This is a genomic window from Salmonella sp. SAL00672 (assembly GCF_046552175.1).
Taxonomy (GTDB): Bacteria; Pseudomonadota; Gammaproteobacteria; order Enterobacterales; family Enterobacteriaceae; genus Salmonella; species Salmonella enterica.
The window spans coordinates 517,501-574,368 of sequence record NZ_JBGDUQ010000002.1 but is presented as its reverse complement, the minus strand read 5'-3'; the positions used below and the strand labels follow the sequence as shown (position 1 = coordinate 574,368).

Here is a 56,868-nt window from a genome sequence, read left to right as displayed (position 1 = left end):
GCGTGATGCAGGCGCGCTTTCGAGAGGGTGATCCCCTGAACCAGCGAGTTGCAGTAAATATGCCACTGGTCCTGTAGGCGACGATGCCGTTGCGCGATGTAATCGGCCTTTTCGCTTATTTCCCAAATAGTCATGTCAGGTTACCCGTTTAACAGAGATGCCTGCGTTAAGCATTTTCCATGCCAATTTTTAACTTATTGTTTTTAATGGCAGACGAGCACAGTCACTGCCGTTTCGACGCGGTGACGACATGTCATTTCGTCATCGTCGACATTAACCTGCCAGGGGATAAAAATATTGGCATAAATATTGCTTTGCAGGGGCAACCACTACGGGAGGCGATATGCACGAAATCACCCTCTGCCAACGGGCACTGGAATTGATTGAACAACAGGCTTCAGCATACGGTGCAAAACGTGTGACAGCCGTCTGGATCAAAATTGGCGCATTTTCTTGCGTGGAAACCAGCGCTCTTTCCTTTTGTTTTGATCTGGTATGCCGCGGCACGATAGCAGAAGGTTGTAAACTGCACCTCGAAGAACAGGAAGCCGAATGCTGGTGTGAGCATTGTCAACAATATGTCACGTTGTTAACCCACCGTGTACGTCGTTGTCCGCAATGTCATAGCGATACACTGCGAATTGTGGCCGATGACGGCTTACAAATTCGGCGCATAGAGATTGATGAAACTGAAGATTAATGCCGGATAGACGCTCGCGTCGCCATCCGGCAGAAAGCCTGTAACAAGAAAAAGATCAGGAGTAAGCGATGTGTACGACTTGCGGTTGCGCTGAAGGCAACCTTTATATAGAAGGCGATGAACATAATCCGCACTCAGCGTTTCGTAGCGCGCCCTTTGCCCCAGCGGCTCGCCCGGCGCTGAATATTACCGGCATTAAAACGCCTGACTTTGCCCCAAGTCAGACCGCAGAAGGCGATCTGCATTACGGCCACGGCGAAGCCGGAACCCACGCGCCTGGTATGAGTCAGCGGCGGATGCTGGAGGTTGAAATCGACGTGCTGGACAAAAATAATCGTCTGGCTGAGCGCAACCGCGCCCGTTTCGCCGCCCGCCAGCAACTGGTGCTCAACCTGGTGTCCAGCCCCGGGTCCGGTAAAACCACCTTGCTGACCGAAACGCTAATGAAATTGAAAGACCGTGTACCGTGCGCGGTAATTGAAGGCGACCAGCAGACAGTGAACGACGCCGCCCGCATCCGCGCTACCGGCACGCCCGCCATTCAGGTCAACACCGGTAAAGGCTGTCATCTTGACGCGCAAATGATCGCCGACGCCGCGCCGCGCCTGCCGCTGGATGACCACGGTATTCTGTTTATCGAAAACGTCGGTAATCTCGTCTGCCCGGCCAGCTTCGATCTGGGCGAAAAGCATAAAGTCGCAGTGCTTTCTGTGACCGAAGGTGAAGATAAGCCGCTGAAGTATCCCCATATGTTTGCCGCTGCGTCGCTCATGCTGCTCAATAAAGTCGATCTGCTGCCCTACCTCAATTTTGACGTTGAGAAGTGCATCGCCAGCGCGCGTGAAGTGAACCCGGAGATTGAAATTATCCTGATTTCCGCCACCAGCGGCGAAGGCATGGATCAGTGGCTGGCCTGGCTGGAGGCGCAGCGATGTGCATAGGCGTGCCGGGTCAAATCCGCGCCATTGACGGCAATCAGGCAAAAGTTGACGTCTGCGGCATTCAGCGCGACGTCGATCTCACATTAGTCGGCAGTTGTGATGAAAACGGTCAGCCGCGTCTGGGTCAGTGGGTGCTGGTTCATGTCGGATTCGCCATGAGCGTCATTAACGAAGCGGAAGCGCGCGACACGCTCGACGCGCTACAAAATATGTTTGATGTTGAGCCGGACGTCGGCGCACTGCTGTATGGTGAGGAGAGATAATGCGTTTTGTTGACGAGTACCGTGCGCCGGAACAGGTAATGCAGCTCATTGAACACCTGCGTGAACGCGCCGCCCTTCTTCCTTACACTGCCGAACGTCCGTTGCGCATTATGGAAGTCTGCGGGGGTCATACCCACGCGATTTTTAAATTTGGTCTCGATCAGTTACTGCCCGAAAACGTGGAGTTTATTCACGGCCCCGGTTGTCCGGTCTGCGTGCTGCCAATGGGACGCATCGACAGTTGCGTGGAAATCGCCAGCCATCCGGAGGTGATTTTCTGCACCTTTGGCGATGCCATGCGCGTGCCGGGGAAACAGGGTTCTCTGTTGCAGGCTAAAGCGCGCGGCGCGGATGTGCGTATTGTTTATTCTCCGATGGACGCGCTGAAGCTGGCGCAGGATAACCCGACCCGCAAAGTGGTATTTTTCGGGCTGGGCTTTGAAACCACCATGCCGACCACCGCCATCACGCTGCAGCAGGCAAAACAGCGTGACGTGCGAAACTTCTACTTTTTCTGCCAGCACATTACGCTGATCCCGACGCTGCGTAGCCTACTGGAGCAGCCGGACAACGGCATTGACGCCTTTCTTGCGCCAGGCCACGTCAGCATGGTCATCGGCACCGAGGCGTACCAGTTTATCGCCGCCGATTTTAATCGCCCGTTGGTGGTGGCTGGATTCGAACCGCTTGATCTACTGCAAGGCGTGGTCATGCTGGTTGAGCAGAAAATAGCGGCCCTAAGCCAGGTTGAAAACCAATACCGTCGCGTGGTGCCGGATGCCGGAAACATGCTGGCGCAGCAGGCCATCGCCGATGTGTTCTGCGTTAATGGCGACAGCGAGTGGCGCGGCCTGGGCGTGATTGAATCCTCCGGCGTCCACCTGACGCCGGAGTATCAGCGCTTTGACGCCGAAGCGCATTTCCGCCCAGCGCCGCAACAGGTCTATGACGATCCGCGCGCCCGCTGCGGCGAAGTGCTGACCGGCAGATGCAAGCCGCATCAGTGCCCGCTATTTGGTAAAACATGTAATCCAGAGACCGCGTTCGGCGCGCTGATGGTCTCTTCCGAAGGCGCATGCGCCGCCTGGTATCAGTATCGTCAGCAGGAGTGTGAAGTTTGAACAATATACAACTCGCCCACGGCAGCGGCGGCCAGGCTATGCAACAGTTGATTAATAGCCTGTTTATGGAGGCCTTTGCCAACCCGTGGCTGGCGGAACAAGAAGATCAGGCGCGTCTGGAGCTGGCGCAGCTGACGGCGGAGGGCGACCGTCTGGCGTTTTCTACCGATAGCTATGTGATCGATCCGCTCTTTTTCCCCGGCGGCAATATCGGCAAACTGGCGATTTGCGGTACGGCGAACGACGTAGCGGTGAGCGGCGCGATCCCCCGCTATCTCTCCTGCGGCTTTATCCTTGAAGAAGGGCTGCCGATGGAGACGTTAAAAAGCGTGGTCAATAGCATGGCGGCGACCGCGCGGGAAGCGGGTATCGCCATTGTAACCGGCGACACCAAAGTTGTGCAGCGCGGCGCGGCGGATAAATTGTTTATCAACACTGCCGGCATGGGGGCGATTCCCGCCGATATTCGCTGGGGCGCGCAAACGCTGAGCGTTGGCGATGTGCTGTTAGTCAGCGGTACGCTTGGCGATCACGGCGCCACTATCCTCAACCTGCGTGAGCAACTGGGACTGGATGGCGAGCTGGCGAGCGACTGCGCAGTATTAACGCCGCTAATTCAGACGCTGCGTCATATTGACGGAGTGAAGGCATTGCGTGACGCCACGCGCGGCGGCGTGAATGCGGTCGCCCATGAGTTTGCGGCGTCCTGCGGTTACGGTATTGAATTGTCCGAATCCGCACTGCCGCTCAAACCTGCCGTGCGCGGCGTCTGCGAGCTGTTGGGGCTGGATGCCCTGAACTTTGCCAACGAAGGAAAACTGGTGATTGCCGTTGAACGGCAGGCCGCAGATCGGGCGTTGGCGGCATTACGCGCGCATCCGCTGGGACGTGATGCAGCGCTGATTGGCGAAGTCGTGGAACGCAAAGGCGTTCGCTTAGCCGGACTCTATGGCGTGAAGCGAACCCTTGATTTGCCACACGCCGAACCATTACCTCGTATATGCTAGCAGCCTGTTGGCAGCATACTGTAGGCCGGATAAGACGCATTTGCGTCGACATCCGGCATTAACGCTGCATGAACGCCTGATGGCGCTTTGCTTATCAGGCCTACGGAGTGTGTGACCAGCGAGTTTGCGGTCAGCCATCCGGCAATAACTTACGACTTATACCTATAATTCATTTACCGTTTTCGCACCGTTTTGCGGTATTTTCCTGGAAAAGCAACATGTCGTATACACCCATGAGCGATCTTGGACAGCAAGGCCTGTTCGATATCACTCGTACCTTATTGCAGCAGCCCGATTTGGCGTCGCTCAGTGAAGCGCTTTCGCAACTGGTAAAGCGTTCAGCGCTCGCCGACAGCGCCGGCATTGTGCTATGGCAGGCGCAGTCGCAACGCGCACAATATTATGCGACGCGAGAAAATGGCCGTCCTGTTGAATATGAAGATGAAACCGTACTGGCGCACGGCCCGGTACGTCGCATCCTTTCTCGCCCCGATGCATTGCACTGTAATTTCCATGAGTTTACCGAAACCTGGCCGCAGCTTGCCGCGAGCGGCCTCTACCCTGAATTTGGTCATTACTGTCTGCTTCCTTTAGCCGCGGAGGGCCGTATTTTCGGCGGCTGCGAATTCATCCGTCAGGAAGATCGCCCCTGGAGTGAAAAGGAATATGACCGTCTGCATACGTTTACCCAAATTGTCGGCGTGGTCGCCGAGCAAATTCAAAACCGGGTAAACAATAATGTCGATTATGATCTATTGTGCCGCGAACGCGATAACTTCCGTATTCTGGTTGCGATTACCAACGCCGTCCTGTCGCGTCTGGATATTGATGAGCTGGTAAGCGAAGTCGCAAAAGAGATTCACCACTATTTCAATATCGACGCGATCAGCATCGTGTTGCGCAGCCATCGCAAAAATAAGCTGAATATCTACTCCACCCACTACCTTGATGAGCATCATCCGGCGCACGAACAGAGCGAAGTCGACGAAGCCGGCACGCTCACGGAGCGCGTCTTTAAAAGTAAAGAGATGCTGCTTATCAACCTCAACGAACGCGATCCGCTTGCCCCCTACGAACGCATGCTGTTCGATACCTGGGGCAATCAGATCCAGACGCTTTGCCTGCTGCCGTTGATGTCCGGCAAGACGATGCTTGGCGTGCTCAAACTGGCGCAGTGCGAAGAAAAAGTGTTTACCACCGCCAACCTCAAGCTGCTGCGTCAGATTGCCGAACGGGTAGCCATTGCCGTGGATAATGCGCTGGCCTATCAGGAAATCCACCGTCTGAAGGAACGCCTGGTCGACGAAAACCTGGCGCTCACGGAGCAGCTTAATAACGTCGACAGCGAGTTTGGCGAGATCATCGGACGCAGCGAAGCGATGTACAACGTGCTCAAGCAGGTTGAGATGGTGGCGCAGAGCGACAGTACCGTGCTGATTCTGGGCGAAACGGGAACCGGTAAAGAGTTGATTGCCCGCGCCATTCACAACCTGAGCGGACGTAGCGGGCGCAGGATGGTAAAGATGAACTGCGCCGCGATGCCGGCGGGGCTGCTGGAAAGCGATTTGTTTGGTCATGAGCGCGGCGCGTTTACCGGCGCCAGCGCGCAGCGGATTGGCCGTTTCGAGCTGGCGGATAAAAGCTCGCTGTTTCTGGATGAAGTGGGCGACATGCCGCTGGAGCTACAGCCTAAGCTGCTGCGCGTCCTTCAGGAGCAAGAGTTTGAACGTCTCGGCAGCAATAAACTGATCCAGACCGACGTGCGGCTGATCGCCGCGACTAACCGCGATCTGAAAAAAATGGTCGCCGATCGCGAATTCCGTAACGATCTCTACTATCGGCTGAATGTTTTTCCGATCCAACTTCCTCCGTTACGCGAACGTCCGGAAGATATTCCACTACTGGTCAAAGCGTTCACTTTCAAAATCGCCCGCCGAATGGGGCGTAATATCGACAGCATTCCCGCCGAAACGCTGCGCACGCTTAGCAGCATGGAATGGCCGGGGAACGTTCGCGAGCTGGAGAATGTCGTCGAGCGCGCCGTGCTGCTGACGCGCGGCAATGTGCTACAACTGTCGCTGCCGGATATTACCGCCGTAACGCCCGATACCTCGCCTGTTGCGACTGAAAGCGCCAAAGAAGGCGAAGATGAATATCAGCTTATTATACGCGTGCTGAAAGAGACCAATGGCGTAGTGGCTGGACCAAAAGGCGCGGCGCAGCGTCTGGGGCTTAAACGAACCACCCTGCTGTCGCGTATGAAGCGATTGGGTATTGATAAAGACGCGTTAGCGTAACGGGTTGCCGGATCTGATCCGGCCTGGAGATGATGCGCGCCGTAGGCCTGGCGCTTCCCCTTCACTTCTTGCGCTGATATTTTTCCGGCAATTCCGGAACGGGGCGCTTATCGTCGATAAGGTGCCGCACGGTCAGGACAGGATGCCGCCAAAGCATTCGCGGACCTGCCCAACGCATAATCTGCTTCATCTCCTCGCGTTTAGCCGGCTGATAGCAGTGCACCGGGCACTGCTTACAGGCGGGTTTTTCCTCGCCAAATACGCATTTATCAAGACGTTTTTGCGCGTAGGCGAACAGCGCCTCGTAATGCCCCTGCACCGCTGACGCCTGTGGGCACTGGCTTTCATACAGCGCGATCATTTTTTTGATCGTCAGTTTTTCACGAGCGATACGTTTACCAGGCATCGTGCTCTCTCCGAACATTAAGGTGTATTTATTTTACACCTTATCCCTCTTTAGCACTATCACTGCATATCGTCGCCATTTCGCAAATAAGAATTATTTTCATTTATTCATGCCTTGTGCTATATAACATAGCAAAGGCTATATTCGATGATTAATTAACCACATTGTTGCGAGGGATACTATGACGAATCTACATCGTCTGAAAACACTCCTGATTGCCGGTATTGTCGCGATACTCGCGCTATCGCCAGCCTATGCAAAAGAAAAATTTAAAGTCATCACCACGTTTACCGTTATTGCCGACATGGCGAAAAACGTGGCGGGCGACGCAGCGGAAGTCAGCTCAATTACCAAGCCCGGCGCTGAAATCCATGAGTATCAGCCAACGCCCGGCGATATTAAACGAGCGCAGGGGGCACAGCTTATCCTCGCGAATGGTCTGAACCTGGAGCGATGGTTCGCCCGATTTTATCAGCACCTTTCCGGCGTACCGGAAGTCGTCGTCTCTACCGGCGTCAAACCGATGGGCATTACCGAAGGCCCGTATAACGGTAAACCGAACCCGCACGCCTGGATGTCGGCAGAAAACGCGCTGATTTATGTCGATAACATTCGCGACGCCCTGGTGAAGTACGATCCGGATAATGCGCAGATCTATAAGCAAAATGCCGAACGCTATAAAGCGAAAATTCGCCAGATGGCCGATCCGTTGCGTGCCGAACTGGAAAAAATTCCCGCCGATCAGCGCTGGCTGGTCACCAGTGAAGGCGCGTTCTCTTACCTGGCGCGCGATAACGACATGAAAGAGCTTTATCTCTGGCCAATTAACGCCGATCAACAGGGAACGCCAAAACAGGTGCGTAAAGTGATTGATACTATTAAAAAGCACCATATTCCCGCCATCTTTAGCGAGAGTACGGTTTCCGATAAACCGGCCCGTCAGGTCGCGCGTGAATCCGGCGCGCATTATGGCGGCGTGCTGTATGTCGATTCTCTGAGCGCCGCTGACGGCCCTGTGCCAACCTATCTGGATCTGCTGCGCGTCACGACCGAAACCATCGTCAACGGCATTAACGACGGACTGAGGAGTCAACAATGAGTCAATCTGCGATTACCGTTGATCAAGTCACGGTGACGTATCGCAACGGTCATACCGCCCTACGGGACGCCACTTTTCAGGTGCCTGGCGGTTCAATCGCCGCGCTGGTAGGCGTAAATGGTTCCGGTAAGTCTACGTTATTTAAAGCGTTAATGGGCTTTGTGCATCTTGCGCAGGGCGATATCACTATCCTGCAACAGTCAGTCAACAAGGCGCTGAAAAAAAACCTCATTGCTTATGTTCCGCAATCGGAAGAAGTGGACTGGTCATTTCCGGTGCTGGTAGAAGATGTGGTGATGATGGGACGCTACGGCCATATGGGCTGGCTACGCCGTCCCACTGCGCATGATCACGCCTGTGTTGACGCCGCGCTGGCGCGGGTGGATATGCAGGAATATCGTCACAGGCAGATTGGCGAGCTGTCCGGCGGGCAGAAAAAACGTGTGTTTCTTGCCAGGGCCATTGCTCAGGATGGACAGGTGATCCTGCTGGATGAACCTTTTACCGGCGTGGATGTAAAAACCGAAGCGCGAATCATCGATCTACTGCGAGAACTGCGCGATGAAGGCCGCACGATGCTGGTCTCAACGCATAATCTCGGCTCCGTCACCGAGTTTTGCGACTATACGGTAATGATTAAAGGAACCGTACTGGCCAGCGGCCCTACCGAAACCACGTTTACCGCCGCGAATCTGGAACAGGCGTTTAGCGGCGTTCTACGTCATATCGCGTTAAGCGGAGGTGAAGAGCACATCATCACCGATGACGAGCGCCCCTTTATTTCCCGGCGCGTGGCCAGCGGAGGAAAATCGTCATGAACTGGCTTGTTGAGCCGTTTGGCTACCAGTATATGCTCAACGCGATGTGGGTCTCCGCGATGGTGGGCGGTCTGTGCGCGTTTCTCTCCTGCTATTTGATGCTCAAAGGCTGGTCGCTCATTGGCGATGCGCTATCTCACTCTATTGTGCCTGGCGTCGCTGGCGCCTGGATGTTAGGGCTGCCCTTCTCGCTCGGCGCGTTTCTTTCCGGCGGACTGGCGGCAGGCAGTATGCTCTTTCTTAACCAACGCTCACGCCTGAAAGAAGACGCGATTATCGGGCTTATCTTCTCCTCTTTTTTTGGCGTCGGCCTTTTTATGGTGTCGCTCAATCCGATGTCGGTGAATATCCAGACGATTATTCTCGGCAACGTGCTGGCGATCGCGCCAGCGGATATTGCGCAACTGGCGATTATCGGCGCAGTCTCGCTGACGATTCTGCTGTTAAAATGGAAAGATTTGATGGTCGTCTTTTTCGATGAAACTCATGCGCGTTCTATCGGGCTTAATCCGGGTCGACTAAAGCTGTTGTTTTTCACTCTATTGTCCGTCTCCACCGTGGCGGCCCTGCAAACCGTTGGGGCGTTCCTGGTGATCTGTCTCGTCGTCACGCCGGGCGCGACAGCCTGGTTACTCACCGACCGTTTTCCACGTCTGCTCATGATTGCCGTCGTGATTGGCAGCCTGACCAGTTTTCTGGGCGCATGGCTTAGCTACTGGCTGGATGGCGCCACTGGCGGAATTATTGTCGTCATGCAAACCTTACTGTTCATCACGGCCTTTATTTTCGCCCCGAAACACGGTCTGTTAGCCAACCGTCGACGCGCCCGCCTGCAGAAGGAGCCGACATGTTCTTAACAACGTTACTGGAACCCTTTCAGTTTGATTTTATGGTGAACGCCCTTATGGTTTCGGTCATTGTAGCGATTCCCTGCGCCTTACTGTCCGTGTTTTTAGTGTTAAAAGGCTGGGCGTTAATGGGCGACGCAATGAGTCATGCGGTATTCCCCGGGGTCGTGCTGGCATATATTGTGGGGATCCCCCTGGCGATTGGCGCTTTCATTGCCGGATTATTTTGCGCTATCGCCACCGGCTATCTGGACGATAACAGCCGCATCAAACGTGATACGGTGATGGGCATCGTCTTTTCCGGGATGTTTGGCGCAGGTCTGGTGCTCTATGTTTCTATTCAATCGGAAGTGCATCTGGATCACATCCTGTTTGGGGATATGCTGGGCGTATCGCTGGGGGATATCGTACAAACGTCGGTTATTGCACTGGGTATTGCGTTAATCATAGGGCTGAAATGGAAAGATCTCCTGCTACACGCTTTTGACCCGCACCAGGCGAAAGCCAGCGGGCTGAATACCACGCTACTGCATTATGGCCTGCTATGTATGATTGCGCTGACTATCGTCGCCACGCTGAAATCGGTGGGCATTATTCTGTCGATTTCATTGCTTATCGCCCCCGGCGCAATTGCCATTTTGCTGACGCGACGCTTTGCGCGCGCACTGGGATTAGCGGTGAGTCTGTCAGTTATTACCGCTTTTACGGGCGTCTATCTGTCTTTTTATCTTGATAGTGCGCCAGCGCCGACCATCGTGGTATTATTTGCCATCGTGTTTATTGCGGTATTTATTTACGCAACATGGCGCGACAGGCGTAATGAAATCGTACCAGAGGCGCAAGGTTAACACTTTTTGCCTGCTATTCAGGAAACATACGGTCATAATATAGAGTAGTCTTATGGCGCTGGAAGGATTTCCTCTGGCAGGCAACCTCATAATTTCATTACGGTTTAAGTAAAGACTTATATTCAGCTATCCTTTTTTTATGAGCGGATATAGAGAGTTTTTTATCGTTTAGCATAACGGCATTGTTATCGAATCGCTCATAAAGCGTTTCATTCTTTTTGTTTACTATACTGCTTCCCGCCGCCGGATTGGCCTGCACATATTCATTTAATCGTTGTACGCCTTGAGTATGTTTGTAAAAACTCACCGGCAGATAACGGTCTGCTTTATCGGACGGGAGAAAAGGTTCTTCACCACACAGACGTTCACAAATATTATCTTCATGAATTTTTACTAAGTTCATAAATTCAAGCTGAAGTTTTTTGGCGAGCGCCAGGCTAAAAATACCGCATTCAGAAGAGCTTCGTTGAATGTCCAGCTCGACCATAGCAAAATAACAATCAGGCAGTTGTTCACGTTCAAGAGCTGCTTTGGTCCTCAACGCCAGTAAAGCAGGTCCAAAAGCGCTACACGCTGCTGGCTCGAACAAAATCACCGATGTCTTTCCGTCCATAACTCTAAAATCGACGACTGAAATATGGATACCTGAACTTCCCATATTTACGAGAAATCGGGCAGATTCAACGCCTTCCATTCTGGTCTCCTTTATAGAGGAAACAAGCTCATGGACTGACATAACAAATTTAAGATTTAACTCTGGATACTTCTTATTGGCCTGTGCAACAAGAAAAGGCATCATTTCGATATCGGTTTCCTCGTAACTGATATGAATCCAGCTGCCATCTATAATTTCACTTTCCAGACGCTCAACAATACAGGTCAATGCTTCGGTGTTTAGCTCCCCGCTGACGTCAGGCTGAGGCGATAAACTCGCCCCCATATTACGAGTCGTAGGACTTAGCATACTTTTCCCTCCACATGATAGCTCCTGCACCGAAAATATCATCTTTAACTTTTCAGATTCAATATATTGCCTGCAAAAATATGCCTCAATGATTGAGCCAGGCTACCAACCACCTCCGGATGATTATATATAAGAATTACTACTCAAAAAATCTTTTTTATAATAAAAGCTCAACACATGGTCATAAATGATAAAAAATATTTTAATTCATTCCTACCGCAATCGGTAACGCGCAATTATCGTCAGGTACACCAAGGTTATGTGCAAAAGCAGTGCGCTGTAAATGCGCGTCTAGTTTCAGTCCCCGGAACAGCGATAGCGGTGAAGAGTCCATCCCCAAACGATACATAACCTTCTTACGATAAATACTGACGGTTTTTGTTCCCAGCCCAAATTTTTTCGCCAGTTCAATTGCCGGATGTCCGGAGGATAATAATATCAGCAGCGCATATTTCGCCTGCGTGACACCGGGAGGTAGATTCCACCAGGCGTATTGATTGATATTAAACAATACCTCTTCCGGCGTCTCGCCGGCATTAAAAGCATACGTAGCAGCCACGGTTTTCTTTTGTGGCCTGTGGCAGAAACGCAGCCAGGCTTCCGGAAGACGAAGCTTCTCTCGATCCGAGCGGATAGCGCAGGATAGTTCGTCTTTTAAAACATAATCCATAACGCCAAAATATTGCAGCACACAGCGATCGATATAATACAAGCGATCTGCCACTACCAAAACTTTACGGTTCTGCAACCGCGTCAGCAACGCATGAAAAAGATAAACATGCTCATGCGGGTTCAAAGCTAAAATCAGCCCGGCGTCCGGCATATCGGATAGAGAATGCAAAAGTGCAGTTAATGAGTTACACGTTTTAACGCACTTTTCCGGATATTTTTGCTTAAAAATAGACTGTAGGGCATAACAATTAGTCCAGTTAATACCGTATATAATTACATTTCTCATTTATTTATCCTTTTTTGAAAACTGACCACAGCTTCGGTAATGATTTTTCTTCCTGGGCGACTACTGCGCAAGTAGATAACGCCTTCTTACTACAAAGGTAATAAGACCAGATACGTTATTACATGCGCAATGTCGTTACCGAAATGAATTCCTTTTACAAATCTGATAATGATTAAATTTGCTGTTTTACTTTACTGTAATCTCTTAGAGTACAACGATTGCCCGGCGCCTGGTGGCCATGTATGTCTGACAATGAACGCTTTCGATTCCCTTTCATTAACTACATATCACTGGTGTAGCGATACTGAAATATACACTACGATTAAAAAAATATTTGGTATCTGTAACGCAAACAGATAGTAACGTTTAAAATAATTTCACAAATCAATGGTTCATTGTACGCATAAAGCTAAGCGGTGTAATCTTAAAATGCCGTTTAAAAATAGCGATAAAATAAGAAGGCGTATCATAGCCACACATCGTCGCGACTTGTGAAATATTTCCAGCCCCCATACGTAATAATTTTATAGCCTGATTCATACGAGCATCCAGGTATATTTTGCTAAAACTCACCTCTTCAGCGGCCAGTTTTCGCTTCAGACTTGATACGCTCATAAACAGCTTTCCTGCCACCTCAGCCTGTGACCATTTGCGGGTGAGATCGCTGATAATAATGTTATAAACTTTCTCTTTTGTCGTAATTTTTATTGCTCGCTCAAGGAAATCAAACCCACCGGGCTTACGTACAAATGCCGATATAAGATACATCAATGAGAAATATGAATAATCATGATCATCAATACTCACATTACTACAAACCCGTGGACATGCCACACCATGCAAAATAGAGTCAAAAGTATCACTCATCCCTGGCAACAAGTCCGCATGAAAAAAATACTTTGGTTTCGTTTTTAATGATAGCTCTCGATCATTATAGTTTCTTGTACTGTAAAAAACTTTGTAGAATTTTTGCATTAAGTCATAGGAAACTTCCAGTGAAGAAAAATCAATATGCCCTTCTATTTCGCTCATACTAAGCGTGATTGTTTGATCTTTTTCCAATAAAAATAAACACGGCGCAGATCGTTCGATGAACTCCCCAAATTCGTTTTCAATTCGCAAACTGCCTTTATTAAGTTTAAACAATAAGCAGTTTGCGACATAATAGTCTCTTACGTCAGCTAATCCATTTATTAATGGAAATTTGTTCGGCTGTTGAAGGTGATTATTGCTAATGGCCTCAACTGATTTATTCATTGAAGGCAATACCATATTTTATCCTGTGTGCTATAAGGAACTCAAAATCGTTATATTCTTATAAACAAATAATTAAAACTCACAGAGATGATTTAAATCCGATTTTTTTATTATTATAGCCAATAATTACATTCCAACGCGCGTTCATTTCGTCACAAAAAGATACCCTTACAAACTTTATGCACAATTTTGTAATGAAAGCTTACAATATTAATATAATCATTTCAGAATAAAACGGCTGGCAAACATCTTAATAATCCATATACATCAATAAGATAGACACACTGGCATGGTGCATTTTCTGCATTATTTGCTGATATATACACCATACCTTATCACAAATCGCCAGCAATGGGGGTTCACCAGTCAATTGCCTCTTTGTTTTCCCCGCCCGATAAAATAATCTCCTGCATCCAGGAGGTCATTTGTGACTGTGCATTCATTGTACCAACTAATACCCCGTTTAAAGCCTCATATAAATGGGTGCCCGGTTCAACTTTTGCTAACATGTTTTGTAGCATAGCCGTTTGCTGCTCAAAAGAAACAAAAGCCGAATCACCACTGTTAGGATCTTTGAAGGCATTCATCTCTTGATAAATGCTATCTTTAAGCGTTTCAGAAGAGGCTGACTCAGGAAGCGCCAAAAGTCGTTGGTAGAATGCATCATAAAGATCAACGTCGCCGCCATTGCTTAAAGGCGCGCTATCCACATTATTCAGCATAGCGGCCCTGGCACTCAACGAAACCACACCCGTCGCTTCAGTATCTGCTGTCGGGACCAAATAAGAAGTCGGAATCGTACCCGGTATCACCTTATAACCTCCGCTTGCGTTTTTGTCTTCCATTCATCAATAAGTGCGTTAATGGCGTTATCAGAAATTGTCCGGCAGTCTTGTGGAAGTTCATCAAGATGATGCTTAATGACGCCTACTGCCGTTTCAACAAATTGTTCAGGTGAAAATTCTGCGATCTGATCGCCGCAACTCATGATAAAGCGCTGTTCCTGATGATATTTAAGATTAAAAGTGCCTGGCCAGTTCTCCATAAGCAACACCATCAGTTTTTGGTGATCTTTTTTCGCATTAACTGGCAGTGTTAAAAAAAGTTGCCCCTCAGGCTTATCGAAATCCCTTAGCCACTCATCCAGGACGGTTAAAAGCGTTTCGGGATGGTCGACCGCAGCTGAAAATAACTCGCGGGCATAAATCTGTATTTTTTCCATCCACTTCCAGGCCATTGTCTGATTATCAGTAAGATAAGCGGCGACCTGCTGTAACGCGTCTATCATTCCCTGCTCGTAACCTTCCTGATAGGCGTACATCCGCAAGGTCTTTGCCTCTTCTTCCGCCTCTCGCAAAATACGCTTAGCCCGTTGATGCGCCTGCTGTTCTAATCTTTCAATAGAGAAATAACGTTCCAGCGTTTTACGCTTTATCAGTATCCCCTCAACAGGCGAAAGCGGGGACGGTATTGGGATATTTTTGAGCATATTGTAAGGCCAGTAGCAAAATTGACATTTCTACAGCATCCTGCTTCAATGCCTCCTCAATAAATGGAGGAAAAAGCAAAGGAAAACGCTGTGCTAAAGATTCAGGTAAAAATTCATTTAGGGCATTTAACTGTGCATACCCGACGCTAAGTAAAAACCGGTGATTCGGCGCCTTATTGCAGACAGATAAACTTGTTCCCTGATGCATTGCCAAAAATGCTTGCGCCCAATCCGGCAGGCCAAGCAAGGCTCCCTGCCTTGCCAGATCGGCTCTCAGTTTATGGCAACCGAGTAAATACGCTACTTGCGGCAGTCGGCGCCACTGACGCAGCCACAGCTGCGTCAGTGAGTTTTGAATACACTCCTTTTCTCCGTTCTTAAGCCGCCATGCCGCCAGTATTAACTCATTTGCCGCCGCCCTGGCGGCGGGTCTGACAATCATTTCCGGCGCTATCTGCAACCGCTGAGGATGGATATACGATAACGGATCAAAAATGATTCTTTGCCAGATAATGGGTAATGGCTGCCTATTCATTTGACGATTTCGCCTTATCATCAGCCGTTATGCCTTTCTTATTGCGGGCATAATGGTTTTTGTAATACCAGACGCCAAAGCCTGCTGACATCACGGATAACAAAATAATCAACACAATCCAACTGGTTGCAAAAGAATTACGTTTTACTGGTGTGCCGGGAGCCTGTAATTGGGCATCAGAACGTTCTGACAACACAACAGAAATGTTGTCATAATCCACATCGGCAAAACTATTCTTTAAGAAACGCTTGATATCGCTGATCTGATGCGCAAGCGGCGAACCTCGTTCATATACGGCTAATGCCGACAGATGAACAGGTTTTGGCGGGCGGCCATTTTCACCAGCATCAATATCATAACTAATATGGACCCTGGCGGAGAGCACGCCCTCCATCGTCTGTAATGACTGTTCCAGTCGCTGTTCAATAGCCGAATATAACCTGGCCTTTTCAGCTCGCGGAGACGATACCAGCGAATCCGCCGGGAACATCTGCGCTATTTCCACCCGTGGCCGGGGAGGAAGCTGATAAGTTTTAACCCAGTACACCGCAGCGGTAAAATCAGGCTCAGCAACGGTAATGCTATAGCCCAATTTTCCGCTATCAATTTTATTCGCCTCTATATTGTGCATTTGCAGAACGGCAATGACCTCATTAGCCTGTTCCTGGTCCAGTCCTTTTAAAAGATCCTTATCCTTACAGCCGGCAAGGGTCATTACCAGCAGAAAAGTATATAGATATCGACGAATCATGAGCGTAATAGCGTTTCAACAGCCCCGACTCCTTTACGAGTAAGGGTACTGACCATAGAAACATACAGGTTATAATCTGAAATCATCTCTTGCGAAATAGCCAGCTCTTTAGGATCCGTCACCAAATTAGGGTCCTCAATCCTGTTGGTAATCGTCTGTTTATCCACAGCCGTGGCAATCGCCGAACCAGAAAAAGCCTGGAGTAGCCGGTCATCCAGCGAGACAATGTCCGTTTCCATAGACCTGATATTGACCGCCTGCCCTATAACGGCATTCTCAGGGACAATAGTTGCAATCGACATAATCCACCTTATAACTGATTAACGGAAGTTCTGAATAATGGCAGCATCAATATCCTTAAAGACTTTTACCGTGTTCGATTGCGCGTTACGGTACAAGTTATATTCCGAGAGCTTACTCTGATACGCCGCCAGTAGCGCCGGATCGGAGGGTTTTGCTGCTAATTTATCCAGCGCCTCTGTTACCTGCGTTTGTAGATTATCAACGCCCGTATCAAATTTTGCTGAGACGTCATCCAGATAGCCTGACCAAGGTGTTGCCATAATGACTTCCTTATTTGCGTTAAATTAAAGTGGGCTTGGGAAATACCAATGGCCTGGGCTCATTTTGATATAACCTTCCGCCCCGTACTGAAATGAGCGCCCCTTGAGCCAGTCATCTTTTAATTCGATCGCAAACTGCACATAGCGTCCTCCCCATGTGCGGTAATAGCTATCGACAAATTGACGGGCTCTGAGTATTTCTACATCATCGAGCGCCCCCTGAATAACAAACGTTACGCCCCCCTTATGATTCCTGCGGGAATAAGGTAACGCCTGCTGTTTTAGCCCCGCTTCCGCCTGGCCTGCTGCGGTAACATCGTCCATCAACGTGATGTTAACCGAATCCGCGTAAGGCATTAGCGCTCTCAGCTTTTGACTTAACACCTCGAGCTCTTTCTTGCTCATCGTGTTTCGCTGGCGGCTTAGCCAGAAAACGGGTTTACGCGGCTCATCGAAATGAATCCGATAATAAGCCAGCTGCGGATAATAGGTATCCAGCCAGATAGAGATACGCTTATTTTCTTCGTTTTCGTTAATCACTCGCGCATTTTTATCATAATCGCCCCTCGCTAAAACCTGACGAGCCCACAACGTATCTCTTTCATTTTGCGCAGCGACATAGAGCATTTTGTCCCGGCCTGGCAACACCTGAAAACGCTCCTTCTCCTGCCCCAATAACGAATCGAGCTCTGCGGCCTGCCGCTGCGGCGAGTTAAGTATCCATAACGTCCCCACAGTCCCAATTCCCAATATAAAAAACCCGGCCAGTGCTGCTACAATTCCGTTTTTAAAACGCGGCTCGTTCTTTTTTGCAGACGTTTCTAACTTCTCAGGCTGCTCGGGCACCCACGGCTCGCTTTCCGGGCGAATCAGGATAAGCAATTCACCGACCTGTATTGGCGTATTTAATTGCACCGAACGAGATTCAGAATTTCCTTCTTTCAGCTCATGGAGTATAATTTCGGTCGTATCCGTATCCACCTGGATTTCAAAATTTACTCCGCCATGGTCCAGCGGGATAAAAAAGCTATCGGCAGGTATATCAGGGAGTTGGCCTGAAGCAGTGAGCGCATCACTCTGACCTACCACAAAGAGTGTTCGGCCTGTCAGCAATGGAAACTCACAGCCGTTCAGTGAGCTGTTAAGTAATCGAACTATGTATGGCCCAGGGCTTGTTATCGTCTTCTCTTTTGATGTTTCCATATATACTGTTAGCGATGTCTGTCGTTCTCGATAGCAGCAGATTACCGCACAGGACACAGGGATTCCTGATGAAAATAGAATGAAAAGTGAGAAATAAAATCAATTTATTCTGTATAATGCGTCTCAACACATATTAAAAGAACCATCATCCCCATTGGGGCTTAAACTACTGTAGATAAATTACCCAAATTTGGGTTCTTTTGGTGTAACAATCAGACCATTGCCAACACACGCTAATAAAGAGCATTTACAACTCAGATTTTTTCAGTAGGATACCAGTAAGGAACATTAAAATAACATCAACAAAGGGATAATATGGAAAATGTAACCTTTGTAAGTAATAGTCATCAGCGTCCTGCCGCAGATAACTTACAGAAATTAAAATCACTTTTGACAAATACCCGGCAGCAAATTAAAAGTCAGACTCAGCAGGTTACCATCAAAAATCTTTATGTAAGCAGTTTCACTTTAGTTTGCTTTCGGAGCGGTAAACTGACGATTAGCAATAATCACGATACGATTTACTGTGACGAACCTGGGATGTTGGTGCTCAAAAAAGAGCAGGTAGTTAACGTGACGCTTGAAGAGGTCAATGGCCACATGGATTTCGATATACTCGAGATACCGACGCAACGACTTGGCGCTCTCTATGCACTTATCCCAAACGAGCAGCAAACCAAAATGGCGGTACCCACAGAGAAAGCGCAGAAAATCTTCTATACGCCTGACTTTCCTGCCAGAAGAGAGGTATTTGAACATCTGAAAACGGCGTTCTCCTGTACGAAGGATACAAGCAAAGGTTGCAGTAACTGTAACAACAAAAGTTGTATTGAAAATGAAGAGTTAATTCCTTATTTTCTGCTGTTCCTGCTTACTGCTTTTCTCCGACTCCCGGAGAGTTATGAGATCATCCTTAGCTCGGCTCAGATAACGTTAAAGGAGCGCGTTTACAACATTATATCTTCGTCACCCAGTAGACAGTGGAAGCTTACGGATGTTGCCGATCATATATTTATGAGTACGTCAACGCTCAAACGGAAACTTGCAGAAGAAGGTACCAGCTTTAGCGACATCTACTTATCGGCAAGAATGAATCAGGCAGCAAAACTTTTACGCATAGGCAACCATAATGTTAATGCTGTAGCATTAAAATGTGGTTATGATAGCACGTCCTACTTCATTCAATGTTTCAAAAAATATTTTAAAACTACGCCATCGACATTCATAAAAATGGCGAACCATTAACATTTTTTGTATCTGTCACTTAAGTAAAGATTTTTATTAAAATTGTAATAATTTAAAATTCAGACTGCGCATTAACACGCTCTATCAGGATGGGAGGCTATTCAATATCATTGTTCTGTCCGGAAGACAGCTTATACTGATATCTCTGGTAATTTAAAGTAAGGCTGATTATATAACACGATTTTTGTGAACCTGTCATCGCTATGATGACTGGTAAAACGATATTGCCTTATTCACAGCGTAAGAATTCGTCCAGATGACACTATCTCCTTCCGGCTTTAACCCTGTGGATTAAGGCCGGCATTTTATTCATATTTATACATCATCCGTTCCCTCTGAGAACTATTTGCCTGAACGGTTTATACCGAAACAGTCACGCTTGTTAGCTTTCTGCCAGGCATACCTCCTCTCTTCCTCCTGATATCGATATAATGCCTGGGGCCAGCCTGAGGATGATACTGCTCATAAACCCCCTGCCTTTTTGACGCTATAGCTGAAGGGAGTAAAGAAAAGACGATATCATTATTTTGCAAAAAAATATAAAAATAAGCGCACCATTATAAACAGTCTTTCATTTATATTTTGGAACCTAAGACAAATTACACTCTTAAACTTTCAACGAATGGTCATTTAGTGGAAATCTTCGAGAAAAATGGTTCTGATGGTGTAATTATCAGACCATTAACCATGAAGATATAATAAGCAGCATTTACACCCAAAAAAAATGCAGTAAGATAGCTACAAAACTAATCTCTATTGCAATGAGGCCAAGTTAAATATGTAAATATTTAGATGCCCGGCGCTGACTCTCTCTGCACCAGGATATACGGCAGCGTCCATTCGATAATCACAGTTAGTTATAACAATATTATTACCAACATGTCAGTTATTTAAAGCACAGGCATAAGCTAAATAATCAAATGTTAAAAACATATAAACCCGAGCCCGTAGAATATGACATTAAGCTCATAATAAAAGCTCAACCTGACCGTTAGTACTAACAGCAGAATTACTGAAACAGTAGATTCTATCCTAACGACTTGTATTAGTTATTATAACTTTTCACCCTGTAAGAGAATACACTATTATCATGCCACATTTTAATCCTGTTCCTGTATCGAATAAAAAATTCGTCTTTGATGATTTCATACTCAACATGGACGGCTCCCTGCTACGCTCAGAAAAGAAAGTCAATATTCCGCCAAAAGAATATGCCGTTCTGGTCATCCTGCTCGAAGCCGCCGGCGAGATTGTGAGTAAAAACACCTTACTGGACCAGGTATGGGGCGACGCGGAAGTTAACGAAGAATCTCTTACCCGCTGTATTTATGCCTTACGACGTATTCTGTCGGAAGATAAAGAGCATCGTTACATTGAAACACTGTACGGACAGGGCTATCGGTTTAATCGTCCGGTCGTAGTGGTGTCTCCGCCAGCGCCGCAACCTACGACTCATACATTGGCGATACTTCCTTTTCAGATGCAGGATCAGGTTCAATCCGAGAGTCTGCATTACTCTATCGTGAAGGGATTATCGCAGTATGCGCCCTTTGGCCTGAGCGTGCTGCCGGTGACCATTACGAAGAACTGCCGCAGTGTTAAGGATATTCTTGAGCTCATGGATCAATTACGCCCCGATTATTATATCTCCGGGCAGATGATACCCGATGGTAATGATAATATTGTACAGATTGAGATAGTTCGGGTTAAAGGTTATCACCTGCTGCACCAGGAAAGCATTAAGTTGATAGAACACCAACCCGCTTCTCTCTTGCAAAACAAAATTGCGAATCTTTTGCTCAGATGTATTCCCGGACTTCGCTGGGACACAAAGCAGATTAGCGAGCTAAATTCGATTGACAGTACTATGGTTTACTTACGCGGTAAGCATGAGTTAAATCAATACACCCCCTATAGCTTACAGCAAGCGCTTAAATTGCTGACTCAATGCGTTAACATGTCGCCAAACAGCATTGCGCCTTACTGTGCGCTGGCAGAATGCTACCTCAGCATGGCGCAAATGGGGATTTTTGATAAACAAAACGCTATGATCAAAGCTAAAGAACATGCGATTAAGGCGACAGAGCTGGACCACAATAATCCACAAGCTTTAGGATTACTGGGGCTAATTAATACGATTCACTCAGAATACATCGTCGGGAGTTTGCTATTCAAACAAGCTAACTTACTTTCGCCCATTTCTGCAGATATTAAATATTATTATGGCTGGAATCTTTTCATGGCTGGTCAGTTGGAGGAGGCCTTACAAACGATTAACGAGTGTTTAAAATTGGACCCAACGCGCGCAGCCGCAGGGATCACTAAGCTGTGGATTACCTATTATCATACCGGTATTGATGATGCTATACGTTTAGGCGATGAATTACGCTCACAACACCTGCAGGATAATCCAATATTATTAAGTATGCAGGTTATGTTTCTTTCGCTTAAAGGTAAACATGAACTGGCACGAAAATTAACTAAAGAAATATCCACGCAGGAAATAACAGGACTTATTGCTGTTAATCTTCTTTACGCTGAATATTGTCAGAATAGTGAGCGTGCCTTACCGACGATAAGAGAATTTCTGGAAAGTGAACAGCGTATAGATAATAATCCGGGATTATTACCGTTAGTGCTGGTTGCCCACGGCGAAGCTATTGCCGAGAAAATGTGGAATAAATTTAAAAACGAAGACAATATTTGGTTCAAAAGATGGAAACAGGATCCCCGCTTGATTAAATTACGGTAAAATCTGAGAGAGGAGATATGCATTATTTTTTTATCATCGTAATCTGGTTGCTTAGCATAAATACGGCATGGGCTGATTGCTGGCTTCAGGCTGAAAAAATGTTCAATATTGAATCCGAACTACTTTACGCTATCGCCCAGCAGGAATCGGCGATGAAACCTGGCGCCATTGGCCATAACCGAGATGGTTCAACCGATCTTGGCCTGATGCAAATTAACAGCTTCCATATGAAAAGGCTGAAAAAAATGGGGATTAGTGAAAAACAGTTGTTACAGGATCCCTGCATTTCTGTCATTGTGGGCGCATCCATTTTATCAGATATGATGAAAATCTACGGTTATAGCTGGGAGGCCGTTGGCGCTTATAATGCCGGGACGTCTCCGAAACGATCGGATATAAGGAAGCGTTATGCTAAAAAAATTTGGGAGAATTATAGAAAATTAAAAGAGATGTCAGCAGAAGAGAAAAACAAAAGACTTTCTATCGCGGTAAACAAATAATTATACAGAAATAGCTTACTTTCAGATAGTTCTAAAAGTAAGCTATGTTTTTATCAGCTTGCCGTCGTCATAAGCAACTGGGCTTGCATTGCTTTTAGTTGTACAAACTGTGAGGCGTCTTCCAGCATTCTATTGTTCCGTGAATTCCGGAAATCTGCACGTACCTGCTCCAGATTACTATGAGGATTATCCTTAAGTACAAGGGCCGCCGCCATCGTTCCGGTTCTCCCCACTCCGCCCAGACAATGAATCATCGGTAAATGCTTATCTGATGAACTACGCCCCGGCGCGCCATTTTGGTTACTATTTTTCACCCTATCCGCCAGGTATTCTAACTGCTCCGTAGACGGTAACGGCTGGTGATCTGGCCAATTTTTCACATGCAATACCGGGATTGTATACCGCTTTTCCCCGCAGGACAGTTGCATATTGTATTGGTCTATCGCTTCTCCCTGACTGGCTGAGCTCACTTTTTGGCTGTTGGTATGCACCTCGCCAAAGGTGTAGCTCCCTCTGAAATAGGCTGGTAATTGTTTTGCCTGCATCTGATCTTCCGACGTTAACACCACCAGGCATGAGCATTCTTTTTCAAGAAGCATTTTCATATGCGCTTCCAGCGCATCCGGCGTATTTTTTGGGTACGAACCGGCTAATGCCACAGGCTTACCGTCAAAAGTTAACGTATTCACTGGCACAGGCATTCCATCGCTCAGTTTCACCTGGGTTTGCTGATTAATTGGAATGCTGCTGACCGCAAACCGTGCCAGGCCCAGTGTCGGTCCGCTCATCGTCTGTGGCATTGGCGCGCCGGCTTCTATTTTCTCAAGTTCAGCTGTAACATTTTTCAGTTCTTTAGCAATAACGTGAATTTTTTTTACAGCCTGGGTTAATTCATGAGTAGAGGCTTTATCAATCCACCTCTCAACCTCTCCTCCACAGGTTCCCCATTGTGAGAACCGGGCTACACCGACCTGAATATTTGTTAACGTTGTAACATAATCATTAAGTTGTTTAGCCTCTGGAATTTTATTTAAATTCTGTAAATTCGTCATTAATGAACGCAGCGGGCCGTTACCTGAAGCCATCTCCTGGAAGTTTTCTCGCAGGCTATTTCCATCCATTTGTTCCAGTTGCGGTAATGTTCTTTTAAGTCCCTTTAGCGCGATATCGAGTAAAGGTTGCTTACTTTCTGCTCCAACATCGTTATTTTTTTCTGCCACTTTTGTATCGCCGCCTTTTATGACTAAAGCGGCATTCCTGACACCAACATTATCCTTGCTCTTAATAAGGTTTATAAACCCTTCGTCAGCAGCTTTTACACACTCCGTGATCTGCACTGCTAAACGTTGGGTAAGGGGTTTGTTCATATTTATACGGGACATTAACAGTGCGTCATTAACCGCTGTTTCCCCATATTTTTCCGTTAGTGCCTGGAGAAATGTCTGTAAAATCTTTTGGTCCTGTACTCTGATATTTTCCGTATGTTTTTGCACCACTTCAGTGTTTTTAAATAACGGCATTTTTCCAAGCCAGGTTAATACTTTTGACGAAAGTTTTTCAGGCGCAACATATGCCTTGTCAGTATTTTCCTTAGCAATATAAAGTCGGGCATCATTCGACACACCAACTTTTGAAAACGAAGACAACGTTAAATTATTCAATTTTCTCTCCTCATACTTTAGCATATTCCTGCAGTATGTTTTTGAGCGCTTCCTGCTGATTCACAAATGACTCAAGCTGCGATATAATATGGTAAGTATTTGTCAGATCGGTAATTGCATGTATAAACAACAACGTCTCTGCAGCATCAATATACGCTAACGTACCTTCATTATTCGCAGCCAGTTCACCATTAATCACCATAATCTGCCGCCAGATAGAATCGCCACAAACAGGCGATAACGGTATAATCATACCGTTCAATAACCAGATATCATCTTTAGCTTCAATAGACGTAAAAATATCGCTATCGAGTAGTAATAAGCACTGATTGTTGTCGTCAAAAGTGAGCGGTAAACCCAATTTCTCACCAATATTAGCGATAATATCCTGGTGTGCTTGCAATTTACTTTCCTCTTAAATTATATCTTTTATAAGATTGCTTCTTCAAATTTAATCTGGTTACACAATGTCTTGATATTTTTTCGCGCCCATCGCCGGGCGCAATATTTCTCTCCTTTAATCCAGTAGAATAGCCATTCACTACGCATCGGAACACATATCAGCAACTCCTTCGGATCATTTTCAACATGACGTAACTTGCCTTTAATAACAAAACGCGAACTGTCAGCAATATCATCATATATTGCAGCCATACCTGAACCGGGTACTACATGTGTGATGATTTTCATAACAATTAATCTTATTCAATTGTTGTCAAGCGAGAGAAAAATACTACACCCTGGACTCAAGACTTTTTTTAACAACACGGCATATATCCGCAAAGGTCGTCATATCAGGAAGATCGTTTTCATTGCAACTAATGTCAAACTCCTCACTAAGACCAAATACAATATCAATTAAATCCAATGAGTCAGCGTAAAGATCCTCAACCAGATGGGTCTGACCATTGATACTATCAACATCAACGGCAATACAGGAGGTGATCACTTTTTTGACTCTTGCTTCAATATCCATATTCATCGCATCTTTCCCGGTTAATTAACGCTGCATGTGCAAGCCATCAACGGTAGTAATAACCCGATCCACGCCAGGTTTATTCAGGTATGACTCGTAAGCCGGGCCAGCTCGCCAGCTACCGTCTCCGATAAGGCCGTCCAGCACATTACTTAACACATAGTCAGTTTCCCCTTTTAGCCTGGTCAGCCCCGCCTCTCTGGCAAACTGCAGTGCAATCTCAGCCAGTTTTTCTTTTTGTGGATGATGAGTAATGACCTCTTTGAGAGTCTCCATTTTCGCTTTCAATTCTGGGTGCTTGTCAATATCGCTACATTGCGCTTTCAACGCTGCACTCTTTATCGTGTCATTGGGTAATATTTCCGCACGCAAGCCGTCAAACGCTCTGCGTACAGGGAACGGTGTGGAGGTATCTGGCTCCAGGGCTTTACGTATCACACCCAAAAACGTCTCACGGGCGTCGAAATGCATTGAATGCATATTCGTAACGCTCGGTACTGTTGAGAGGAAACTATTTTGCTTAAACTTCAAACCAGAAAATGGGCCAGTCTTATCTGTCTGACTATTATCATTATCGGTCGTACCGGCTTTATTACCTGTAATTACCGTCGTGTCTGATTGTAAGGTATCGGTTTTAACATTCTCGACGCCAGCCAGTTGACTGGCAAGCGGCTTCACATTCACAATCTCTGCCGTCTGGCTTTGCTGTTTATTATCATCAACGCCGTGCACCGTGGCCTGTACCGGCTTGCCGATAATGCTCTTGCTGGTTACGCCATCGACTTCATCAAAAGAGGGTGTTTCACCCGTAGTGCCTTTTTCTGACGTGACCACCTTTCCATTTTTACTTTCGGATGAAGCGTTGGTCACAGCCTCTGCCGTCGCATGAGCCGTGACGTCAATTTTACCCGCGATGCCATGGTCAATTGCCCCTGTGCTGGCGCTGTGTGCCGTCTCCGTTTGATGCGTAGTCGAATCCACACGCGAATGACTATGACTTACGTTGCTGCTGTTAGTCGAATGGTGTGACTCGCCATGGCGTTGGCTGTTATCAATAAATGTTCGGCTATTATCAATCGTCTTCCGGCTATTATCATGGTTGCTATTATCGATATGGCGCTGGCTATTATCGACATGGCTTCGGCTATTGTTAATATGCTTACTGTTATCCACGCTATGGTTACTGCTATCAATATTAATATTGATATTAATACCCGTAGGTTCTGCTTTTTTCCCACCATCAGGTACTGGTCCAGCCGCAGGCTCCGGAATTTTAGGGTCAGGCAGTTTATCTGCAGGAATTTGTGCAAAAACATTACGTAGCAGCAGGGGTATCAACGTTTGCATTTCAAGGTGCCGGGCTTCCCGTCCTACGCTGGTACCCTGCTCTTGCGTTAATTTTTGGTGGCACATATCAAGCGCCTCAACCGCCTTCGCCGCCGCTTTGTCAACAAGGTGCGTAAGATTGCTGCGGGTTAACGGATCTAACGTACAGCCAAAGTTATGTTCAATGCAGCTGGCAATATAGGGCATCACCTCCTGCATAACAAGATTCGTCGATAATTTACTTAATTCACCGCCAGTGTTATTTTTGATGATATCTAACAGCTGCTTTTCCAGGTTTTCCAGCTTCGCTTCCGCTTTCTTTGTTTCTGGCAGCCATGGCCCAAAAGCTGACTTTTCTTTCAGGCCATCTTTTATGATTTGCGCGGTATACTCTGCCCCCACCTTCATCAGTAGCGTCTTCGCCTCAGGAGAATCACTGGTGGCGTTGAGCGCTGAACGAAAGAGCCCGGCAAACTCCATTATCGCTTTCTTACCGGCGACATTATTTGAATTGGTAAAAACTTCTTTTAACGCCTCAGCGTCTTTCCCGCATTTAAACAATGCATCCAGACTCGCCTGTTTGATCAGCGCGGGAAAATCTTCCAGTTGCGGGCCTTTAATTTCCCCTGACAGCGTCGTTGTGGCACTTTCTCTGACTGCGGAAAGATTCGCCGCAAGATTCGTGGCCTGCGTTTTGATCTCGGTCTGCATACCTGGCATTATGACGGGGGGCTGAGTCCTTACACTTGTAACCATTATTAATATCCTCTTCTGTTATCCTTGCAGGAAGCTTTTGGCGGTTTCCAGGCTGCTACTTATCGTACTGCTCAGCACTTTTACCAGGTTGTCGTACAATGAATTGGCATTGCTATATTTTTGCGTCAGCGTCTGTAATGTGGTTTTCATATTTTCTTCCTGCGCTTTAAAACCCGACTGCCAGGCTTGATATTTGGCGTTATCCATTTCGAGTTTTGAGTCTTTTCCCGGCGCGCCTAAACCATCAATATCCTGAACCATTTTTTGTAATGGCGTCAGATCAACGGTGACGACATAACCGGATCCATAAGATTTCAGGCAGCTATTCGGTAAATTCAATTCACTGAGCCACTGTCTCGCTTCCGCTTCAGTGGCTACTTTAACGCCGCTGCCTGACTGCGCTGGAAATAAAACGGTATTACTGTTTATTTGATTATATTTATTGACTAAACTGTTTAAGTCATTTTTGAGTGAGGTAACATCTAGCTTAACGGTATTACCGTCCTTACCTGGTAATAACCAGCCTCCCATTTTGGAAAGAATATCACTGAAGGCCTGATAAAAATCGGTATAGACTGCGACAACGTTTTCATAAACGCCCAGATAGCTGTCACCTATCGCCGATATATTTTGGGAAACCATATCCCAAATCTCAGCATCAGAAATGGTTGTTCTCGGCTGCGCCATAGGCGAAGCGCTAAATAAGGCCGACGTCGGCGCAGAAAACGCGCTCCGCAGGTTCTCATTTTGTTCTGCGGATAATGACACGCCAGACTTCGCCAGCGCATTCAGGCTGCTGGTCAACTGTTGGCGCGCCAGCGTGCGCTCGTCATTATTCTCTTCAGAGATCGGTGGCGTTGACTGCAGCGTCTGCTGTGCCTGCTGGATTTTAGTAGCCGCCTGCGATAATGAAATGATATCTGTACCGCGATGTTCTGTGGTAGACGGTACCACGGCAGTCTCGACGTGCTCGCTCGCCGAGGGAGTCTGCGGCCGTTCGGCAACGATCCCCGGATGAGGAGAAGCGGAATAATTTTGAATATTAAGCATAATATCCCCAGTTCGCCATCAGGAGCGCGATTAAATCACACCCATGATGGCGTATAGATGACCTTTCAGATTAAGCGCGAATATTGCCTGCGATAGCAGCGAGTGCGGATGCTTTCGACTGGTTAATGCTCTCCATTGTTTTCAGCATTTCCTGAATCAGGCTGGTCGATTTACGTGAACTTTCACGGGCTTCGTCCGATGCGGTGCTGGCAACCCGGTTATTCACCTGGCTAATTTGCTGCTCGGAACGTTCCTGAGTAGCGGCGTACTGCCCGGACGCCCCTGCAATACCACCGACCGTGACCGAGTTCTTCATAATCAGATCGCCCGTCATCTGCATCTTGCGCGCATCGATTCGGGTCATATCCATGGTATTCTGCTCAAGACGAATATCGGATTCGACAGACTCAAGACGTTTCGACAGAATAGCCTGATGTTCAGGGGAGATTTGTTTATTACTGTCTTTAATACCCAGACTTTCCGTGGCGCTGGTTCCGGCATTAGATTTAAGCGTCGCATCATTAAGATTTTTCGTCGCATCGGTACCGGTTTTCTTCATATTTAACGATTTCAGAGAATCGACGCCTTCAGCACCGAGTTTGACGCTATTCTGCCCGTTCAGCACGTTTTTAATACTGTGGCTTTCAGTGGTCAGTTTATCGATCTTCGCGGCATTATGTTTAAGCGCGCCTCTTTCATTCTGCAGCCCCTTATATTCCAGTTTGGCGCCCACGCCAGTGATCCCCAACTGAAGCGCGCTCTGGGAAATACTACCGGACAACGCATTCATCCCTTCGCGCATCATGGAGCTTGCCGTCGTTTTAGCTGCATCAAAACTGACTAATGACAACTTACCAGACAGTTTGCTATCAGCCTGGTTCAACGTCAGCATTAACGTATTCGCGGCAGCCAACAGCGCAACGGCACTGGAAGACATTCCGCTAATATCAAAAAACTTTCCGACTTCTGCCTGCTGCTCGCGTAACTGGGTTTGCACAACCTCATTCGCTTTAGTCGTGACATTATTTGCCAGAGCATTCAAATCCTGATTCATGTCGGTATTTTGAATACTGGCTTTTAAAAAGGACGTGATCGTTCCGGGGGTTTGCGTTAATACCCCTGGCGCAGGCGCGCTCAGTGTAGGACTCAACCCCAGGTCACTGACTTTACTGCTGCTAATACCAATACTATTCAGAATATCTTTAGCGCTAACGGATTGCGAAGCTGTCTGTGAACTATTCTCAACAGAATGATTATTTAAATAAGCGGCGGGATTTATTCCCACATTACTAATTAACATATTTTTCTCCCTTTATTTTGGCAGTTTTTATGCGCGACTCTGGCGCAGAATAAAACGCGAAGCATCCGCATTTTGCTGTACCGCAGAAGACATGGCTTTTTGCAGTTCCGCCGTTACCTTCTGGTTTTCACCAAATATTTCTACGGATTGTTTAAGCCACTGCTGAATTTGATCCATGGCAAAACGGGCGAGCATAAAATCAGCAAGCGCCTCGCTGGCATTTTTAATAAATACGCCCTCGGCAACACCACCGGCTGACTGGGCTGCGGTATTCGTGACTTCCATGCCCAACGCCACTTTATTTAGGGTATTACCTACCAGCTCTTTACTTAAGGCATTCGTTTGCAGGCCCATCTTGCTACCCACATTACCCAGGCCGCTAGTAATACGTTGCATCCCCTGGGTAAAGAGTTTGCTGCCGTTTTGCGCCAACTGTTTCAGCACGTTAGGCACCAACTTCTTAATCGTTTCGCCCATCATTTTGCTCAGCGCGTTACCCAGTTTCGCCGCCGCGCCTTTCCCGACAACTGCGACCACCACAATGACCGCTACCATCGCAATAGCGGCAACAATCGCACCAACAATGCTGCCTGCCATCTCTGCCGTTTTCTTATCGACGCCTAATCCTTCCAGCGCTTTGGTAATCGCCTTGCCAATCAGCTCCATTAACGGCTTCAGCACATGCTCCATAATCGGGTTTAGCGCCTGCTGAATAAACGACACCCCCGTCGCCGCCTTCACAATTTCATCGGCCACCATTACCGCAAGTCCCACCGCAGCCAGCGCCAGACTCGCCCCACCGGTAAAAACAGCGGCCACAACGCTGACAATGGTTAGCAGCGCGCCGAGGACTTTCCCGATACATCCCATAATGCGGTTCGTTTCCTCGGCTTTGCGCGTCTCTTCCTGGAATTCAGCCGATTTCTTTTCCATCTCCGCCTGACGCCCTTCCTGCAAGGCGTTGAAAAGCGCAAGATCGTTTTGCAGGCTTTCTTCCGTATTTTTGCCCACAATCTCAATAAACATGGCCATGAGCATAGTGAGGCGGGCGACATTTGACAGATTATCCTGCTCACCCTGGGAAACCTGATTCTGAGAGGCGGCATTAGCCGTTCCCTGGAATTTGGTCAGAATGTTATCCGCTTTCTCGGCTTTCGCTTTGGCGTCTGTGCCTGCTTTAACCGTCGCATCCGTGGCCTTATCTAAGGCCTCTTTCGCCTCTGTCGCTTCTTTTCCGGCCTGTTCTACCGCGGCTTCAGCTTGTGCATAGCCGGGGTCAGCCGGGTCCAGCGATTGCAATTTATTTTGCGCCTGCGTCAGTTTTTTGGTCGCAGCGTCATAAACACTCTTGGCGGTATCCGTCTTTTTGATACTGGCTTCATAGAGATCCGTCGCCTCCTGAGCCTCTCCCAAAGCCGTCTGGAATTCTTTCGATACCTGAATCCCCATCTCTTTTTGTGACTCAATCATCGCCTGCCATACCGCCAGACGAGACTCCAGTTGAGACAGCGAAACATCGCCCAGTAGGGTCATTAACTTGCCAAGCAGTAATGTCAATTGCCCTTCGCTGGAGAGTTTTTCCCGGGCGGCGTCCGTAGGCGGCTTTAGACCCACCGTATTAATAGCGCTCTCGCCGGACTTTGTTCCGGCTTTAAGGTCGCCCGCTTTCGTTGCCACCACATCTTTAAAAGCTTTATCCGCCGCTTTTAAAAAGTCCGTGTTCTTACGAACGCCTTCAAAAGCCGCCTCAGCGAGGCGCGGATTTTGGGTATATCCGCTACGGCTAATGCTACTTGCGTCATTTACCATAATTATTCCTTTTCTTGTTCACTGTGCTGCTCTGTCTCCGCCGTTTTTAGCGCCTCCAGATAGACCAACGCTTTTGCCCGCAGAGACTCATCTTCAGTACGTTCATTGACAAGTTCAAAACACTGTCTGGCTTTTGCTGCCTTACGCATTAATAATTGACACTGCCCGGTAAAAAAAACGGGGCGATAATCATTTTTAAGTAACGTAAACGCTACTGCATAAAGGTCACATGCTTTCTGAAATTGTTTTTTCAGTTGGCATACCGCCGCCAGTCCCATGGTGTAATCGGGATTGTAAAAATCATAAATGCATAAGAAACGAAAGAATGTCTCAGCTTCATCCAGTCGTCCCTGGTTATAAAACTCATAAGCATGAGCATATAAACCGTCCATCATATCTTGAGGGATCCCATGAACGTCTTTTAGCGTGGCGCCTTCACTAACGGCATCCCAAATCATTTCCGCAACACGTTCTTCGCTGACATTATTTTGATAATCCATTACTTACTCCTGTTATCTGTCACCGACTTTGTAGAACTTAACGACTGCGTTTATCTGATGCAGTTATTAAACCCCGACGGTGGTTAGTGAACATTCAAAAAACGCCCAATGAATACATCGCTACTGCTTTACGCGGCTCAATGCCGTACCTCGTTTTCTTGTGGCTGAATAACGTCTTTGCCCGCGTTTTCTACCTCTTCCAGCCAAACCAGAAGACGTAAAACTTCATCAATTTCTTCCAGACTCACCAGATCATAACGGCGATGGGTTTTGAAAAGACTGCGCGCCAGTTTGATATCGACGATCACAGGTACGCCAACCTTCTCCGCATAGGCGCGGACGGCCAGTGCGCGCTGATTCGTTTCATACACCGAGATCATCGGAATCGGCATCAGTTCGGGTTTAAAATAAATCCCGATCGTAATATGCGTGGGGTTGGCAACAATCAGGCGTGAGTTTTCAATATCGGATTTCACCTGTTCAGACAGAATTTCCATATGAACTTCACGTCTTTTAGATTTAACCTCTGGGTTCCCTTCCTGCTCCTTCATTTCACGCTTCACTTCTTCCTTATCCATTTTCATATCTTTCATGGTCAGGAAATATTCCGCAATAGCATCCAATAATAAGACAATCAATGCGCAAGCAAGGCAAGTTAATACCAATGCGAGGAGAAGTTCACGCCAAATGACGGCAATACCTACAATATTGCCATTTAGCTGAGAAAAGATTTCAACCTTATATTTCTTCCAGCAAATGATGGCGGCCACCACAAAGGATGAGAGATACAGTAGGGTTTTGACCGTATCTTTAACCGTTCGCATACTAAAAAGTTTTTTCGCCCCTTCTACCGGGTTTAACGCCGATAAATTAGGTTTTAATGCTTCTGTCGCCAGCACAAAACCGGCCTGTAATAACGCCGGTAATGCGGAACACACTAAGCAGAGCAGCATAAATGGAATCAGATATTTTAACCCTATCCCAAAAACAGCTAAACTGTAGTCAGCCATGCTCTGATCAAAATTATCCGCAATAATGATCTTAATTATCCCCATAAACTCATTAAATGAGCCATACGACACCAGATAGGCAATTCCTCCCAGCGTCAGGCAGGCGATAATGAGATCTTTACTTTTAAATGACTGGCCTTTTTTAGCGGAGTCTTCCAGCCGTTTTTTAGTCGGTTTTTCTGTTTTATTCGAGGACATGCGTCGCCCCTCGCTCGTAAAACCAACTGCTTAACCCTGTGGCCTGGAAAGAGAGTCGCAGTACATTGTCCGGTAGTACCGGAGAGAAATAAAGCAGCATAATTAAAACGGCAATGCCGCTTTTTACCGTCAGTGAAATCGCAAAGGCGTTCATTTGCGGAGCAAAGCGCGACAATAAACCCAGGAATACTTCTGACAGCAACAGCACTAATACCACCGGACTGGCCAGAACCAACGCGTTTTGAGCCACCTGATTAATAAACGTTAATAGCGGCGGTAATGAAGGCGTGCACTCGTTCATCGGATCGCATAGCTGATAGCTTTTATTTAACACGTCAACCATCGTGACCAGACCGCCGTTTTGTAAATAAACGACAGCGGCAAACATATTCAGGAAATTAGCCATTTCCGAGGTATCAATACCGTTTGCCGGATCGATACTGCTACTTAGCGTTGCCCCTCGCTGGTTATCGATAATACAACCCAGCGCATGCATAACCCAAAAAGGCCATGACAGCAGACAGCCCAGCATGACGCCTACCGCCGCTTCTTGCAGAACTAACGGGATCATCGCCACCGATAAAAACGGCGGCGCCTCGTTCAATGCATGCGGCCATACTCCCAATGCCACCAGGATGATAATGGCGTTTCTCGGCGCACCGCTTAATACCCCGCTATTCAAAAACGGCAGGAAGAAAAAAATCGGCGCCACGCGAGCAAACCCCAGTGCCGCAGACGCAACCAGGTGATGAATTTCAAAGTACAACGCGTAAAACATTTTTTACCCCTTAGCCAACGCCAGGAATATCACCTGACGCCCGTAAGAGAGTAAAACTTCGCCATACCAGCCAGACAGTAAAAACAAGCATAAACACACGCCAAGTAATTTAATGCCAAAAGGCAGCGTCTGTTCCTGTAATTGCGTTACCGTCTGGAATAACCCTACCAGGAGGCCGATAATCGTTGCGACAATCGTCGGCCACCCTGACAGGATCAAAACAAGATAGAGCGCCTTATTACCTGCAAACACTAAATCATCCATTTAACTATCCCGTCTCGTAATGATGTCATGTTGCAATGTCCATATACTGTAATATCAATCCCTTAGACAGTAAGGTCCAGCCATCAAGCGCGACAAAAAGCACCAGCTTAATAGGTGTAGATATCGTCACCGGACTCATCATCATCATCCCCAGCGCCAGTAGCACGCTGGATACCACCAGGTCGACGACAACAAAGGGCAAATAGAGATAAAAACCAATTTTAAACGCGCTTTTTATTTCGCTCAGCGCATAAGCAGGTAATAACGCAAATATTGATGGTTTTTCAATTTCATCTTTGTCACGCTTTACCGTCTCGGTCTCTTCTCCATACTGACGCTTCAGTTGCGCGTTTTCAAAAAACTGAACTAACTCGCGATCTGAATATTTGATCAGATAATCGCGATAACCATCCAGACCTTCATCAACGTGTTTACTTAATGACGAAATATCATTAAAGGTGACATCTTCGTCCTCAAAATAGACGTAGGCATCATGCATTATGGGCCACATAACAAACATAGAAAGCAGCAATGCGACGCCGTTAAGCGTCATATTTGAAGGTATCTGCTGCAATCCCAGGGCGTTACGCACCATGACAAATACAATAGAAAATTTAACGAAACAGGTTCCTGACGCAATAATAAATGGCAACAGGGTGGAAAATGCCAGTAAGGCAATTAATGAGATATCATTCCCCATTACCAGACTCGCTCAGCCATTCATGGATCTCAACGCCTAAGGTGTCATTCATCTGTACCAGTTCGCCATTACCCAGCAAAACACCATTCGCCATAATTTCAACGTTAAGTTCAGCATTGGTCGGCAGTGATAATAGCTGTTGCTGCCCCATGGCTTCGAGTTCGGCGAGGGTAACGTTCTTACGATACAAAACAAATTCCAGTTTGACGGGCAATTGATTCAAGCCAGGCAGAGTTTCTGCAGTTTCAGTTGTATTATTTTCTTCTTCGATATGTTGAATATCTAACGTTTCCACAATAATTCCCCCTTCAACACGGTTGAAATGACCTAACTTTTTCGCGTAGCAATAAACTTCCGCACGGGAAGTACGAATCAGGAGTACATCTCCGATCCCGATTCGGCCCAGCAACGAACGCTGCGTATCACTGCTACCGATTACAAAGCGCAACGGCCAGCGCAGCATTTTCGGCCTGCCGCCCCCGACTGCAGGCAGTTCAGGAAGATATTCAAACCACAGGCCGCCCCGATCGCTCATAATGTGCAACAATTTCCCTTCCGGCAGCGCGCTTCCCGGCACGGGGTTCTCTACGCATAAACGCCGACAGGACAAATGCGGCACGGGCAACTCAAACGGTCGCTCTGTCGCAGCAAGCCAGGGAACGACCAGGTGCTCAGCGCCAGCAGAAACCGCCGCCCCCGCCAGAGCGGGAGAGACATGCTCAAGCCAGTCCCCAGGTTGAATCCACGCCGACCACCGTTTTTCTGCATCGCTCAACCGAACCCACATTCCCTGTCGCGTCGGATATTCCAGCGTCGCTTCCCGGCCATGGCGCTGGCATTCTGTCGCGGTTTGCGCCAATAGCCATTCGCGACGATCAATCTGTCTCACACGCAATGACATCAGGCGTCATCCTCCTCGCCAGATTGTTGTCTGTGCTGTTGCTGCTGCGGATTTTGTTGATCGTCTCGCGTCAGGTGCCAGCGCTGGGGATTACCGTTTTGCCATTGATCATGCAAACGATGTTCAACCTGCGTATTTGACGGTATTAACGAAAACTCCCCTGCTTGCCGCGCCTGAATATTGACGGAATAGTCATTTCCCCAGCGCTGAAAACGGTAAGTCAGCGAGCTATCCTCTCCTTTCACGCCATCGGCAGTGGGAAAAATAGTCATCATCGGCTTTGATTGCGCCGCTAAAGGCATTTTTTCATCGCCGCCGGTTAATTGGCTAAGATCGGCGATAGTGGTTGGTTGCAGCGGAAGCTGAGAAACATCTTTAACCTTTTTATGATCTTTATCTTCAGGCTTACCGGTATTGGCTGCGGCCATTCGGGCAGGTGCGACATCCCGCGCCAGCGGCGCGCCCTCTTTACGAACGCCTTCGCCCGCGATGGCTTTATTATCCCCAGGCAATGCCTTGATATTATCGTCAGAGATTCCCGTGGCGTTATCGGTTACTTCACTAACGGATTCCACAGCTTTTAAATCAGCAGATAATTTTTTACCGCTTACGCTTTCTAACGGCCTATTTTTAGGCGATAGCAACGCTGCGGATTTATCTACTTTGGCCTCCGCAGAGATCAAACCGACAGATTTTTCAGCAGTGACTTTCAACAGTTTTTCAGCAATCCTGAGTTCGCCTTTTCCGTTATGATGCAGACCAGAAACGTTGCCATTGTGATGTTCTGATTTCGCTGGCGCGCCATGTCGCCATGCCGCCAGTAATACCGGTAAAGCCGTTTCTTTATGCATTACGAAAGCATCGCCATAGTCGCGATCTTTTTTATCACCGGAATATTCTGTCTTATGTTTTTCCACCGCTTTTTTTAATGCTTCTGATAAACCGCCAACCTCATCCTGCTGCGGCAGTAAAATGTTCCCGGATGAACAGACAGCTGACACATCGCCCATTAAATTATCTCCTCTGACTCGGCCTCTTCCTGCTGTATCTCTCGCTGGATATAGTGTCTTTTCTGACGGATTATCCAGCGTTGATAGTTCCCTTCTTTGCGCAACCAATATTTACTTTTTTTCTGAAACTCTTCCCTTTTCTTTTCCAGCTCGCTCCGTTTTTCCTGAATTTGTATAATCTGGAGTTCTAAATCTTTTATCTGCCGGCGAACAATAGACTGCTTACGTAATAACGTATAAATTTCCTCACGACTGAGCTGTCTGTTTTCTGCACGCAGCGTATCTAATAACAATTTCAGACCCGCTATTTGTTCAAGGATCGCCTCCTCCTCGGCCTGCAGCCCGCGGTCCTCATCCTGATAGCGAAGTAATATCGACTCACACTGTGAATGAAATACCGTACAGCGCCGCTGCAATACTTTAATTCTGGTCAGCGAATGCATTCATACCGCTCAACGTGTCATCAAAGGATGAATATTGCGCTACCGGCTGGCATAACCAGGCTTTCAGGCTATCCCGCATCTGCATCGCCCGATCGTTATCGATATTTTCGCCAGGACGATATTCTCCCAAGTCAATGAAAAGCTGGAGCTCTTCCAGACGCGTCATTAATTTACGCACGGCAGATGCCTGTTCAGCATGTGTCGGCGTCGTGACTTGTCCAAAAACGCGGCTTACGCTTTTCAGTACATCGATTGCCGGGTAATGTCCCTGCCCGGCCAGCTTTCTGCTCAGATACAGGTGACCGTCAAGGATAGAGCGAATTTCATCCGCCATCGGGTCCGCCTCTTCCTCGCTTTCCAGCAGTACCGTATAAAAGGCAGTAATGCTTCCCTCGCTGGTCGCCCCAGGGCGTTCCAGCAAGCGGGGCAAATTATCGAATACGGAGGCGGGATAACCTCGACGAGCCGGACGCTCTCCCGACGCCAGTGCCACGTCTCGCAAAGCACGCGCATAACGGGTCATGGAATCGATAAAAAGCACGACCCGTTTTCCCTGGTCGCGAAAATATTCCGCTACGGTTGTCGCCAGTTGCGCCGCATTGCAGCGATCGACCGAGGGGAAATCGGAAGTGGCAAAAACCAGCACGCATTTTTCTTTCTTATGTGAAGCGCGCAACATATCCACGAATTCAGTGACCTCACGGCCTCGTTCACCGATAAGACCGATAACAAAGACATCCGCCTCCGTTTGCTCGATCAGCATATGCATCAGCATGGTCTTACCGCATCCTGCGGAGGCAAAAATGCCCATTCGCTGGCCTACGCCACAGGTCAATAACCCGTCAATCGCGCGCACACCGGTAATCAGCGGTTCACGGACGCCAACGCGCGAAGCGTAAGAAGGCGGTGCGACATCAATAACGCGTTCTTCGCTAATCGGCGCCACTTCAGGGGTAAAACGCTCAACGATTTTCCCCGTCGGATCCAACACCGCGCCTAATACCGAGTATCCCACCCACGCCGATAACGCACGTCCAGTGGGATAAAGCACGACATCGCGGCTCAGCCCCTGGGCGTTGCCGATAAGGCTCAGCACAGTGCGTTCCCGCTGTAAGCCAACCACCTGCGCACGTGCAACAACCTGTTTTTGGTGCCAGCCACGGCGTATTTCACACAGTTCGCCAATGGCTACATCGCGCAATTCCGCCTCAATAATTGGGCCGGTTATTTTTTGTGGGTAGGCCAGATATTGCAGTAAACGAGGTGTTTTCATCTCATTAGCGACCGACTAAAAACTTCCAGATAGTTGTAAAACCCATTCAAGGCAGTAGAGAACTTTTCACCGTCAGATAAAAAATCCGGATGCACTAAGGCTTTAAGCGTTAGCTCCCCATTCTGCTCCCCCAGTAGTAATTGCCCGCCGCGGGCAAAATGGCATCCTTCCATTATGGTCATTAAGATTTCATAAGCCCGCTGTTGTAATACCACCATGCTGTCAGCACCCAATTGCGCCCAGATCCATACATCATCGTCCTTGACGCTGATACAGATACTTGGCAATGCAAATAAATCCAGAACAATTGTTGAATGGCTATCTATTCCTCCGATGAGTGAAGGATCGCAACCACTTACTTCCAGTGCGGAACGAACTAATTCAGCGATATCCAAATGTTGCATAGATCTTTTCCTTAATTAAGCCCTTATATTGTTTTTATAACATTCACTGACTTGCTATCTGCTATCTCACCGAAAGATAAAACCTCCAGATCCGGAAAACGACCTTCAATCATTTTCTTAATAAATCGACGGACATCGACAGACGTAAGGAGGACAAGATCTTTATGTGCAATCAATAAATCATCCAACTTAAGTGTAATGAGATCCATCAAATTAGCGGAGGCTTCCGGGTCAAGGCTGAGGAAGGTACTGCCAGAGGTCTGACGGATCCCTTTGCGAATAACATCCTCAACTTCAGCAGATACCATTACTGCTCGTAATTCGCCGCCATTGGCGAATTTATGGCAAATATAACGCGCCATTGCCCCACGAATATGCTCCACAAGGTTAATGACATCTTTTTCTCTTGGCGCCCACAATGCGAGCGCTTCCATAATTAATTTCATATTACGCACGGAAACACGTTCGCTTAACAAACGCTGCAAAACTTCAGATATACGTTGTACCGTGGCATGTCTGAGCACTTCTTTAAGTAAATCAGGAAATTTCGCTTCCAGTTGGTCCAGCATATGTTTTGTTTCCTGAATACCGAAATATTCATTGACGTTGCGCGCCAGCGTCACCGCCAGACAGTGGTAAAGCTCATCAAGCGCGTTCCGCAACACATAGCCAAGCTCCCGGAGTTTCTCCCCCTCTTCATGCGTTACCCAGAAATACTGGCTGCTACCTTGCTGATGGATTGTTGGATTAATACCAAAGGACACGACTTCATCGGAATAATTTACCACTCGCATCAAATCAAAATAGACCGTAAATTGTTCAACACGGATCTCATTAATCAACAATACGATGCTGTTATCGTCCAGGCCCTCGCCATCGCGTAACAATACTTCCGGCAGGCGCACGCCATAATCAATAAAGAACTGACTACGTAGACGCTCCGCAAGTTGAGCTTTTTCCAGATCTTCACGCCGGCTCTTCGGCACAAGTAATATCAACGGTACGGTCTCTGTAGAGACTTTATCGAGATCGCCAATCAGTCCTAACGACGACCCTTCTTTTTCCTCAATACTGAGCGGCTGCTCGCCTTTACTGGTTTTAGGTTTGGCGGCGCTACGTTTTGCTTCACGGAATTTAAAATAGAAGAGTACGCTTAAAACCACCGATAAAATAACAAATACCGGCAGCGGGAATCCCGGCAGAGTTCCCATTGAAATGGTCAAAATAGCCGTAACAACCAATACAAATGGGTTGTTCAACAGCTGCGTCATGATATTCCGCCCCATATTATCGCTATCGCCATTTACGCGAGTCACGATAAAACCGGCACTAATCGCAATCAACAATGCGGGGATCTGGGCGACAAGACCATCACCAATGGTCAGCATGGTATAAGTAGACAGGGCGGAGGACAAATCCATACCATGGCGGGTCATCCCCACCGAAATACCGCCAATAAAGTTCACAAAGATGATAATGATGCCGGCAATAGCGTCACCTTTGATAAACTTCATCGCACCGTCAAAGGAACCGTAAAGCTGGCTTTCTCTTTCCAGTACGCTTCGCCGTTCGCGCGCGGCATCCGCATCAATAATACCGGCCTTCAAATCGGCATCAATACTCATCTGTTTACCGGGCATACCATCCAGAGAAAATCGGGCCGCAACTTCCGCGACGCGTTCTGAACCTTTGGTAATAACGATAAACTGGACCACGGTGACAATAGAGAAGACAACAAAACCCACCGCCAGGCTATCGCCAATAACGAATTGCCCGAACGTGGCGATAATTTCACCGGCATCGGCTTCAATCAAGATAAGACGGCTGGTACTGATTGATAATGCCAGACGAAAGAGCGTGGTAATTAACAGTACCGCAGGAAACGTTGAAAAACTGAGGATTCTGTCAATGTAGAACGACCCCATAAACACCAATATCGCCAGTACGATATTCAGTGCGATCAGGAAATCAACCAGATAGGTAGGTAATGGAATGACGAACATAGAAATGATCATCACCATTAGTACCAGAATCAGTAATTCAGGTCGTAAACGAGCACTGTTAAGTAGAGAAAGCAGCACTATAGGTATCCTGTTAATATTAAATTAAGACAGCTTTTCAATAGTACGACGCTGTTCTGCCATTTCATGCTTGTAGGCAATATCGGTCATACTACGTAACGCCATTAACAATTCTTCCTGCCAATATTCTTCATAAAAGAGTGAAGAGGGTATGGCTTTACATACTTGATAAAATATCTGCAAAAAGGATGCATGTTCTTTATGACTAAGCAATAACGCATTCAAACCTATAATATCGGCTAACAGCGAATCCACTTCATGTGGCTGTTGCAATAGCGAAAGCATCAGTAGTAACCACGACGACTCCTCCGCATTAAACGCTTTGGTAAACGAATACGACAACAATGTACTCACAAACAGTAGGTCAGCGGAGCGCAACATTTTAAGTTGCGTCAGGCGTCGTAAAAGCTGGCCAAACTCCAGGCGCGAACAACTGGCGTCATTCGCGTCAATATCGGTTAATAGCGAACCCTCAATAAAATCCAGTACCACCAGTCGACGTTGATAGCCATAACTGGCTATCCAGTCAGAGTAAATCTCCACTTCATGTGATTCACTCTGGATAAATTGCCGATAGCTGGCGCGCAATAAGCCTGGTTTTAACGATAATGTTTTCCCAAAAAGCCGGGCCTTCAACGCACAATTAATCCCTGCCTTGAGGGTCTTCGGATCGGTTTGCTCTTCAACGTGCTTAAGTAACGACTCCAGCTTTTTCCGCACGATCTCTTCCAGATCTTTACGACGAAGCAATTCGCGTAACACAAGGACTAAATCACTGGGGTCAGGAAATAAGCTACGCGCCTGACGTAAAAAATCTTCTAACGCGCCGCCATGTACGCTAATTAGCTTTAAGATTTGCTTCGCCTTCGGTAAAGCCTCATCTTCCAGCACGCGTTCAAAACTGTTAGATAAATTACTGGATTTTTTTTCATAATCGCGACGGTTACGAAATTGCGCCAGCGCCGCTGACATTTCGTCCGTCGACTGGACAAATTTTTGTACTTCCGCCCCTGGAGACGAATCCTCTGCGGCCTGTTGTATTTCCGCCTGTTGCGCATCAGTATGCTGGGTCGCATCCTGATGAGATGTCTGCCGGGACAATATTCTGGAAAATGAAATACCGGAGGTTGAGCCAGGAATCATTTAATTGCCTCCTGACCTCTATCCAGATAAACACGAACCCATTTCTGTAACTTATCGTCCCCACTCCAGGCACCGCTTTGCTTCAGAATATTGTTTACCGATTCGCTGGCATCCGGCGTTAACGGGTCGACAATTTCTTTTGGTTCAATCATGAACACACGAACAACATTACTTTTATTCTTACTGGAATAGCGGAACAGGCTACCAATAAGCGGTAATTTGCCTAAAAACGGAATACTTTGGACAGTATCGGTATTTGCATCCCGTGTATAACCCCCGACCAGCAAACTTTTTCCGTGCGGCACTCTCGCAATAGTGCTAATTAACGTTCGCCCGACTTCGGGTAACGCATCTACGGAGGTGGTAGTATCGGATTGCGGCGTCTTATCGTTGCCATCTTCAATGTCCAGCGACATTTCTATCTGACCATCTGCGGAAAAACGGGGCAGCACTCGGATCATTGTTCCGTATGTTACATGCTCAAGCGCCACATTACGTTCCCCAATCAGCTTGGTGTAAAACGTTCTGTTGTTATCAAAAATAGCGGGAACATTTTCCTGGGTCAGTAATACCGGGCGTGAAACCACCGTCGCCTGTTTCTTCTCTTCTAACGCATTGACCGCGGCGATGAATCGACTGCCATCGAGGGTACTTATTGAAGACTGGTTTAATGACACGCCAAGTTTGTCCCCAATAGTAATGCTGCCGCTCCATGAAGTGCCCAAACGCTCCAGATCGCTTTTATTAAGATCGACAATCCACAGGGATAATTCTACGTGACGTTTGGCGACATCCAGCGCTTTAACCAGCATTTCGATAAAATGCACCTGCTCAGCCGTTCCCTTTACTAACAAACTGTTGGTATCCGGATAGGCCACGATTTTAATATTGCCCGCCGCGGCATTTTGCTTTAAAGCTTCCTGCAGACTCATGCCACCGGCATAATTTGCTGCTTTACCTTTTTCTCCATTCGCTGAAAACGCTGGCATCGCCGGGGGTTCGCTACTGACAATATTACCTAAAGGTTGCTCTTCTCCCTGCAACAACCTTTCAATGGCCGTGGCAATACCGGGGATAACCATTTTCTGATCGCGCAGATTATAGGTACGATCGCCCACGAAGGTATTGTTCAGACGCATCACCCCTATTTTCTGACGTCCCAGCTCAATACCATCGTTTTGCTTGTCCATCATGGTGGCGGCGTTGACCACCATATCAACATAGACGGGTGGCCCTGAAACATAGAATGTTCCTTTACGGTTATCGCCACGTAGCGGGTAATTTTTGTTATATAAACCTGAGCGTTTTAGAAAATTGTTGAACTCATTGAGTGAGACGTTGCGTAAAGAAACCACGGCATTGCGCATTTCACTGGCGTCATAAATATAGATAGCCTGCCCATCGAAATACCAAATCAGCCCCAGTTGTAGGGAAAGCTTCTCCAGTAATGCGTTAGGATCGTGAAACTCAAAGTTGCCCGTAATTTTTTTTCGTGCCGCCATTTTGCTAACAATGACAGGCTCCTTTAGCTGTAGCGCCATGGCATCGAAAAATGTCCGCAGGCTATCGTCTTTCGCAACAAACCCACTTCCCGTTACAGGTATTTTTTCACTAGAATAACCAGGTGCAACCAGAACAAGAGCGGCACATGCCAGCACTCTGGCCAAAAGAATATGTGTCTTCATTTGTCTGCCAATTGAATAATATTTGATAATTTCCGCGGCGAAACGCCGATCAGCTCTTTGATCTCACTAGAAAAATGTGAAGGCGATGAGTAACCATGATTAACGGCTAATTGGGTGATGTTCTCGTGGCCTTCTACACTATTCAGCAGCGATTGCGCCATACGCCAGTTTCGTAATTCACTCTTCGCTTTTCCGCCCAACGCTCTGCTGCACAAACGACGAAAATGGGTATAAGAAACGCCATAGTCTTCTCCCAGCATTCTCATCGTGTTGCCGCTGGTTGACTGAGCGAGTAAATAGCCAACCAACCAGTAACTCTCGCTTTTTCGTAACAGCGCCAGTACCTTATTGAAGGCCGGAGAAGGCGTAATAATTTGCTGCAAAAACCAGTACTCGCAGCGTTTACGATCTTGCCAAATAGCGCGAAACTCGGGACTCAGCAAAACCCATTTATCGGATTCAGCATATGTCGTGTCCACTAACCCTGCGCCATCGATAAATGCCAGTAATTTGCTGAGTACTTCAATTTTTAACGGTCGAAAAACCAGGTCTCCTGATACTGGTGCGACAACAGCCTGCTCGCAAAAAAGCAGCGCGCCTTCCTGAATCAGGCAGTTTTCATTGTGTCGGCCTTCAGAAAATGACATATGCAGCTTTTGCGCGGAACACGTCTGTATAAACCATGCTTCCGGGCTGCGGATTTTCCGCTTCTCTCCTTCTTTAAGTACTTCCTGCGTATTTAGCATAGTTGTCAGCACCAGTTAAAAATCATTTTAATATGTAAACAATACCGGGAGCGGGTGGCAAAATCCTGATGCAAACATTATGAAACTGATGCCACCCGCTAATTAAATTAGCCAACTTGCACAGCGCTCGCTGATTTAAAATAGAAAATCAGCTCATAGTATATAAATTCTGGCTTATTGTTCTACAGCCGCAAAAATTCAGATATTGTCATCGGGATGGAGAATTAATTATTTATATCAGGAGTTTTTTTTGCTAGCATTCCTGAAACGCATTCGCCCCTTATAACTATTGTCAGATAACGTTCTGGCGGTTGTGTAAAAACATTGCGCCTCATTCTTCTGTAGTTGGAGTTAATATGAAAAAATTTTATAGCTGTCTTCCTGTCTTTTTACTGATCGGCTGTGCCCAGGTGCCCCTCCCTTCCTCCGTGAGCAAACCGGTACAGCAACCTGGCGCTCAGAAAGAGCAACTGGCCAACGCAAATAGTATTGATGAGTGTCAGTCTCTTCCGTATGTGCCGTCAGACCTTGCGAAGAATAAATCATTATCAAACCAGAACGCTGATAATTCCGCATCAAAAAATAGCGCAATCAGCTCAAGCATTTTTTGCGAAAAATATAAACAAACCAAAGAGCAGGCGCTCACCTTCTTCCAGGAACATCCACAATACATGCGTTCGAAAGAAGATGAAGAGCAACTCATGACCGAATTTAAAAAAGTTTTGCTTGAACCCGGAAGTAAGAATTTAAGCATATATCAGACGTTACTTTCTGCCCATGAAAGACTGCAAGCCTTATAAGGCCATATCACCGTTGGCTGAACTCATCATGATATAATTAAGACCATATTTTGCATTGCCACTTAATATCAATATAATTATTATAGCTATGGTCACTTTTACGGTTGGCCATTTGTCTCTTACGTTGCATTTATCAATCTGCTTTTTGATACAGCAGCACCTCGCTGCTGCTTTTTTTATTGGCGATAAAGAACTGTCTTCCAGACTCGGGAAAATAGCCGAAACTTATACTGACAAACTATCGTCTCGTATATCGCGGTAAACTGACATCCCCCTCTTGCCCCACATGTTGGCATTCTTACGATACCCCATCCACTTTTCGCGGATAACGTTCTTTTTACCCGTGACAGCGTATTGACGACCAGGCTAGTATAGCGGCAGAAACGTCCCGATGCCTGGAATGAATGGCAAACAGTCTATAAGGTGATTGAATGGATACGACAGAAGAACTAAACGGAACCTACTTCTACCACGGACAATCGAACCTGTCAGCAGGTGAACTATTTGATGTAATTTTCCTTGAGCAATTTTGTGATGAACCTGGGATTGGCATTGAGTCAGGTGCTGCTATCCTCGCCGGGCAACCGTGGTTAAAAACCAGAACGAAACCGGGAGAGGCAATCAAAGGGACAAGTGTTATCTCCAGGTATGGGAGAATGCTTTTACGAAATGCACGAACTCCTTTTGGTATTAGAGTTCCTACACCCGTTGGTATAAGAATGCGAAAAACAAATAATCTTGCCGCAGTCATAGCACGATATGTTCCATGGTTAGGTTGGGTTGGTCTTGTGAATTCAATTTACCAGGTATCAAGGAGAACTCAGGCAAAATACAACCTAATAGCACGCCCTAAAGATCGTATACAATGGACATCCTTTTGATGGACACAATTCAGCAAGAGGTGTTAGCACTCTTCCGTGAAGAGATTCCCGGATATTTAGACAGCAATTGGAAAGAAATCCCATTAGAACTTGATTCTGATTTATTTGAAGCTCCAGGCGATGACCTGCATGAAGCTTTGGATAAATTTGAAAAAAAATTTAATGTAGATTTATCACAAGTTAAATGGTCGTGTTATTTCCCTTGGGAGAATACTCCACTGCTTACACGATGGTTTAAATTAAAACGGGAAGATGTAGAACGAACTCGTAAGCCTTTAACAATCAGAATGTTTTCTGAATCAGCGAAAGCTGGGAAATGGCTTTATGATTAATGAAAAATATGTCGAATTAATCAGGAGCTAATTACTATGAATTTTGTTAATCGATTAAAATTAAAAGTAGTAAATTTCATATACTTTTCAAATTAAAATAATGTGTTGTATCTACCTTTCGACCACCAGTAACTCTGACGCCATCCGTTTTAAATTGACCATTTGGTTCTGGTGGTATATCGCGAGTAGATATTTCTGAAGTACTTGACTATTCACTCTTTTTTAGCCTGCATGTATGGTGGCGACGATGCTGTTACATAGGTACCGGTATATTACCAAATTGATTCTGCCAGATATCCCGCCTCACGTAGAGCATTCATAATTTTATTCGCTAATTCATACTGATATTCATACGAGGTATTCTCCATGGAAAATACCGTTAATTCATATTTATAATACAGCCAACCATCATTCTCATTTATCAACTTAGGATTACAGTCATAATTTATTTCTATTGTAATCATTGTATTTTCGTATCTTAAATATAATAAGTTCACTTTTATTATGTCTGGAATCCCTTGGGATAAAAAATCAATTAACTCATATTTATCTAGATCAGACTCAACAACGATTGTGAATTCAGAGTTAACTTCTTCCATTATGGAACCTCAATATATGGGCCTCTATTAAACGGTGATGATTGTTTCATTACCGATACCTGTATTTTTGTTACATCATCCGGATGAAAGTGTAGGATATACATCCTCCCATATGCCACCTTCATCACCAGGGCCTAATGCACGCCGTTGAGCCTTTGTTGATTTTTAACCTTCTGATCTTACTCAGCAATAGTGGACACACAACTAAGTGAGTAAACGCTCAAGCAAGAGGTGACTCACATGACAAAACCAGCATCAACCACCAATAAGCCACGCAAGCAGCACACGCCTGAAAGCCCTGAAACTGGCGGAACGCATTGGGGTGGCCGCTGCCACCCGCGAGCTTAACCTGTATAAATCACAGATCTACAGCTGGCGAAGCAAACAGCAAACTCAGCTCTCTTCTTCTGAACGTGAGCAGAAGATGTCCGCCGCTTAGGGTTGTGTCCCTATTACGCGGGTAGGATCAATCAAGCAGTTACGGCAAAAAAGAGAATCATGAATATATTTAGCAAACTCCCTGATGATACGTAATCAGTGAGATTAAAGTAATGCAATCGCGATAAACCGAAGTTAATCCCCTGTTTAAAGACAGTGAACGACCTTCTTGCCATGCCTGGACTATATCAGCCTCATATGTACGCCTTGAAAGCGTACATATATGTATTATAATTGTACATATTGTTCATAAACAGGAGGATGAAAACCATGCCTCAGATAGCTATAGAATCTAACGAAAGGCTGTCGTTGCGTGTATCGACGGATGCCAAAAAGTTGATAGTCCGCGCTGCGGCAATCCAGCAAACCAACCTGACGGATTTTGTGGTCAGTAACGTACTACCTGTCGCACAGAAGATTGTTGATGCCGCCGAACGGGTATATCTGACGGAGCGCGATACTCAAATGATCATGGAAATTTTAGATAACCCGCCAGCGCCGAATGAAAAGCTTCTTGCCGCTGCTTTCGCCCTGCCGGACATGAAGAAATGATGTTTACAGACTGGCATGAGGCCGCGATAGGGAAAACCCACAATCGAATGAATTTTGATTGTGGGGATGCCGATCTGAACCAATTCCTGCAACGCCATGCACGACAAAATCATGAGAAAGGGACAACGAAAACCTATGTTGCACTTGATAATTCGGATGTTACACGTATCCACGGCTTTTACTCAGTCAGTCCTGCATCACTGATATATGCACAGGTTCCCGGCGCAATCAGCAAAGGATTAGGGAGATACGATGTGCCAGTGTTTCGTCTGGGTCGTTTAGCCGTAGACAAATCTATGCAGGGGCAAGGGCTGGGAGCACAACTTTTGTTATCTGCCGGAAAGCGTTGCATACAGGCGGCTTTGCAGGTCGGTGGCGTAGCCCTGCTTATTGATGCCAAAAATAAACAGGTCTGCGACTGGTACAAAGGATTTGGCGCAGTACCATTAAACGATCAACCCCTTTCCTTGTTGCTGTCGTTTAAAACGCTTTATGCTGCTTTATCTGCATCTGGTAGGTTATGACAACATGAGGCTTTGTTGAATAATTCAGAATCGGCCAACGATAAGGATACAGGACTCCCACCGGAGCACTCGTTATACGGGCCTGACGCTGGTCGGCATTGCTAACAACGTCATCCGGTTCAGCGCGTTGACCATCGCCATCGCTTCACCCACCTGCGCACCATAGTTCCGCAGGCTCAGATGGCCGCCCAGCAAGGTTTTGATACGGAACATGACCGTTTCCGCTACTGAACGACGGTGATAGCCACTTTCTTTTCCAGACCTCATTGCTGCCGCTCCGATGTTGATTCGCCACCGCGTGGTTACGCTCATGGTACTTGCCCGGCCAGTATCGCGCACCGCTTCGTGGCGGGATTAGCGGCCTGATTTTTTTCCTCAATAACACATCATGGCAATAGCGCGTGTCATAAGCGCCGTCAGCCGAGGCTTCCCTGATTTTACGGTGAGTCTGGCTAATCAGCCCCGGCAGTGCCTGCGCATCTGTCGTGCCGCTGAGCGGGAAAGTATGCCTTTGCAATTAATCAGGAAAGTGTTGCGCGAGAAATAGTGCATCTTTCAAGCACATCGTCTACTTTAATTAACCGATTCATAAAATATATATTCTCTGTTCATTTCTAGCTTGTAGGCTATTTTAATAACTGTGTATTTTAAAGAATAAAAATTAATATTACCCTACTTCTTTGTTATAATACCAGCCTCCAAAATTGTGCTATAGGAACATCATGGAATTAATCCGTTATGCTGACATCAACAGCGATCTCTATCGCCACATTTGGGTCGTTGGTGATATTCATGGATGTTACTCCTTATTGTTAACCAGACTGGCTCAATTAAATTTCTCTCCTGATACCGATCTCTTGATCTCTACTGGAGATAACATTGATCGAGGAAAAGAAAACCTTGAAACACTGAGACTGTTAAATACCCCATGGTTTATTTCTGTAGTGGGTAATCATGAAGCTATGGCGCTTGACGCTTTTGAAACACAGGATGGCAATTTCTGGTATGTAAACGGTGGTTACTGGTACGACTCGGTCACCGAAAAAGACAGGCAAGAAGCCACTGAGCTATTACTAACTTTTAAGCAGCGTCCTCACATCATAGAGGTTGAAACGTCCTCAAAGAAGTACGTGATTGCCCATGCCGATTATCCAGATGACAGCTACGATTATGGGAAGCAAGTTGATATTGATAGCGTTCTATGGTCACGCGATCGTCTGCTTGGTTCGTTACAGGGGAATATCCATCCAATACGCGGTGCGGATACTTTTATCTTCGGCCATATGATTGTTGACTACACAACAACATTCGCCAATCAAATCTACATTGACACCGGTTCTTTCTGTTCAGGCAATCTGTCTTTTTTTAAAATAAAGTAATCTGGAAATAGAATTATATAATATACGCAACGATAGCGTTACTTTATTTTGTATTCTGAGGATATATATTCAAACATAGAATTCTATCATAGCATATTAACCCTCCCTGCATTATGGGCAATGATATAACCTTCAATAAGTACCATTGCCCATTCGTAATAGCGTCTAAATTTCGCGTTTTTCTGCCCATTTCAGCATTAAGATCGCAGGCCAAAAAAACGAAGCCGTAATCCGACGCAGGTAGTTACCCGATCGCCTGAGACGAGTAAAGATCGCACATCTCCAGATACCTATCGGAAGAAAGCGCAATAACCGTGGTGGCGAAATTGATCGGCTTGCCTTCATGCAACACAATCTTAATACCGGCGGCGGCCGGGATGAAGTTAATGCTCTGTGAATGCCAGGTGTTTTCGGCGATATTTGTCCAGGCCGCGAATTTGCCATTACAGAAGCGAATACCTTCACGACTGATGGTGACTGCCGGCTTTGCCGCGCTTAAAAATGAGCGAGCCAGGCGCACAATAAATAACAGACTGCCGCAACAAATAAGCCCCATAAAGACGGCACCGCCAGTTTTGGGCTCCTCGGGATCGGTGGCCATACTCACCGCCAGCGCAATAAAAACTCCCATCATACAAATCCAGAACACAATACCAACCAACGTTTTAGATCTGGAATAATAGATATTGAACTCCACAGGCATGTTTTGCTGGCTGGTTTTTGATACGTACAGTTCCATTGATTCATCCTTGTATAAAAATGTCGTCAGGCGGGTAAACGCTGGGAAAGAAAGTTGAGCAGCAGCGGCTCATTGACGATAGTGGAGCGGTCGATTTTGCAGATCCGGCCCGTAGCGGTGCTAATCATCAGATAGCTCATTGAACTGCCAGCCCCCTCCTCGCGCTGGGTGCGAATACTGGCGATCTGCGCATACGGCACCGCCCGGTTTTTGTGTTCAAGCCGATCCGCCAGCGCGGTCACTTTGCCGAATTTAAGACGTCCATCGGCGGCGAGGCGCGCCCCCAGCGCAGAACCGTGTCGCCGGACAAGTTCAGCAGCCAGTCGGTCGTAAATTCCGTTGCCATCGTTCCAGAAATCAAGGTAGATGACGTACTTCTTGCCGCCACTGTGGCGCAAGATGAGTTTGTCGGATTGGTGGAGCAGACGCATTGATTCAAGCGCATCGTAATGGATAACACGATGCCCGGCCTGCAACGCGGTTTCGGTTAACGTCATCCTCCGCGGCGTAAACAGAAACAGAACTGTGACGCTGAATTTCCAGATGATAAACAACAGGCCCACCAGTAGCGATATACCGGAAAGCCGATAATTCACGGTGGCTGTTGCTATGCTGAGAATAAAAAAACCGATCCCGATAGCAAACCATTTCAGCTCCGAAAGCGAAAGATGCCGGGTGTATTGACGACTTTCCATGATGGTATGGTATCCCTGATTTTACTGTCGGCGTATTACGTCAGGTTGAGTAAGGAAGCTATATCCGTTATGTTTTAGGTTATATACACTTCATCCTTCAGGCTGCCGGAGCAACTATTGTACGCTCCCGGAGATTAATGAGAGACATCCTGCCTCTCACCGAAGACCAACCACAAGCCTATACACCATTCGGTGTAAATGCCTTTCTCGGAAGTGAACGTCCAGGCGGCTACCGAACCCGAGCGTGATAATAAAGCGACTCGTTGTCATGAGCCAGTCCCTTAGCGACATTGTCCATTTTCGGATGTCGGCCTGAATTGCCAGTCACACAACCTTTTTCACTGACTCGTCCGTCGGAAACACCGTACGCTTTTGATAGCATGTTGGTTATCTATGCCGGAAATGCGAGTCTGGTTTTTCTTCAGCAGACGATCGAACGGGCTGAGATCTTCAGGTATTTTGAGATTTTGGCCAGTTCATTAGCCAGAGCCTGCAACTCTTTTTCGTCCATAAAGCAACCAGCTTTTGATGTTGAATCGAACATATCAAAATCAGGTAATTACACAATTTTAATTACAGTCTCATTTTGAGTTTGGAAGCATCCGTTTCCCTCTTAATTTTGTTGGGATTTCTCTTTGTTGCGAGCATGGTCTGAACTAATTGCCTGGCTACTTGCCTTGTTTCGTCAATATTTGGAAAATCGAACACATTTCCAACTTTTACTTTCAAGACAGAACTTGGCTTCCTACCCTCACTGACATTACGATCTGACGAGGCTACTCTTCGCTGGATTACGTAGGTTTTTTTCGTCAAACTGGCTTTTACCCCGAAACCAGCAGGAGCTTGTCTGTGGTCATCGAAAACAATGTAGAGTTTTTGAGCTGGGTTAGCTTCGAAAACGATTTTTCCAGAGCGACTGAGTGCAGGCTTAACATTGATACTTAACTTGTTGATAATGAAAGGCTGGCTGAGAGTTGTTTTCAAAGTATCACCCCTGTTGTAGTCCAGGAATGATGAGAATGTAACCTGTCACATTTTAGGCTACAGGTGAGCTACAAATTTATGGGTTTATGTGAGTTTATAAGGGTTTTACCCGGGGCCACATGAGCACTTGAAAGAATAAAAAAACGAGTAAAATCAATATGAATGAGTCATTTGATAAGGACTTCTCCAACCACACACCCATGATGCAGCAGTATCTCAAGCTGAAAGCCCAGCATCCGGAGATCCTGCTCTTTTATCGTATGGGAGACTTTTACGAGCTGTTTTATGACGACGCAAAGCGTGCGTCGCAGTTGCTCGATATTTCGCTGACCAAACGCGGCGCATCGGCTGGCGAACCTATCCCTATGGCGGGTATCCCGCACCACGCCGTCGAAAACTACCTCGCGAAACTGGTCAATCAGGGCGAATCCGTCGCTATTTGCGAACAGATTGGCGATCCGGCCACCAGCAAAGGTCCCGTTGAACGTAAGGTCGTGCGTATCGTTACGCCTGGCACCATCAGCGATGAAGCCCTGTTACAGGAGCGTCAGGATAACCTGCTGGCGGCTATCTGGCAGGATGGTAAAGGCTACGGTTACGCCACGCTGGATATCAGCTCCGGGCGCTTTCGGCTGAGCGAACCCGCCGATCGTGAAACGATGGCCGCAGAGCTGCAGCGCACCAATCCCGCCGAACTGTTGTATGCCGAAGATTTTGCTGAAATGGCGTTAATAGAGGGACGCCGGGGTCTGCGCCGTCGCCCGTTGTGGGAGTTTGAGATTGATACCGCCCGCCAGCAGTTAAATCTGCAATTCGGTACGCGGGATCTGGTCGGTTTCGGCGTCGAAAATGCCTCGCGTGGATTATGTGCGGCAGGCTGCCTGTTACAGTACGCAAAAGATACCCAGCGCACCTCCCTGCCGCATATTCGTTCCATTACGATGGAACGCCAGCAGGACAGCATCATTATGGATGCCGCGACCCGCCGCAATCTGGAAATTACCCAAAACCTGGCCGGTGGTGTCGAAAATACCCTCGCCGCGGTGCTTGACTGTACCGTGACGCCAATGGGTAGCCGAATGCTTAAACGCTGGCTGCATATGCCGGTACGAAATACCGACATATTGCGTGAACGCCAGCAGACCATCGGCGCCTTGCAGGACACCGTCAGCGAACTGCAACCGGTGCTGCGTCAGGTCGGCGATCTGGAGCGTATCCTTGCGCGTCTGGCGCTGCGCACCGCGCGTCCGCGCGATCTCGCCCGAATGCGTCACGCCTTCCAGCAGTTGCCGGAATTGCACGCTCAGCTTGAAACCGTTGACAGCGCGCCGGTACAGACGTTGCGTAAAAAAATGGGCGATTTCGCCGAACTGCGCGACCTCCTGGAACGCGCCATTATTGACGCGCCGCCGGTACTGGTCCGCGACGGCGGCGTTATTGCGCCCGGCTACCATGAAGAGCTGGACGAATGGCGCGCGCTGGCGGACGGCGCCACCGATTATCTCGATCGTCTGGAAATTCGCGAGCGCGAGCGTACCGGGCTGGATACGCTGAAAGTCGGCTATAACGCGGTACATGGTTATTACATTCAGATTAGCCGTGGTCAAAGCCATTTGGCGCCCATCAATTATGTGCGTCGCCAGACGCTGAAAAATGCCGAACGCTACATTATTCCTGAGCTAAAAGAGTACGAAGATAAAGTTCTGACCTCGAAAGGCAAAGCGCTGGCGCTGGAAAAACAGCTATATGACGAATTGTTTGATCTGCTGTTGCCGCATCTGGCCGATTTACAGCAGAGCGCCAACGCGCTGGCGGAGCTGGATGTGCTGGTTAACCTGGCCGAACGCGCCTGGACGCTGAATTACACCTGCCCGACATTTACCGATAAACCCGGTATCCGTATTACCGAAGGTCGCCACCCGGTGGTTGAACAGGTACTGAATGAGCCGTTTATCGCTAACCCGCTCAACCTGTCGCCGCAGCGCCGGATGTTGATCATTACCGGCCCCAATATGGGCGGTAAAAGTACCTATATGCGGCAAACGGCATTGATCGCCCTGCTGGCCTATATCGGCAGTTACGTTCCGGCGCAAAACGTGGAAATCGGCCCCATCGACCGTATTTTTACCCGCGTCGGCGCAGCGGATGACCTGGCCTCCGGGCGTTCGACCTTTATGGTGGAGATGACCGAAACCGCGAACATTCTGCATAATGCCACGGAAAACAGTCTGGTATTGATGGATGAAATCGGGCGCGGTACCTCCACGTATGACGGGCTGTCGTTGGCCTGGGCCTGCGCGGAGAATCTCGCGAATAAGATTAAAGCGTTAACGCTGTTCGCTACCCACTACTTCGAGCTGACCCAATTACCGGAGAAAATGGAAGGCGTGGCGAACGTCCACCTGGATGCGCTGGAACACGGCGATACTATCGCGTTTATGCACAGCGTGCAGGACGGCGCGGCAAGTAAGAGCTATGGCCTGGCGGTCGCGGCGCTTGCGGGCGTCCCTAAAGAAGTCATCAAACGCGCGCGCCAAAAACTCCGCGAGCTGGAGAGCATCTCGTCCAATGCGGCGGCAACGCAGGTGGACGGCACGCAAATGTCGTTGCTTGCGGCCCCGGAGGAGACATCGCCTGCCGTTGAAGCGCTGGAAAATCTCGATCCGGACTCTCTGACGCCACGCCAGGCGCTGGAGTGGATCTATCGGCTGAAAAGTCTGGTGTAAACGTGTCAGACCCGATAGCACCGCGCTATCGGGTCCACGTCCCGGAACAGGCTTTTCAGGCTGTGACTGTCGTTTCATGTAAATGACGCCAGACTATCCGTCCTCTTTCCCTTTTTAAAATGACCGTCGACCAGCGTACCGTCTCGGCCTGGCCCGGCAGTTGCTGGCGCTCACGATAACGCAGCGCGGCGCCTTCCGGCCACTCCGCCACAAGGTCAATGTGCTCAACCACGATAACCAGCCCCGGGCGACACCCGCGCTGCGCCTGGAAAAAAGCGCCCAGCGCCGGATAATCCAGACAAACACCGCCTGGGGTTATCATCGTAAAATCAGCAGCGAAACGCGCTATCAACGCCTCCAGGCTCCCCATCCCCTTGCTAAGCCAGTTCTCAATCGCCGCATGGGCGTGAATAATTTCATCTTTATATGGATTCATGATCTTTCCTTTTTCAGGCACAGAAGTGCTTGTCTATTGTTTAGACAGACAGCGTAAATAAGGGGCAGCAGGGTGATACCGGCGGCGGCAATAAAGGTCCAGCGATAAGCAACCTCAAGCGACATAACGCGCTGGAGCGCATTTAACAGCAGCGTCAACAGCGTCGCGCCAAGGAAAAAGCTGATCTGACGATTAAGATTCCATAGCGCGCTGGCGTCAGGCATGTCCCGGCGAGCAATAGTCAGGAAAGCGCCACTCTGCGCGGTACTGCTGCACAAACTGCCGCCAGCGCCCATTAAGGCGAATATCATCATCAGTACACGGTGCGATGTCGCAGGAGTAACGTTAGTTAAAAGCAGTATCCCTGCGGCCTGAAGAAGACAGCCGACGATAATCAGCGGACGCGGCCCAAGCCGATTGAAGTAACGTCCGGTAAGCATAATGGCGACAAATGAAGCGATCGACCAGGGGAGCATCAGCGACCCCGCCGCCGCAGGCGATAGCTGGGCGACGTTCTGTAGATAAAACATCCCGACCACGCTGATACCAATGAACATACCCGGTACGCACAGATAGACGATCATGGCAAAACGCAGCAGCCTGTCCGTCAACAACGGCAGATGGAGTAATCTTGCTGACGCCATTGTCGTCGACGCGACGTTCAGCCAACGATAAGCGAGCAATAAGGTGAGAACGGCCACCGGCAGCGTGGCAAAGAATATCCAGCGCCAGCCGCACGTTTCCACCAGCAGCCCGCCAATCGCAGGCGAACATGCCGGCGCCAGTAGCGCCACCATCATGACAACCGATGACACGCCAGCGCGTTCATGCGGTTTAAACTGTTGCCAGGTTAACGCCTGACCAACCGGGATCAATAAGCCACCGCCCGCCCCCTGCACAATACGCCAGAAAACAAGGCTGTGTAAGGAATCGGCAAAACCTGCGGCAGCGGCGGCAACGCTAAACAGAATGAGCGAAAATATAATCAGCCGTCGTGCGCCGAGATAACGCGAAAGAAACGCGCTAAACGGAACGATCAGCGTTAATCCTGCGATATAACCGTTACTCACCCATGCCAGCGCCGATATGGACGTATGCAGATCCACGGACATCGCAGGAAAAGCCACGCTGGCAATAAACAGATTAATCAGATCAAGAAAGAAGCCGAGCAGGTAAACCACTGCCACTTTACTGCGATACGTCA

General features: G+C 47.5%; 59 protein-coding genes and 4 pseudogenes (2 of these 63 cut by a window edge). 21 read left to right on the top strand and 42 right to left on the bottom strand.

The window, feature by feature from the left end:
- On the bottom strand, positions 1-134 hold the 5' end (the start) of the coding sequence (gene hycA, locus ACLJTG_RS08555) for a formate hydrogenlyase regulator HycA (protein ID WP_000158074.1). 328 nt of this gene lie to the left of the window's left edge; the window shows 134 of its 462 coding nt (coding positions 1-134); its start codon is at positions 132-134; the stop codon falls past the left edge of the window.
- Between the two features lie 209 nt (positions 135-343).
- Here hycA and hypA point away from each other — a divergent pair, with 209 nt between their 5' ends.
- The 6 genes from hypA (at position 344) to flhA (ending at position 6,329) form a co-directional block, all read left to right on the top strand.
- Positions 344-700 carry a hydrogenase maturation nickel metallochaperone HypA gene (hypA, locus tag ACLJTG_RS08550; protein WP_000544461.1) on the top strand — a complete coding sequence of 119 codons (357 nt, stop codon included), beginning with the start codon at positions 344-346 and terminating at the stop codon, positions 698-700.
- Between the two features lie 68 nt (positions 701-768).
- On the top strand, positions 769-1,641 hold the full coding sequence (gene hypB / locus ACLJTG_RS08545; RefSeq protein WP_000337636.1) for a hydrogenase nickel incorporation protein HypB: 873 nt from the start codon (positions 769-771) through the stop codon (positions 1,639-1,641).
- Positions 1,632-1,904: a hydrogenase 3 maturation protein HypC gene (gene hypC / locus ACLJTG_RS08540; protein WP_000334871.1), complete on the top strand. Its 273-nt coding sequence runs from the start codon at positions 1,632-1,634 to the stop codon at positions 1,902-1,904. Before hypB ends, hypC begins: the two co-directional genes overlap by 10 nt.
- Positions 1,904-3,025, top strand: a complete 1,122-nt coding sequence (gene hypD, locus ACLJTG_RS08535) for a hydrogenase formation protein HypD (RefSeq protein ID WP_001212962.1) — start codon at positions 1,904-1,906, stop codon at positions 3,023-3,025. Before hypC ends, hypD begins: the two co-directional genes overlap by 1 nt.
- A complete protein-coding gene (hypE, locus tag ACLJTG_RS08530; protein ID WP_001059962.1) occupies positions 3,022-4,032 on the top strand; it encodes a hydrogenase expression/formation protein HypE in 1,011 nt (336 codons plus the stop codon). The genes hypD and hypE overlap by 4 nt, the downstream gene beginning before the upstream one ends.
- Positions 4,033-4,250: 218 nt before the next feature.
- A complete protein-coding gene (gene flhA, locus ACLJTG_RS08525) occupies positions 4,251-6,329 on the top strand; it encodes a formate hydrogenlyase transcriptional activator FlhA (RefSeq protein WP_000122692.1) in 2,079 nt (692 codons plus the stop codon).
- A 61-nt stretch (positions 6,330-6,390) separates the two neighbouring features.
- Here flhA and ACLJTG_RS08520 read toward each other — a convergent pair whose 3' ends face one another.
- Complete coding sequence (locus ACLJTG_RS08520) at positions 6,391-6,735, bottom strand: nitrous oxide-stimulated promoter family protein (protein ID WP_001117944.1); 345 nt, start codon at positions 6,733-6,735, stop codon at positions 6,391-6,393.
- A 181-nt stretch (positions 6,736-6,916) separates the two neighbouring features.
- Between ACLJTG_RS08520 and sitA the strand changes: the two genes are divergently transcribed.
- From sitA to sitD, 4 genes are read left to right on the top strand one after another with little or no spacing between them, the layout of a single operon-like run.
- Positions 6,917-7,834 (top strand): iron/manganese ABC transporter substrate-binding protein SitA, encoded by a 918-nt coding sequence (gene sitA / locus ACLJTG_RS08515; RefSeq protein WP_000182930.1) that lies wholly within the window; start codon positions 6,917-6,919, stop codon positions 7,832-7,834.
- Entirely contained in the window at positions 7,831-8,652 is an 822-nt protein-coding gene (sitB, locus tag ACLJTG_RS08510; protein WP_000083153.1) for an iron/manganese ABC transporter ATP-binding protein SitB, read from the top strand. The genes sitA and sitB overlap by 4 nt, the downstream gene beginning before the upstream one ends.
- Complete coding sequence (sitC, locus tag ACLJTG_RS08505; RefSeq protein WP_001104336.1) at positions 8,649-9,509, top strand: iron/manganese ABC transporter permease subunit SitC; 861 nt, start codon at positions 8,649-8,651, stop codon at positions 9,507-9,509. Before sitB ends, sitC begins: the two co-directional genes overlap by 4 nt.
- Positions 9,500-10,348 (top strand): iron/manganese ABC transporter permease subunit SitD, encoded by an 849-nt coding sequence (gene sitD, locus ACLJTG_RS08500; RefSeq protein ID WP_001626393.1) that lies wholly within the window; start codon positions 9,500-9,502, stop codon positions 10,346-10,348. Before sitC ends, sitD begins: the two co-directional genes overlap by 10 nt.
- Positions 10,349-10,445: 97 nt before the next feature.
- Here the strand turns inward: sitD and avrA are convergent, their stop codons facing one another.
- The 10 genes from avrA to prgH form a co-directional block, all read right to left on the bottom strand.
- Positions 10,446-11,354 (bottom strand): type III secretion system YopJ family effector AvrA, encoded by a 909-nt coding sequence (gene avrA / locus ACLJTG_RS08495; protein ID WP_077910613.1) that lies wholly within the window; start codon positions 11,352-11,354, stop codon positions 10,446-10,448.
- 160 nt (positions 11,355-11,514) lie between these two features.
- Positions 11,515-12,270: a transcriptional regulator SprB gene (gene sprB / locus ACLJTG_RS08490; protein WP_198898162.1), complete on the bottom strand. Its 756-nt coding sequence runs from the start codon at positions 12,268-12,270 to the stop codon at positions 11,515-11,517.
- A 384-nt stretch (positions 12,271-12,654) separates the two neighbouring features.
- Positions 12,655-13,542 (bottom strand): invasion transcriptional regulator HilC, encoded by an 888-nt coding sequence (hilC, locus tag ACLJTG_RS08485; protein ID WP_000243999.1) that lies wholly within the window; start codon positions 13,540-13,542, stop codon positions 12,655-12,657.
- A 344-nt stretch (positions 13,543-13,886) separates the two neighbouring features.
- Positions 13,887-14,339: a type III secretion system effector protein OrgC gene (locus ACLJTG_RS08480; RefSeq protein WP_000612179.1), complete on the bottom strand. Its 453-nt coding sequence runs from the start codon at positions 14,337-14,339 to the stop codon at positions 13,887-13,889.
- Positions 14,336-15,016, bottom strand: coding sequence for a type III secretion system linker protein OrgB (orgB, locus tag ACLJTG_RS08475; protein WP_000916654.1), 681 nt, complete (start codon positions 15,014-15,016; stop codon positions 14,336-14,338). The genes ACLJTG_RS08480 and orgB overlap by 4 nt, the downstream gene beginning before the upstream one ends.
- Positions 14,973-15,572 (bottom strand): oxygen-regulated invasion protein OrgA, encoded by a 600-nt coding sequence (gene orgA, locus ACLJTG_RS08470; protein WP_001574876.1) that lies wholly within the window; start codon positions 15,570-15,572, stop codon positions 14,973-14,975. Before orgA ends, orgB begins: the two co-directional genes overlap by 44 nt.
- On the bottom strand, positions 15,544-16,302 hold the full coding sequence (gene prgK, locus ACLJTG_RS08465) for a type III secretion system inner membrane ring lipoprotein PrgK (RefSeq protein ID WP_001626400.1): 759 nt from the start codon (positions 16,300-16,302) through the stop codon (positions 15,544-15,546). Before prgK ends, orgA begins: the two co-directional genes overlap by 29 nt.
- Complete coding sequence (gene prgJ, locus ACLJTG_RS08460) at positions 16,299-16,604, bottom strand: type III secretion system inner rod protein PrgJ (RefSeq protein WP_000020431.1); 306 nt, start codon at positions 16,602-16,604, stop codon at positions 16,299-16,301. Before prgJ ends, prgK begins: the two co-directional genes overlap by 4 nt.
- 18 nt (positions 16,605-16,622) lie before the next feature.
- Positions 16,623-16,865 (bottom strand): type III secretion system needle filament protein PrgI, encoded by a 243-nt coding sequence (prgI, locus tag ACLJTG_RS08455; RefSeq protein ID WP_000235228.1) that lies wholly within the window; start codon positions 16,863-16,865, stop codon positions 16,623-16,625.
- 24 nt (positions 16,866-16,889) lie between these two features.
- Positions 16,890-18,068 (bottom strand): type III secretion system inner membrane ring protein PrgH, encoded by a 1,179-nt coding sequence (prgH, locus tag ACLJTG_RS08450; protein WP_000450199.1) that lies wholly within the window; start codon positions 18,066-18,068, stop codon positions 16,890-16,892.
- 315 nt (positions 18,069-18,383) lie between these two features.
- On the opposite strand from prgH, the gene hilD reads away from it, so the two are divergent.
- The 3 genes from hilD to iagB all read left to right on the top strand — a co-directional run bounded on the left by hilD (position 18,384) and on the right by iagB (position 22,565).
- Positions 18,384-19,313 carry a transcriptional regulator HilD gene (hilD, locus tag ACLJTG_RS08445; protein WP_000432699.1) on the top strand — a complete coding sequence of 310 codons (930 nt, stop codon included), beginning with the start codon at positions 18,384-18,386 and terminating at the stop codon, positions 19,311-19,313.
- A 1,090-nt stretch (positions 19,314-20,403) separates the two neighbouring features.
- Positions 20,404-22,065 (top strand): transcriptional regulator HilA, encoded by a 1,662-nt coding sequence (gene hilA, locus ACLJTG_RS08440; RefSeq protein WP_001120085.1) that lies wholly within the window; start codon positions 20,404-20,406, stop codon positions 22,063-22,065.
- Positions 22,066-22,082: 17 nt separating this feature from the next.
- Complete coding sequence (gene iagB / locus ACLJTG_RS08435) at positions 22,083-22,565, top strand: SPI-1 type III secretion system invasion protein IagB (RefSeq protein ID WP_000558927.1); 483 nt, start codon at positions 22,083-22,085, stop codon at positions 22,563-22,565.
- Between the two features lie 53 nt (positions 22,566-22,618).
- Here iagB and sptP read toward each other — a convergent pair whose 3' ends face one another.
- From sptP to invF, 22 genes are all read right to left on the bottom strand, one after another.
- Positions 22,619-24,250, bottom strand: coding sequence for an SPI-1 type III secretion system effector GTPase-activating protein SptP (gene sptP, locus ACLJTG_RS08430; protein ID WP_198898163.1), 1,632 nt, complete (start codon positions 24,248-24,250; stop codon positions 22,619-22,621).
- Positions 24,237-24,629, bottom strand: a complete 393-nt coding sequence (sicP, locus tag ACLJTG_RS08425) for a chaperone SicP (protein ID WP_001147851.1) — start codon at positions 24,627-24,629, stop codon at positions 24,237-24,239. The genes sptP and sicP overlap by 14 nt, the downstream gene beginning before the upstream one ends.
- 26 nt (positions 24,630-24,655) lie before the next feature.
- Positions 24,656-24,916, bottom strand: a complete 261-nt coding sequence (locus tag ACLJTG_RS08420; protein WP_000692253.1) for a hypothetical protein — start codon at positions 24,914-24,916, stop codon at positions 24,656-24,658.
- 43 nt (positions 24,917-24,959) lie between these two features.
- Entirely contained in the window at positions 24,960-25,208 is a 249-nt protein-coding gene (locus ACLJTG_RS08415) for an acyl carrier protein (protein ID WP_001055579.1), read from the bottom strand.
- A gap of 18 nt (positions 25,209-25,226) precedes the next feature.
- On the bottom strand, positions 25,227-27,284 hold the full coding sequence (gene sipA / locus ACLJTG_RS08410) for an SPI-1 type III secretion system effector SipA (protein ID WP_000258818.1): 2,058 nt from the start codon (positions 27,282-27,284) through the stop codon (positions 25,227-25,229).
- Positions 27,285-27,302: 18 nt separating this feature from the next.
- Positions 27,303-28,334: an SPI-1 type III secretion system needle tip complex protein SipD gene (gene sipD / locus ACLJTG_RS08405; RefSeq protein ID WP_000932249.1), complete on the bottom strand. Its 1,032-nt coding sequence runs from the start codon at positions 28,332-28,334 to the stop codon at positions 27,303-27,305.
- A 70-nt stretch (positions 28,335-28,404) separates the two neighbouring features.
- Positions 28,405-29,634, bottom strand: coding sequence for an SPI-1 type III secretion system needle tip complex protein SipC (gene sipC / locus ACLJTG_RS08400; RefSeq protein WP_000909019.1), 1,230 nt, complete (start codon positions 29,632-29,634; stop codon positions 28,405-28,407).
- A gap of 27 nt (positions 29,635-29,661) precedes the next feature.
- On the bottom strand, positions 29,662-31,443 hold the full coding sequence (gene sipB / locus ACLJTG_RS08395; protein WP_000245788.1) for an SPI-1 type III secretion system needle tip complex protein SipB: 1,782 nt from the start codon (positions 31,441-31,443) through the stop codon (positions 29,662-29,664).
- Between the two features lie 2 nt (positions 31,444-31,445).
- The gene (gene sicA / locus ACLJTG_RS08390) at positions 31,446-31,943 is read right to left on the bottom strand and encodes a SycD/LcrH family type III secretion system chaperone SicA (protein WP_000386309.1); all 498 of its coding nucleotides are present in this window, start codon (positions 31,941-31,943) and stop codon (positions 31,446-31,448) included.
- A gap of 137 nt (positions 31,944-32,080) precedes the next feature.
- On the bottom strand, positions 32,081-33,151 hold the full coding sequence (gene spaS, locus ACLJTG_RS08385; protein ID WP_000097719.1) for an SPI-1 type III secretion system export apparatus protein SpaS: 1,071 nt from the start codon (positions 33,149-33,151) through the stop codon (positions 32,081-32,083).
- Positions 33,138-33,929 carry an SPI-1 type III secretion system export apparatus protein SpaR gene (spaR, locus tag ACLJTG_RS08380; protein WP_000498965.1) on the bottom strand — a complete coding sequence of 264 codons (792 nt, stop codon included), beginning with the start codon at positions 33,927-33,929 and terminating at the stop codon, positions 33,138-33,140. Before spaR ends, spaS begins: the two co-directional genes overlap by 14 nt.
- A 3-nt stretch (positions 33,930-33,932) precedes the next feature.
- On the bottom strand, positions 33,933-34,193 hold the full coding sequence (gene spaQ / locus ACLJTG_RS08375) for an SPI-1 type III secretion system export apparatus protein SpaQ (protein ID WP_000342503.1): 261 nt from the start codon (positions 34,191-34,193) through the stop codon (positions 33,933-33,935).
- Positions 34,194-34,218: 25 nt separating this feature from the next.
- Positions 34,219-34,893, bottom strand: a complete 675-nt coding sequence (gene spaP / locus ACLJTG_RS08370) for an SPI-1 type III secretion system export apparatus protein SpaP (RefSeq protein WP_000526016.1) — start codon at positions 34,891-34,893, stop codon at positions 34,219-34,221.
- The gene (spaO, locus tag ACLJTG_RS08365) at positions 34,883-35,794 is read right to left on the bottom strand and encodes an SPI-1 type III secretion system protein SpaO (RefSeq protein WP_000058741.1); all 912 of its coding nucleotides are present in this window, start codon (positions 35,792-35,794) and stop codon (positions 34,883-34,885) included. Before spaO ends, spaP begins: the two co-directional genes overlap by 11 nt.
- Positions 35,794-36,804 (bottom strand): SPI-1 type III secretion system protein SpaN, encoded by a 1,011-nt coding sequence (spaN, locus tag ACLJTG_RS08360; protein ID WP_000503085.1) that lies wholly within the window; start codon positions 36,802-36,804, stop codon positions 35,794-35,796. Before spaN ends, spaO begins: the two co-directional genes overlap by 1 nt.
- A complete protein-coding gene (gene spaM, locus ACLJTG_RS08355) occupies positions 36,804-37,247 on the bottom strand; it encodes an SPI-1 type III secretion system protein SpaM (protein ID WP_000555884.1) in 444 nt (147 codons plus the stop codon). The genes spaN and spaM overlap by 1 nt, the downstream gene beginning before the upstream one ends.
- Positions 37,225-38,520, bottom strand: coding sequence for a SctN family type III secretion system ATPase InvC (invC, locus tag ACLJTG_RS08350; RefSeq protein WP_000856766.1), 1,296 nt, complete (start codon positions 38,518-38,520; stop codon positions 37,225-37,227). The genes spaM and invC overlap by 23 nt, the downstream gene beginning before the upstream one ends.
- The gene (spaK, locus tag ACLJTG_RS08345) at positions 38,517-38,924 is read right to left on the bottom strand and encodes an SPI-1 type III secretion system chaperone SpaK (RefSeq protein ID WP_001164066.1); all 408 of its coding nucleotides are present in this window, start codon (positions 38,922-38,924) and stop codon (positions 38,517-38,519) included. The genes invC and spaK overlap by 4 nt, the downstream gene beginning before the upstream one ends.
- Positions 38,925-38,947: 23 nt before the next feature.
- The gene (gene invA, locus ACLJTG_RS08340; RefSeq protein ID WP_000927219.1) at positions 38,948-41,005 is read right to left on the bottom strand and encodes a type III secretion system export apparatus protein InvA; all 2,058 of its coding nucleotides are present in this window, start codon (positions 41,003-41,005) and stop codon (positions 38,948-38,950) included.
- A 24-nt stretch (positions 41,006-41,029) separates the two neighbouring features.
- Positions 41,030-42,148 (bottom strand): type III secretion system gatekeeper InvE, encoded by a 1,119-nt coding sequence (invE, locus tag ACLJTG_RS08335; protein ID WP_000612171.1) that lies wholly within the window; start codon positions 42,146-42,148, stop codon positions 41,030-41,032.
- On the bottom strand, positions 42,145-43,833 hold the full coding sequence (gene invG, locus ACLJTG_RS08330) for a type III secretion system outer membrane ring protein InvG (protein WP_000848101.1): 1,689 nt from the start codon (positions 43,831-43,833) through the stop codon (positions 42,145-42,147). Before invG ends, invE begins: the two co-directional genes overlap by 4 nt.
- Entirely contained in the window at positions 43,830-44,480 is a 651-nt protein-coding gene (gene invF / locus ACLJTG_RS08325) for a type III secretion system transcriptional activator InvF (protein ID WP_001728903.1), read from the bottom strand. Before invF ends, invG begins: the two co-directional genes overlap by 4 nt.
- A gap of 455 nt (positions 44,481-44,935) precedes the next feature.
- Between invF and invH the strand changes: the two genes are divergently transcribed.
- From invH to ACLJTG_RS08310, 3 genes are all read left to right on the top strand, one after another.
- Positions 44,936-45,379, top strand: a complete 444-nt coding sequence (invH, locus tag ACLJTG_RS08320) for an SPI-1 type III secretion system invasion lipoprotein InvH (RefSeq protein ID WP_000715099.1) — start codon at positions 44,936-44,938, stop codon at positions 45,377-45,379.
- A 431-nt stretch (positions 45,380-45,810) separates the two neighbouring features.
- The gene (locus tag ACLJTG_RS08315) at positions 45,811-46,260 is read left to right on the top strand and encodes an STM2901 family protein (RefSeq protein WP_000381617.1); all 450 of its coding nucleotides are present in this window, start codon (positions 45,811-45,813) and stop codon (positions 46,258-46,260) included.
- Positions 46,245-46,592 (top strand): DUF1493 family protein, encoded by a 348-nt coding sequence (locus ACLJTG_RS08310; protein ID WP_001669174.1) that lies wholly within the window; start codon positions 46,245-46,247, stop codon positions 46,590-46,592. The genes ACLJTG_RS08315 and ACLJTG_RS08310 overlap by 16 nt, the downstream gene beginning before the upstream one ends.
- Positions 46,593-46,864: 272 nt before the next feature.
- On the opposite strand, the gene ACLJTG_RS08305 is transcribed toward ACLJTG_RS08310, so the two are convergent.
- Positions 46,865-47,191: a hypothetical protein gene (locus tag ACLJTG_RS08305; RefSeq protein WP_000393300.1), complete on the bottom strand. Its 327-nt coding sequence runs from the start codon at positions 47,189-47,191 to the stop codon at positions 46,865-46,867.
- 240 nt (positions 47,192-47,431) lie between these two features.
- On the opposite strand from ACLJTG_RS08305, the pseudogene ACLJTG_RS08300 reads away from it, so the two are divergent.
- From ACLJTG_RS08300 to ACLJTG_RS08290, 3 genes and pseudogenes are all read left to right on the top strand, one after another.
- Positions 47,432-47,621: pseudogene (locus ACLJTG_RS08300) on the top strand (IS3 family transposase); the annotation flags it as partial.
- Between the two features lie 269 nt (positions 47,622-47,890).
- Positions 47,891-48,181 (top strand): DUF1778 domain-containing protein, encoded by a 291-nt coding sequence (locus ACLJTG_RS08295; RefSeq protein WP_000855694.1) that lies wholly within the window; start codon positions 47,891-47,893, stop codon positions 48,179-48,181.
- Complete coding sequence (locus ACLJTG_RS08290; protein WP_000971655.1) at positions 48,178-48,705, top strand: GNAT family N-acetyltransferase; 528 nt, start codon at positions 48,178-48,180, stop codon at positions 48,703-48,705. The genes ACLJTG_RS08295 and ACLJTG_RS08290 overlap by 4 nt, the downstream gene beginning before the upstream one ends.
- Positions 48,706-48,777: 72 nt before the next feature.
- On the opposite strand, the pseudogene ACLJTG_RS08285 reads toward ACLJTG_RS08290, so the two are convergent.
- A pseudogene (locus ACLJTG_RS08285) lies at positions 48,778-49,201 on the bottom strand (transposase); the annotation flags it as partial.
- A 226-nt stretch (positions 49,202-49,427) separates the two neighbouring features.
- On the opposite strand from ACLJTG_RS08285, the gene pphB reads away from it, so the two are divergent.
- Positions 49,428-50,084: a protein-serine/threonine phosphatase gene (pphB, locus tag ACLJTG_RS08280; RefSeq protein WP_000420452.1), complete on the top strand. Its 657-nt coding sequence runs from the start codon at positions 49,428-49,430 to the stop codon at positions 50,082-50,084.
- 244 nt (positions 50,085-50,328) lie between these two features.
- Here the strand turns inward: pphB and ACLJTG_RS08275 are convergent, their stop codons facing one another.
- From ACLJTG_RS08275 to ACLJTG_RS08260, 4 genes and pseudogenes are all read right to left on the bottom strand, one after another.
- The gene (locus ACLJTG_RS08275; protein WP_023234657.1) at positions 50,329-50,823 is read right to left on the bottom strand and encodes a hypothetical protein; all 495 of its coding nucleotides are present in this window, start codon (positions 50,821-50,823) and stop codon (positions 50,329-50,331) included.
- A gap of 26 nt (positions 50,824-50,849) precedes the next feature.
- The gene (locus tag ACLJTG_RS08270; RefSeq protein ID WP_000445914.1) at positions 50,850-51,518 is read right to left on the bottom strand and encodes a hypothetical protein; all 669 of its coding nucleotides are present in this window, start codon (positions 51,516-51,518) and stop codon (positions 50,850-50,852) included.
- A gap of 156 nt (positions 51,519-51,674) precedes the next feature.
- Positions 51,675-51,893: pseudogene (locus ACLJTG_RS08265) on the bottom strand (hypothetical protein); the annotation flags it as partial.
- A 210-nt stretch (positions 51,894-52,103) separates the two neighbouring features.
- Positions 52,104-52,502, bottom strand: a pseudogene (locus ACLJTG_RS08260) (cytoplasmic protein); the annotation flags it as partial.
- A 158-nt stretch (positions 52,503-52,660) separates the two neighbouring features.
- Between ACLJTG_RS08260 and mutS the strand changes: the two are divergent.
- Entirely contained in the window at positions 52,661-55,228 is a 2,568-nt protein-coding gene (mutS, locus tag ACLJTG_RS08255; RefSeq protein ID WP_079951080.1) for a DNA mismatch repair protein MutS, read from the top strand.
- A 55-nt stretch (positions 55,229-55,283) separates the two neighbouring features.
- On the opposite strand, the gene ACLJTG_RS08250 is transcribed toward mutS, so the two are convergent.
- Together ACLJTG_RS08250 and ACLJTG_RS08245 are read right to left on the bottom strand one after the other, a co-directional pair.
- On the bottom strand, positions 55,284-55,664 hold the full coding sequence (locus ACLJTG_RS08250; protein WP_001070459.1) for a DUF4440 domain-containing protein: 381 nt from the start codon (positions 55,662-55,664) through the stop codon (positions 55,284-55,286).
- Positions 55,661-56,868, bottom strand: partial view of an MFS transporter gene (locus ACLJTG_RS08245; RefSeq protein WP_000222407.1) — the 3' portion only. Its footprint extends 1 nt past the window's final position; the window shows 1,208 of its 1,209 coding nt (coding positions 2-1,209); its start codon straddles the right edge of the window (only 2 of its three bases are visible, at positions 56,867-56,868); the stop codon is at positions 55,661-55,663. Before ACLJTG_RS08245 ends, ACLJTG_RS08250 begins: the two co-directional genes overlap by 4 nt.

What these genes read in the sequence shown, in the direction of transcription:
- orgA (WP_001574876.1), bottom strand. Translation starts at nt 15,572, where the DNA reads ATGATAAGGCGAAATCGTCAAATGAATAGGCAGCCATTACCCATTATC.
- invE (WP_000612171.1), bottom strand. Translation starts at nt 42,148, where the DNA reads ATGATTCCTGGCTCAACCTCCGGTATTTCATTTTCCAGAATATTGTCC.
- ACLJTG_RS08315 (WP_000381617.1), top strand. Translation starts at nt 45,811, where the DNA reads ATGGATACGACAGAAGAACTAAACGGAACCTACTTCTACCACGGACAA.
- invF (WP_001728903.1), bottom strand. Translation starts at nt 44,480, where the DNA reads ATGTCATTTTCTGAAGGCCGACACAATGAAAACTGCCTGATTCAGGAA.
- sipA (WP_000258818.1), bottom strand. Translation starts at nt 27,284, where the DNA reads ATGGTTACAAGTGTAAGGACTCAGCCCCCCGTCATAATGCCAGGTATG.
- sipB (WP_000245788.1), bottom strand. Translation starts at nt 31,443, where the DNA reads ATGGTAAATGACGCAAGTAGCATTAGCCGTAGCGGATATACCCAAAAT.
- spaP (WP_000526016.1), bottom strand. Translation starts at nt 34,893, where the DNA reads ATGGGGAATGATATCTCATTAATTGCCTTACTGGCATTTTCCACCCTG.
- ACLJTG_RS08275 (WP_023234657.1), bottom strand. Translation starts at nt 50,823, where the DNA reads ATGGAACTGTACGTATCAAAAACCAGCCAGCAAAACATGCCTGTGGAG.
- sitA (WP_000182930.1), top strand. Translation starts at nt 6,917, where the DNA reads ATGACGAATCTACATCGTCTGAAAACACTCCTGATTGCCGGTATTGTC.
- flhA (WP_000122692.1), top strand. Translation starts at nt 4,251, where the DNA reads ATGTCGTATACACCCATGAGCGATCTTGGACAGCAAGGCCTGTTCGAT.
- ACLJTG_RS08520 (WP_001117944.1), bottom strand. Translation starts at nt 6,735, where the DNA reads ATGCCTGGTAAACGTATCGCTCGTGAAAAACTGACGATCAAAAAAATG.
- ACLJTG_RS08310 (WP_001669174.1), top strand. Translation starts at nt 46,245, where the DNA reads ATGGACATCCTTTTGATGGACACAATTCAGCAAGAGGTGTTAGCACTC.
- sptP (WP_198898163.1), bottom strand. Translation starts at nt 24,250, where the DNA reads ATGCTAAAGTATGAGGAGAGAAAATTGAATAATTTAACGTTGTCTTCG.
- mutS (WP_079951080.1), top strand. Translation starts at nt 52,661, where the DNA reads ATGAATGAGTCATTTGATAAGGACTTCTCCAACCACACACCCATGATG.
- sitC (WP_001104336.1), top strand. Translation starts at nt 8,649, where the DNA reads ATGAACTGGCTTGTTGAGCCGTTTGGCTACCAGTATATGCTCAACGCG.
- spaN (WP_000503085.1), bottom strand. Translation starts at nt 36,804, where the DNA reads ATGGGCGATGTGTCAGCTGTCTGTTCATCCGGGAACATTTTACTGCCG.
- sitD (WP_001626393.1), top strand. Translation starts at nt 9,500, where the DNA reads ATGTTCTTAACAACGTTACTGGAACCCTTTCAGTTTGATTTTATGGTG.
- hypD (WP_001212962.1), top strand. Translation starts at nt 1,904, where the DNA reads ATGCGTTTTGTTGACGAGTACCGTGCGCCGGAACAGGTAATGCAGCTC.
- spaR (WP_000498965.1), bottom strand. Translation starts at nt 33,929, where the DNA reads ATGTTTTACGCGTTGTACTTTGAAATTCATCACCTGGTTGCGTCTGCG.
- ACLJTG_RS08305 (WP_000393300.1), bottom strand. Translation starts at nt 47,191, where the DNA reads ATGGAAGAAGTTAACTCTGAATTCACAATCGTTGTTGAGTCTGATCTA.
- spaO (WP_000058741.1), bottom strand. Translation starts at nt 35,794, where the DNA reads ATGTCATTGCGTGTGAGACAGATTGATCGTCGCGAATGGCTATTGGCG.
- prgJ (WP_000020431.1), bottom strand. Translation starts at nt 16,604, where the DNA reads ATGTCGATTGCAACTATTGTCCCTGAGAATGCCGTTATAGGGCAGGCG.
- hilC (WP_000243999.1), bottom strand. Translation starts at nt 13,542, where the DNA reads ATGGTATTGCCTTCAATGAATAAATCAGTTGAGGCCATTAGCAATAAT.
- hypB (WP_000337636.1), top strand. Translation starts at nt 769, where the DNA reads ATGTGTACGACTTGCGGTTGCGCTGAAGGCAACCTTTATATAGAAGGC.
- sipD (WP_000932249.1), bottom strand. Translation starts at nt 28,334, where the DNA reads ATGCTTAATATTCAAAATTATTCCGCTTCTCCTCATCCGGGGATCGTT.
- spaQ (WP_000342503.1), bottom strand. Translation starts at nt 34,193, where the DNA reads ATGGATGATTTAGTGTTTGCAGGTAATAAGGCGCTCTATCTTGTTTTG.
- avrA (WP_077910613.1), bottom strand. Translation starts at nt 11,354, where the DNA reads ATGATATTTTCGGTGCAGGAGCTATCATGTGGAGGGAAAAGTATGCTA.
- ACLJTG_RS08420 (WP_000692253.1), bottom strand. Translation starts at nt 24,916, where the DNA reads ATGAAAATCATCACACATGTAGTACCCGGTTCAGGTATGGCTGCAATA.
- sprB (WP_198898162.1), bottom strand. Translation starts at nt 12,270, where the DNA reads ATGAGAAATGTAATTATATACGGTATTAACTGGACTAATTGTTATGCC.
- ACLJTG_RS08295 (WP_000855694.1), top strand. Translation starts at nt 47,891, where the DNA reads ATGAAAACCATGCCTCAGATAGCTATAGAATCTAACGAAAGGCTGTCG.
- invG (WP_000848101.1), bottom strand. Translation starts at nt 43,833, where the DNA reads ATGAAGACACATATTCTTTTGGCCAGAGTGCTGGCATGTGCCGCTCTT.
- spaK (WP_001164066.1), bottom strand. Translation starts at nt 38,924, where the DNA reads ATGCAACATTTGGATATCGCTGAATTAGTTCGTTCCGCACTGGAAGTA.
- sipC (WP_000909019.1), bottom strand. Translation starts at nt 29,634, where the DNA reads ATGTTAATTAGTAATGTGGGAATAAATCCCGCCGCTTATTTAAATAAT.
- hilD (WP_000432699.1), top strand. Translation starts at nt 18,384, where the DNA reads ATGGAAAATGTAACCTTTGTAAGTAATAGTCATCAGCGTCCTGCCGCA.
- prgK (WP_001626400.1), bottom strand. Translation starts at nt 16,302, where the DNA reads ATGATTCGTCGATATCTATATACTTTTCTGCTGGTAATGACCCTTGCC.
- spaS (WP_000097719.1), bottom strand. Translation starts at nt 33,151, where the DNA reads ATGTCCTCGAATAAAACAGAAAAACCGACTAAAAAACGGCTGGAAGAC.
- sicA (WP_000386309.1), bottom strand. Translation starts at nt 31,943, where the DNA reads ATGGATTATCAAAATAATGTCAGCGAAGAACGTGTTGCGGAAATGATT.
- spaM (WP_000555884.1), bottom strand. Translation starts at nt 37,247, where the DNA reads ATGCATTCGCTGACCAGAATTAAAGTATTGCAGCGGCGCTGTACGGTA.
- invH (WP_000715099.1), top strand. Translation starts at nt 44,936, where the DNA reads ATGAAAAAATTTTATAGCTGTCTTCCTGTCTTTTTACTGATCGGCTGT.
- hypC (WP_000334871.1), top strand. Translation starts at nt 1,632, where the DNA reads ATGTGCATAGGCGTGCCGGGTCAAATCCGCGCCATTGACGGCAATCAG.
- hypA (WP_000544461.1), top strand. Translation starts at nt 344, where the DNA reads ATGCACGAAATCACCCTCTGCCAACGGGCACTGGAATTGATTGAACAA.
- pphB (WP_000420452.1), top strand. Translation starts at nt 49,428, where the DNA reads ATGGAATTAATCCGTTATGCTGACATCAACAGCGATCTCTATCGCCAC.
- ACLJTG_RS08290 (WP_000971655.1), top strand. Translation starts at nt 48,178, where the DNA reads ATGATGTTTACAGACTGGCATGAGGCCGCGATAGGGAAAACCCACAAT.
- hilA (WP_001120085.1), top strand. Translation starts at nt 20,404, where the DNA reads ATGCCACATTTTAATCCTGTTCCTGTATCGAATAAAAAATTCGTCTTT.
- sitB (WP_000083153.1), top strand. Translation starts at nt 7,831, where the DNA reads ATGAGTCAATCTGCGATTACCGTTGATCAAGTCACGGTGACGTATCGC.
- prgH (WP_000450199.1), bottom strand. Translation starts at nt 18,068, where the DNA reads ATGGAAACATCAAAAGAGAAGACGATAACAAGCCCTGGGCCATACATA.
- iagB (WP_000558927.1), top strand. Translation starts at nt 22,083, where the DNA reads ATGCATTATTTTTTTATCATCGTAATCTGGTTGCTTAGCATAAATACG.
- invC (WP_000856766.1), bottom strand. Translation starts at nt 38,520, where the DNA reads ATGAAAACACCTCGTTTACTGCAATATCTGGCCTACCCACAAAAAATA.
- ACLJTG_RS08250 (WP_001070459.1), bottom strand. Translation starts at nt 55,664, where the DNA reads ATGAATCCATATAAAGATGAAATTATTCACGCCCATGCGGCGATTGAG.
- prgI (WP_000235228.1), bottom strand. Translation starts at nt 16,865, where the DNA reads ATGGCAACACCTTGGTCAGGCTATCTGGATGACGTCTCAGCAAAATTT.
- ACLJTG_RS08415 (WP_001055579.1), bottom strand. Translation starts at nt 25,208, where the DNA reads ATGAATATGGATATTGAAGCAAGAGTCAAAAAAGTGATCACCTCCTGT.
- orgB (WP_000916654.1), bottom strand. Translation starts at nt 15,016, where the DNA reads ATGCTCAAAAATATCCCAATACCGTCCCCGCTTTCGCCTGTTGAGGGG.
- ACLJTG_RS08270 (WP_000445914.1), bottom strand. Translation starts at nt 51,518, where the DNA reads ATGGAAAGTCGTCAATACACCCGGCATCTTTCGCTTTCGGAGCTGAAA.